We start from the raw sequence: 55829 nt of genomic DNA, 5'->3' as shown, positions 1-55829 counted from the left end.
GGGAACACTGATTTCGCGTACGTGACACTCGGGATGTATTTCGGATTCACGCACCCTGTGTTGGAGCTGATTTCCTGTTTGTTGTCGCAACGCAAGGTTTGAGTAGTGCCAATGTAGGTCGGTCCCGGATCAACGGGCGGCACAGGAGTGTGCGACGTGAAGGAAATGACGAAGTTGATACTGTTACTTCCGAGCTTGGGCGGAGCGATGATGAAGGACTCATCGTGGTACTGATTGCTTCCCGGGCTCAGCGGCATCACGAAATCCATGATGTCCGTTTGTGCCCCAAGATCGTGGCCGGTGAGCTTGATATCCAAGGTACCGGGGACCGGGGCGCCTTCGAGGGCAATGGTGTACCCCTCCACCACGGCGGTGGAGCGGGGAAGTCCGTACTGCGAGTTGACGTTCAGTTGGAAGTACACACCCCAGAGTCCGAACATCACCGGCGGCGAAGACGGTGTGTCCTTCTTCCACTGTTCGACACGGCTGGTATACGACTCGCACGAGAGGTATCTGTGGCGATCGCACGGGGGAAGAGCAGTTAGGCGCTGTTCCATCTGTCGACTCTGAACGGAATCGGGCGGCTCTGTGACTACGCGTTCGTAGGTGATCGGATAGGCGGCCGGATCTGTCGTAAGAGGTTGTGGTGGCTCCGATTGATCGGCTTCCGTTTGCTCGGGCGCCGATTGTTCAGGGGTTGATAGGTCGAGAGTGGGTTGTTCTGGAGGCGGTTGCGCGGTAGCTACGCCACCGCCGATGACCATGAATGCCGTGGTCAACGCGAGGAGGCGTACCCATCGAACATGACCGCCATTTGCTCTTCGTCGTCTGGTCAAAGTCTCTTCCCCGTGTTGTCGAATCGGTTGGAAAAACTTCAGTCGATTTAGAAACGTCCGAACGAGAACCGTCGAAACGGTCCAGTTGGTCTCGTTCCGGGTTGAGTAAAACACTTCTCTGTTCGGCGCGCAACGGGTTGGGCAAAACGTTGAATTATGCTGAATGCAAACGTAACTCGGCACCGTTAGCCATCAGGTGACGTGCCTGAAGTTGCCATTTTCAACGACGCCTTCACCCTTGACCGCAACAGCAGCGCGGAGCCAAAGCGGGCCAGACGGCCGCGACATCGAAGGTCTGACCGGTAACCCTCAGCGTTATTGCAAGTTGCTCCATCCCGACACCTACCGATCAAATCAACACCAGCGCAACCAATCTCGACGCATTCCGTAGTCTCGTTTCGCGGTGTTTATCACTGCTCACGATAGAGGGTTGCTCGTGAGAATCACAGAGATCTTTCATCCCGGTTTAGCGAAAGCCAAAGCTCAAGGCTTCAACCTGCAGGTGGAAGGGTTTCTGCCTGGAAAAGTTACTACTTTTGATGGAGCCTGCATTTCTGGGCACTTGGTCCTGCAAGCGGCATATGGCTGAACTGACTGACCTGCAACGCTTTCTGGACATCAGACGCCGCAGAAACGTGGTCACCGGTCTCAAGCCGATTCAGTTGGCTCCGTCGGTCGAGGAAGCGCACCGATGAACGGAGCTGCGGGCAAGGTTGCCGCCCCGACATTGAGACACAGCTGCGTCCCGTCCGGCAATCGATTGATGGATTGCGGCATCGCCGTCCAAGTGTCACGGACTAGAAGTAGGGCGGCGGCGACGGTAAGGAGGCTTGGTCATACGCCCAGGGAATGAGGCCCGGTAAGGCTGCAATGCTTCGCCTGGCCATTCACTGATCTCCCGCACGCGGTCCCTTAACTGTGATCGTGACACCGCAGCTCCCTCGGACTTGACCACCTGGCTTACTCGACCAGGGGACAACGCCGTCGCCTCGGCGATGATCGTTTGGCTGAGCCCTGCGCTGCGGGCGATCTTCATCGCATCCACGAGAAGGGCTTCGACCTCGTCTGAGAGCCCTCGACAGGAGTGCAGCAGGCGTGCGAGTTCCACGACATCTGCGAGAGCGTTCTGCCGATCGTCGTCGTTCATAGTCTTAACTTTAGCGGACTAAAGTTAAGATCGCTGTGTCGATCAGTCGGGAGGAACAGAACACGCATCAAGCTCAGAGAGCCGTGAAATTGACTGGCAGCGCGCGCCGTTCGTAGCTGGCCTTAGACACGGACTACTTGAACAATCTGGGATCGAACGGTCAGCCGCAGAGTCCCTGCTCGGTACGAAATATCCGCGGACGAACCTACGATTACCAGAGGGTTGTCTGGGTAGGTGTGAGATCTGCGTTTCCGTGTGGTGATCGTCGCTGCGTCTTACGGCCGGACGCGCGCGCGATGTCGGCCTCTGGGATTCCGGCTTGTCGGGCCATTTCGATGTCGTGGGTGGGATCAACGCGTGCTGCGGTGGCGATTGCGATTTTGACCAGAAGGTGTCGTCGGAGTCTCTCGCGTCCATCTGCGGACTCTCGTGCGTTCCACTGGTTTTTCCATTCGGCGCTGCCGGGCGCCGGCGCGGATTCGACGCGATTGGCGAGGCGTTCGAGCAGCACGTCGAGTGACTCCAGCAGAGCGTCACATGCCTCTGCTACAGCCTCATCTCTGATGCCGTCGACCCGCATGCCCGCAGCGTATCGAACACAGGGCGCGCCCGCTGGGAGGTGAACTGTGGGCTGCTCTTGCGTTTCGCTGGCCCCGCTGTCGACTACATGGTTGCGCAGCGCGATTCGATTGTCATTTTGGCGAGGCTTCGGCTGTACGCCACCCAGCGGGAGGGTGTTACTTGCGGCTTGGGCTGAGATCGGATGGTACCCAGAGGATTCCCTCGGATGCGTCGCCACGGCTCACTGCGCTTTTTTCAGCACGCCCTGCCCGTCGACTGACAGGTTGTGCGTGTCCAACAGTTCGTCAGCGTGCGCCTTCTGATCGTTGTACTTCGCGGTAGTACTGATCTCGAGCAGCATTGTGCGGATGGGAATGTCATCGACGAGGTACAGCTCTTCGAACACGGACTCGATGTGCCAGTACGCGTTTCCCTCGAGGTCGTCGCTGTCGAGGTAGCACAGGCATTCGTAGAGACCTTCGGTACCGTAGCGCTTGATCAACGCCTCCGCTGCGATTTCCCTCGGTGCGAGATTGCTCGGGAAGCGCAGCCCCTCGGCGAGAATCAGCCAGTCCTGCTCGCCGGCCGCATTCTCGACGAACCACCCCAACCCGGCTTTTACGGATGCCCAGTCGCCCCGGCCGATCTCAGCGAGCGCCTCCTCCTTGGTTTGTGCGGCGGCTCGTTCACTCGCCAGCGGCGTTGCGGCAGCGACCACCGCGGTGAAACCCACGTCGACTACCGGTGTGACGGCTGCAGTCCGCGCCTTGGCTGCCTGCCGGCGCAGCGTGAACGCTGCAACGAAGTGAAAACCCACCACCACGATCAAACCTATTCCGGCGATGGTTGTCCGGGTGCTGCCCATGGTGAGGAAGCTGATTGCCGCCGCGAGGCCGATTGTTCCGAAGACGGTGCGCGCGATCCATCCGGGCTTGCTGGTGTCCTTCACCGGCTCGGTGCCGTGGATCTGTGGGGTATCCGAACTCTCGCTGTGGGACATGGCTATTCCTTCGCCTCGGGCGGAAGCGGATCTCCGGGGAGGACGGGAGATTTCGGGAAGTACCATTCACCGTCATCGCCTTCGATGGGTCCGAAGTTCTCCGAGAACCGTGGAGCTCGGTTCATCTTTCTTTGCTCGGGTGGGATAGCCGCCTGAGCTTTGAGCGCAGCTGTCAGCCTCTTCACCGTCTTTTGCTGTTCCTTCGACAACCTGAATTCACCACTGCGATCGGTCCTCTCGACATCACCTCGAACGTAAATCCAGGCAATGAAACCCGCACAGATAGCGAAGATCCCCGACACGACCGTCCAGGCGTTCAGGGCGAACCCTGTCAGCACGACGCCCGCAACGAACACCATCGCCGCGACCGCTACACCGGTGTAGAGCTGCTTCGTCATGCATCTCCTGCCTTCCCTTGCCTGATATGCGGAAGCTGATCTGTTCAGCGTTGAGGGGTAATGCGGTCAGTGTTGAAAGGTGCTCCGCCGAGAAGGAAGTCGATCACTTCGCGGCGCTCGTCGAGCACCAGATCGACAGGGGTTGGGTGCCTGAGCACCTCGCCGAGCACTGCAGCGGCGCGCGAACCCTGTACCAGCGTGAAGTCTCCACGATCAGAGGTGCAGACGAATCCACCTTCCGTGCCAATCACGGTGACGTTGCGGACCAGGGGGTTGCCGAGGTCGGTGATGGTGTACCCGAAACCGAGCTGGCTGCGGGTCTGCGGCCAGTAGACCGTGCGTGAGATCACCGCGAGCAGCAATACCGGGTCGATGTCGTACGCGGCTACGGGTATCGCCAGGACGTCGCGCTTGTCGACGAACTCCCCCAGCGACCAGCGGCGGGATTTGATCATGCGCGGCGTTGTGTCGGGTCGCGGCCTGATGCTGGCGGACAAGTAGCCACGTGTCTTCTCCGGGAACACTGCCTCGATATTGTCCCAGGGGTAGAACATGCGCACGGACCCGTTGTCGACCCACAGTCCGTCTTCGGTCAACACCAACAGGGGGTCGTTCGACCTGAGCGCGAAACCGCACAGGGCGCGAACAGCTTTCGGCACGATTAGCACCACTGAGATCACTGCCAAGACCAGGTAGAACGGCCCGAGAAACGACCCACCGTAGCCAGACATCGTCCAGAATGCCCCGGTAAAGAGAAACACCGGAACTAAGAACATCCGACCCAAAACCAGATATGTCTGAGCGGCAACGCTTTCGATCATGGGAACAACGATCCCGGCGACGGAATCGTCGTCGGGTCGGCCGGAATCGGATACCTGTCCCGTCGAGGGGGAAACCCACACGCGCCGTACGTTTACGGACACTGCGGACGCGGGCCGCCTCCGTGGGGTCATCAGCATCGGAACCGCAAGCAGCGCAATCCACACACCGGCGAGCGAAACCGGTGCAGCAACGGTCGCCACACCCAATCCGATGAAGAGCGCACCGGAGATGAGCACCATGGCCGGCACCCAGTACCGGGCCAGCAGGTTAGGTTTCTCCGTTCCCCACTGAGGTGGCCACAGTAAGGCACACGGTTCGGCGGATGTGTTCCCCACTACGGTTTGGTGGTCCTGCGTCATCGGGTCCAGCTCCTTCTGACGACCTGGGGACGATCGCCGATCCGCGTAGGTGTTACGTCTGGTTCTATTCACTGCAGTTAACGACACGGTGTTAACATTCAGCAACCGAAAGGGGTGGCTTTGTGGGCAGGGACATAAGTCAGAAACAAACTCCGGCCCAGGTTGACGGCAACGCAGAACCAGCGTCCGCAGCTCGCTCAGCGCACGTGATGCAGCAATATCCGAGGGAGGCGAGCAACGGCCATCGCAGTCATCATCATTGTCGCGGCAGTGAGCATCTGGGCGATTGTGCGTTTGACACGCGTTGCACCTCGTCCCGCGCCCGGCGGGCGAACCCGTAGCGCCGGCCGCCGGCACACGTCGAGCGCCGCCTGGGGTGGAACCAGTGGATATGTGTACGGCCAGGGCGGTTTCGACGGCGGCGGAGGATCCTCCGACTGCGGATCAAGTGGTGGCGGCGGAGATTGCAGTTGACTGTGACACGAGCTTCGTTGAGCAGAGTCCGCAGACGAGCTGACGGGTAGGACGTGCGCGGCGTGGAAATGGACGACAGACAGCGCCGAGCATGGGACGCGTGGGAGGCGCGCGGTGCCGACGAGCAGGCCAGAGAGTCACCCGAGGCCGACAATGAAACGCCTCCGATCCAGCGGGGGAATCGAAATATTCGGACGTTAGCGGATTGTGCCTTGGTGGCTTCGATGTCAGCCAACGCATTTACCCTCGCGATACCGGCGAATCACGGCATTCTGACGCGGGCGCTGGGCGTCCTGGCGGTGGTGTTCATTCTCGTCGCCGGGATCTGTGTGGTGACGACGATGGTGCTCAGCACATGGTTTACCGAAAAGGACTGACGGAAACTCTCTTTCGATCCATTCGCTCGTTTCGTCGCCAGTTCGTCAGGACCGAGCAGTACGGGTCGACATCGTCGAACCTCCGATCTCAGCAATACGTACATAGGACGGTGAGTCGGCCGGGACTATTCGTCGCTGATCGGCGGATCGCAGTTTCGTTGCCAGGTCATCCAGGACCCGTAGAGATTCAGCGGAGAGTCCGTCCGCGACCGTAAGTAGGTCTTTCAGGGCACCGTGGTGGAGACGGGCAACGATCTGGCCGTCTTCGCTACACGTCAGGTTCCGATCATTTTGTGGGGTGGTGAAGAAGTAGTCGGGTGCGACACCGAAGTAGTCCGCCAGTGCTCCGACGACCTCGTCCGAGGGGTTCTGGCGCGTACCGGTCCGCAGCTGTGACAGGTATGGAGCAGATATCTGGCAATTGCGTGTCAGCAGGGCGTTGACGACTCTTCGATTGGTCAGACGGCTCTTGGATGCGTTGAATAGCTTGTTCAGCTGGAGCTGGAAGAGATTTTCCTCGTCGGAGTGCGTCATCTCCTACCTCTCATAGTTGTGGCGCAAACCCATCCCCTGCGTTGCTGGGCTTTCGAATTCACGTCGATCAGGATGGATGTTTCGTCAGGGCAAAGGGTCTCGACGTTGGTCGAACCTGGCAGTGATGAAGCCGGATGCGGCTCTACGGTTACGGCATCTGCGGCCGTTCCCACTCGCACGATCACTGACCGACCGACCCTTCTCAGCAGTTCGCCAGAACCCGTTGCATTGCCTCCTTCTCTGCCTGCGTAATCCAAAGACTGTAAAGGGATTTGACATCGATCTGCCGCGACACATAGGTACAGCGGTAGGCCTTGTTCGGTGGCAGCCACGATGCCGCGTCAGAGTCTGACTTCTGGCCGTTCGTCGGACCATCCACCGCCTGCAAGTTCCGGGGGTCGTTGGCCAGGTTCTTTCGCTGTTCGGCGGTGAGCTGTTGAGCGCCCTTTTGCCAGGCGTCGGAGAGTGCGACGACGTGATCAATCTGCACTGCAGTTGAAGTGTTCTGTCCGCGAGTGAATTTGATGGTCGCATCCGTGTAGACGTCGTGAAGGGTTCCGGCGCTGACCACACAGTCTCTGCTATTCGGCTTGTAGGTGACGTCCACCAAATCGCGCCGCAAGATGTCATTGCGACCGTCGCATCCGTTGTGCCCCACCTTCTACTGTGACGTCGTCGGTCCACGCTTGCCCGAACTGACCGCGGTCGTAGCCAGTCTTCGGAGCGCGCCCTTTCACCGGCAGGGTGTCGAGCTTGCTGAGCGCGGCGGATGCGTCGAAAGAAGATGTTGCGGGTGCGGAGGAAGACCTCGCGTTGCTCGAAAAGGTGGGGAACGCTTCTGCAGCTGAGCATCCGGAAACGGCGATCGCTGCGACTGCTGCGGTAGCAGCGAGTATGGAAGGTGCCGAGCTGATTCGAATTCGCATCTGCGGTTCTCCTGAGGTTGTTGAATGGTTGATGGGAGTCGAGTTTTCCTGCAGCCGCGAGCGGGTGTTTCAACCGTCATCGCGAGTGCAGCATGTTTCGCGGCGGGGACGATTTCAGGTTGAGATTTGTTCACCCAATGCGTGTTCCACGTCGAGCAGTTGGGCCGACCTGCGTGCCGTGGTTGTTACGCAACCGGTCTGCCGTTGTCGGTGCGCGAAACAATTGGCCAGGTGTGACCCGGCGTGACACGCCCGCGATGCGGCGTCCGACGTTCTTGCTGACACTTTCGGTTCATGTGAAAGCCGGTAGCCGGTTCATGACTTCATAACTCATTGTGCGCATCGGCGCGGATCTGGGTGGTTCCTTCGCAAATTGCAACGCGAAGTACCTGCGGGGCTGCAGTTTCGGGTTTCACAACCGGAGAGTAGCGAGGACCTTCACCGCTGTTCCGGATCGCGCAATCCTCGGCGCCCCGATGAATGGGGCTGGCAGCGAACCGATATGACAGCATAACTGGGCGATCGCTCCTCGCGTCGAGGACTGATCAGAGCGCCGAGAAGGGAACGAATGATGGTTGAGGTATCCAAGGGATCGAAGGTCGATCTCACCGATCAGAGCTATACCGTGCGGATCGCCACTTCCAACTCAGCCGGCGCTGTGGATATCGCTGCAGTACTACTCACCAGTGCTGGTGTGGTCCGAAACGATGACGATTTCATCTTCTTCAACAATCCGAAAGCACAAGGCGTCAGCCTCGTCTCGGAAGAATCGATTTCGATTGATTTGTTGAGCTTGCCAGCTGAAATCAATCGTGTTCTCGTCACCGCGAGTACCGAAGCACAGCAGAAGCAGTTCCGCGACGTCCCTGGCCTTGCTGTCGAGGTTCGTGGACCGACCCAATTGCTGGCCTTCGCACCCACGGGGCTGACGACGGAGACAGTCCTGCAGGTCGTCGCTCTCTACCGGCGTGGTGCGACATGGCGTCTCGACGCGATCGGTCAGGGATACAGTCAGTGCCTGGCTGCGTTCGCCGTCGAACACGGTATCGACGTCGACGAACCCGCCAGTGCTCCCCCAACTCCCAGCGTTCCACCCTCAGCTCTCCCTGTTCCTGCCGCCCCTGCTCCCGGGACCCCACCTGCAGCCTCCCCTAGCAGTGGCGCGGTCACCGCCGCGAGGGGAATTTTCACCGCGGCCCGCGGTGCGTTGGCATCCGCCAGAACTGCTGTGGCCGCACCCACTGCGCCCGCACCTGAATCCGTGCCCCCGGTCGCGCAGACAGGGCCAGGAGCGTCGCCTATCTCGTTCGAGAAGGTGCAGGTGACGCTGACCAAGGACTCTCCAAGTCAGACAGCGCGAATTGACCTACGGAAAGGGAATGGAGACCCGAACTGGGTCTTGACGGTCGGTCTCGAATGGGATGGACGCGGCGCGACCTATGACAGCAATGGCAATGTGAAGAAGTACGGCACGGGAGATCTCGATGTGTACTTCTACTGCCGCAACGAGGACACCAATAAGTACGTCATCATCAGCGGCGACAAGGGGCACCAAGGCAACTTGAAGAAGTGGCCGTACATCCATCACTATGGCGACAGCAAGGGCCCCGGCAAAGGTAGTAAGCCTGCTGCGGAACAGGTTCGGGTTCTTCCGAACGAGAACGGTGACCTGCTGGTCAACATTTATCAGAGCGTGGACAACGGAGGCGGTGCGATCGACACATTCGGTCGTCCGCGCGTCGCGATCCGGTATGGGAAGGCCGGCAAGGGTGGGCTTCCAGGACCGGATGCGGACGAGATTTTGATCTACGTCGGCAACAGTAAGAATTCCTTCTGGGCGACTGTCGGGCACATCGATGTCCAGGACGGTGTGTTGACCGTCGATGGGGAAACCCGTTACAGCCGAGTCGGTAGTGAGCGGATGCCAGGTCTGGATGCGAGAAGCAAGTGGGTCCGCTCCCCCAAAGACGGACCTACCGGCCGCAGTAAGAGATTCAACGGGGGCCTCGGGTTGAACAAGTACAACGGAAAGTGTGACAGCTAGTGCACCGAGAGCGAAGTGCGAGGTTCGGATTCAGATGACTGATGTTCATCCCCGCGGTCGGGCGATCGGTGCCGCAGTCATGTGTCTCCGACCTGCACTCACCCTGTGGCAGAACCGTGGGCAGTTCCTTGAAATGCCTTCCGGATTGCTACGTTGAGGTTTCCCATTGGGCGTCGGTCCAATGGAGCTTTCCGCTGTTGCGCCGTCTGCGGATGGTGGTCGTCGTCCCGGGACCGAGCAGCGCACGGGTATGTGCGAAGTCGTCCCTGGCGCGCACCACTGTCACAGGTACCCGCTTGACGTTACCCGTCGATGAGGGCGGTCGAACCAATTCTTCTTCGACGGTGAGGGTTTGGGTGGCGATGAGTCCGCGCAGGGCAAGCGCTAGTCGGGGGAGGAGATCTCGGTCGGGGTCGGTGATGATCTCATCGAAGGTGAATTGCCCTTCGGAGTACACCTGGTCGTCTTCGGCTGGTTGAGCGGAGGCTGCCTCCAGATGTCGTTCACCGTTGAGTAGGTGATTGGGGAGGCTGGCACCGAACTTCATTGCGGCGGCGCGCAGTTGACCACCCTCGTCGCCTGTGACGGCGTTGCCGGTTCCGATCCAGTCAGCGATCCGCATTCCTGTGGAGGTCGGCCACCAGGTGAGTGCGGTGATGCCTTCGGTTTCCTCGAGCGTGCTGGGGGTGGCGAGCAGCGGCGCGGACAGCGTCAGATGGGCGTTCGGGTAAGGCAACTGAGGTAATTGCGCGGCCAGTGTCTCGACGTCACCAGTGGTCAGGGCTTGTGCGGCGGCGAGGGCTACGGCGACCGCTGCGGGTGACGCGACGAGGGTTGCGGCGGTGTCGACGCGGTCAGCGCGGTCGGCGAGCCATTGCGCGGTCATTGGCATCTCCGCGGCAGCAGCAAGTGCGGCGGGGTCTGCGGGTGCGTTGACAGTGAAGTCGTACGCGAACGCGAACCAGGCGGCTAGCAGCGCGGGTGTGTGGCCCTCAATTGGGTCGCCGGTGGCTGTGCGCCAGCGGGTGGCGTGTTCGACCTCGGTTGCTGCGCGTAGTCCGCCGGCGATGGGGTGGCGCAGCCATTGTGTGGCTGCTGCGCGATCACCTAGAGCGTTGCGGGCGCCGCGAGTGCTGTCCCACGTGGCTTGGATGCTGGGCTTTCGGTGTCCTGCTGCGCTCATCGGACCTCGTCTCGTTGGTTCGGGGATGCGGAAGAGTTCGGGATATGAGTGTGTGGCGGCGGTCGGTCCGGGTGCAGTAGGGACTGGCGGCCGGTCATGGCGTCCCGCTCGCGGTCCACTCGTTCGATGCCGCGTTGACGGGAGATGATCACTGCGACCGCGAGAATCGCGAAGGTGGCTCCCATCCCCACCACGACCGCAGCGACTGTCGTGAAGGGAAAGCTGGCGTTGGTCCAGCTCAGCGCAAAAGCAGGGTCTGCTGGACCCGCGACCGTCGCGGCTCTGTCCAGCAGATAGAGGATGCGCAGTTCGACCCAGCCGAGGACTGCACCGGTCAGGGCGCTGCCGCCGACGATCGCTGCGAGCGCGAAGTCGGACATGCCTCTGCCTGGTGGGGGTGCCATAGTCGGCGACAGTAAGCGGGCCCTTCACCACGATTGATGGGTGGCCGGGGCGAGTGCCTGCCAGGTCGCGATTGCCACACCCAACGGCCGTCCCTTCTGCCTTAGACTGCGCGAGATGACGCCATCTCCGCCGGATCACTCGGGACACCCCAGTGGGTTCGCGTTCAACTACAGTTTTTGGTTCGGATGCGCCTGTGGAGTACGCAATCGGGTTTCGTCCGATCTGTACATGTCCCTCCGAGAGAGCGGCGATCCCGATCTCTCTTGCGAGTGTGGGGAACCAATCGACATTGGCGACCCAGGCCCAATCCTTCGGGATCTCGACGATGTCGACTACATCTCCGGGAGAATCGACAAGCACTATTGGTACCACTCATCCACCTATGAAAACTGGCCATCTGAGACCTACGAGCAGGACGTACGCGACGAGTACTCCCGCGTTGAAGTGTGGTCTGAAGAGTTCCGCGACGAGGCAGTTCGAGACAAGATCTCGGTGGCAATTCACCTGGGCACGTACGCCGCCGCCGTAGAAAACATGCTGCGCCGACCAACGGATGAACAGACCTCTGGTCGCGACTACTGGTTACACCAGGTCCGAATCAGGCTGGGACCCGGCGACCTGAGCAGTGATCTCGACGACGAAGGGTGGAGTATCTATGGCAATTTTCCCGCTCGAGAACTAGATCGGCGCGGCGTGCGCGCCGTCCGATACGTGAACCTCCACGAGGCACCCGGATCCATCTCACTCGCAATCCACCCAGGAGCGATCACCGACATCATCACGGAAGTGCGGTCGATACGCTTGCCCGTTGAGGACGCAGCGGCCCCTGTCGTTCCCGACAGCGACACCGCGACAACGAAAGCCATCTCCGACTTGGAAGCGACCGAAGAGCTGCGCCCTGACATCACCGGAGTTCCTGCGGACCAGAGTTTCGAGAGCCCCTTCAAATTCCGAAGCGCGCAAAGGCGGGGCGAGGTCAGCGACGAGGCGATAGCTGTCAACGAACAGCTTCACCGGTATTGCGAAGAACGAGATGAGGTTTGGGCGTCACTGCACCGCGAGTCGGTCGCGGCCTATCTCGGTGAGGTGAGCTCCTGGGTTCACCACCGGTTCAGCGGCGCACTGGCGACAATGGCGCCGGCGGCTGACGAAAGTCCTGAGGCGTACCACCTCCGATTCCGCATGCTGGCGGGTCTCCTGGTACAACCTCACCTCGTAGTCCAGCAATTCGAAAAGGCACGGTGGAGGAAACTTGCCTGACCCAGGCGAGGCGTCCCTGGCGTCCGCATAAGTGCGTACCCCATCCGGTCGATCGCGCCGGGAACGCAGCACTCCCCTCTCGACAAAGATTGCCTTCAAACCCGATGTGCGACGGACGAAATGGCGGTGAACTGGGTTCCTGCAATCTACTGCTGGGCTCAGAAGCGGCTGGTCTACCTCCGCACGCGGGGCGGTAGGTCGAGCTCGCGGAACTGGCGTTGAGCTTCATCAGCCAGCCAGGGGTAGATGCGTGCGATCTCGATCAGCACCCTCTTCTTGATGACGTTGCCAGCGGTATCGGACAGCTGCTGGCCACCGGTCTGGCGAACGTGGTTCCGATGAGTGTCATAGCGTGATCCGGTGTGTCGCAACCAGTTCACGCAGAGCCGTTTGAGGAACGCTTCGCTGGAGGTGGTCTCGGCGGGTCGTTGTCCGGGAGCGAGTCGGGAATTGAAGTGTGCAATCGCTCGGCGGATCAACACCGCTGGTGCGAGCACGGTGACCGTGACGTCCACGAGTTCGGCTGCGTGCATCAGCTTTTGGCGATCCGGGTCGGTCATTTCGCCGACTCCGGAGCGGGGTTGAACGCTGCGGCACCCTTTTGAGCTAGCGTGTCGGCCTTCGCGGACGACTTCGCCGTGGCGCACGAGCGACGCAGCACTACCCCGTCGATATCGAGGACACACGTCACATGTATGTCCGTGTCGCTGCCTGATGCAGCCGCCGGTACCAGTCCGCGCCAGGCTTGTCGCTGTGTGCTCATCGTGACTCCGCCCTGCTCGGATCCGCTCGATGTTCTGGATGGTGTCGCGGCGGTAGATGTCGGTGGTTGCGTGCCGGGGAGGTTTTCGCTGTAGGTCGGCGGTCCTGGGTCCGGGCCGTCCTGCGGGATGGCGACGATGGTTCGCACCAGGTCGTCCTTGGTTGACGTGCACCGCTCGTTCGATTTGTGGATGGCCGACCACACTTGGTCGCGCTGATCGCGGGCGACGATAGCTGCGGTCACCGTGACATTCGTCGTTGCGCTGGAATCGAATTGGTCGAACGTAGTCACTGGGTCGGTATCACCGTCGTCTATGAAAATTCGGGTTGCTTCCAGCCGGATCCCTTCCCCCTCCCCGTCGGTTGCAAGTCGGCCTCCTCCGCATGCCAGGGTTTCCAGTCGGTCGCCGGTGAGGGTTCGCATCGTCGGGTCGGAGCGGCTGACGCCATCGGTCCAGGTCTTCACGGTGGTGCCGGCGATCGCGCCTTCGGCTGGCAGCACTGCGGCGGCGACCGATTGCAAATCACTCGCGCGGAGATCCGCCGGCCCGGTCATCGAGGAGGACAGCGCCAGACCGCCGGCGACGGCCACGGCCACTGCGGCGACACCGAGCCCGCCGTAGACAGCGAGTGTGCGCCGTGACCAGCCGCGTCCGACACCTATCTCCGTATCGATGTCGTCTACTTCCGCATGTTTTGCCGGCAGGGGGTCGGGGTCGTGGGTGCTGTCGTAGTCGGCGGAACCGAACGCTAGAGCGCCGCGGCACAGGGTGTGCTGCGGGTGCGGCATCACACGAGCACCACGGGATGAATATGCTCGGACAGCGCTCGAGATGGCGGGATCGTAGGCGAGTCCTCCGCACAGCAACAGTCCTTGTTGCTCACGAACATCGGCCGCCTCCGGATGAGCGGCGTCCAAACTCCTGAACAGCTCACCGAATGCACTCACGAAGAATTCGGCGCCGGTTTCATCGACGTCTTCACTCGACAATGTGATCGGTCCGACGGGTTTCGGAAGTGCGACTGCGACGGCGTCAACGTCGGAAAGAGCCTCGCGCCCTGCCCTTATTCGTGGCACTCCGGCGAAAGCCCACCGCGCGTCGAGCGCCAGCTCGCTGTGATCTGCGGCAGTGAGAGCATTGGCGAGCAAGATCCGATCGAAGATGTCACCGCCGTCCTCGACGGCGGCAGTGGCGGCGATCCGCGGACCGCGTGTACCTCCTCCCACCATCACTGCTGCGAGAGCTGACGCCCCACAGTCGATGACGATTCGGTGGGCGCCTACGGCAGGCGAAGGAGCTGAGTACGCGAAGGCCTTGTCGGAGGGCACCATCACGACGGGGCGGCGGAGTGCTGCATGGATAGTGAGCTGGAATCGTCTCTGCCGGTCGTGATCCCACCAGAACGGGACCACGGTCATGATCTTCGCCGGCGGCGAGCCGAGTAACGCAGCGGCGGCATTGAGAATCGGGTCGAGCAGGATGGCCAGCAGGGTGTCTGCGGACCAAGCCACTCCGTCGATGACCGTTGATGCGACGTCGAGTCGGTCGATGACAGAGCCCAATTGAGGGATTGTGGGCGCGTCGTCTACGTGTGGCGGCCGGGGGGTGCCTCGATCGACAACCAGACGGGCCGGGACAGTGTCGGAGTTGTCGACGCGTACAGTCGCGATCCGGCCGTTCCGGTCACGGACAGTCGCACACACTGTGGTGGCGCCGATATCTAGCGCGAGGGCGGTGCTGAGCATGGGGCGAATACTCGCTGACGGCTTCTCCAGTTTCGCATCGCTTGCCGCCCTTCCTTGCCGTGAAGCGAAGTCATCGGCGCCCGGGACCGAGTTGTCTGTAAATGTGCCCCCATTCGGCCTCGTAGTTCACAGGAGCCAGGTTCGCGGCGTCGAGGGAATCAAGCTGGGCGGCAATCGACTCGAATGCGGCCACGTCGCCTCTGACTCCGTCCGGCCGGACCACGATCTGGAGATGTCGGGTTTCCCTATGGATGCGAGCTGTTCGTTGACGGACACCGAGCCAGAGTCCAAGACCCGCCGCTGCTGTGATCACAGCTCCATCAACGCCAAAAGCAATCGCCACAAAGCCGAGAATTAGCAGCGAAAACATAGATCCCGTCCAGGTTGTTGCGCGCATGCGGATACGCATGAGGGCCCGCTCGCGCGGGCTCGCGCCGGGCGGGAAGATGGAGAGCGTGACCAAATATGGGGGAAGGTCTATACCTAAGTGCCCCCATCGTGCTGACAGTGGCAACCCTGCATGGAGGTGCAGCTTTATCGGTTTCCTGCGTTCGCGCCGGTCGGGTGCGCCTGCGCCTCCAGATCCTGTCATCGTCGTCTCCTTGCTCGGCTGTGTGATGTCGGCCTGTTGCTGAGTTGAGGCCATTCAGCCGCGCCACTGCGGGTGATAGCGGCCAGTCACTGTAGAGCGAGATGTTCCTTGAGATGTTCTCCACCGCGGCTTCGATCGTCGAGGAGGCTTGTCTCAAGCCTGTGTGGAGAACCAGTCAGGCATGGTGACGACGACACTGGCGCCCACCACCGAGAAGAGGACCTTGCGTGAACCGTCGCATCTATTTTCCTGCAGCAGTTATCGGCCTGGCTGCAGGAGTCGTGGCCGGCTGCAGTGACGCACCTACCGACACCTCCGGCCCCAGTACCGACGATCTCCGTGGCCACGCTGTCACCGCGCTGGACTTCCCTCGCTCGGTGTTCGGCGAATGGGAGGTCACCGACCCGGAGATACGTCCAGCTGACATGATCCCGGCAATCGCGCAGGCTGTCGGGACCACCGATGAATGGGAAGTAGACTCCGCCGACTGCGCCCCGGGGGGTCGGCTCGGCGCTGCGTTCTGGTCCACGTCGCGCGGAGCCGGTCCCTGGGCGGGACAGATGGGAGAAGCTCCGAATGCCAGTCAGTCTTTCGTCGCGACCGTGGCAACGTCGGATTCCGCCGGGCTCAATGCAGTGTCCGATTTTGCTGAGCAGTGTGCGGACTACACTGTCACCGCGGGGGGCCGCAGCGTCGCTGTCACCACCAAGCTCGCCAACAGTGAGCCGCTGCGGTACGGGCTTTCTGACGCACGGGTTTTGACAACTACCGCCACTGTGGCCGGCGATCCCTCACAGGTGTTCTCAACGTTGACTGGTGTCGGACAGGTCGACGGCCGGGTCGTGACGGGTCATTTCACCACCATCGGCGGGATCGAAGGCGCAGTCATCAATATCGCCGGCAACTGGTGGAACATCGTTGCCCGCAAGGCAGTTTCCGGAGCAACCAGTTAAGAGCTCCCCTGTTGTGTCCGTCGCATCTCAGAACTACCTCCCAGCGTTCCAATGATCCGTACGCCACACTGATGCCACGAGGCCCGCGACCCCAGCGAACGCAGGTGTCAGCCTCGCGGCGTACACAAATAACGAGAAAGGGTGCACTAGATGACCAACCCCAATCAAGACCCCTCGAAATGGCGAGATAAAGCGCTCGAACTCGTAGAACAATCCGTCGAAGCGGCTAGCGAGGGACGACCGGATGTGGCGAACACGCTTGCGACTCAGGCCCAGGTGTACGCAAACTTGCACCAAACTCACACGTCCGGAGCAATTGCCGCCGATCTTATCGACATAATCCGAAAAGGATTCGGAACTTTGGACAACTCTCTGGAAGAGATCTCCAGGCGACTGCCTGCCAACTGAGGCTGCGAAAGGGTGGGGGCCGGAAACGCTCGGCCCCACCCGTAGCGAGGTGTTCCGCGCAATTCACATAGCGTGATATCGACCAGATCCCCTTTCGGACAGCCTTCTTCGCGTTATCGGGCGGCAGGCGCGACGCTCCTTCGCATCAGCTTCTCGTGCATCTGAAGGATATGTGCGGGTAGCGGGCCGGGGTTTCGGAGTGTCGGTTCGGGGAAGGGTTCGCCGGGTGCGTCGATCATGCGTACACGGATGACCGCGCCCGGCCGGTCGAGTGCCCAAGCGTGGGTGTGGCCGGGTCTGGCGTACGACTTCGCTTCCGCGCCATATACGAAGCGAGAGTCGTCCACGGCCAGTTTGAAGCGTTTGTTCTGTGCTTGGGAGGCCTGCCCGCCCTTATTTCCGTGATCGAGCGGTGAGAGAGCATCCTGAACGGCGCGCAGGAGCTTGTCCCGGTCCGGTGGCTGCATCGCTGGAATCCGCGGGGCCTGACCAGCGATCTCTGGGGCGATCCGCTGCTGCTGGTCTTCGAAGCGCTTGGGGAACGGCATCGTGAACGCGACATCGATCAATGCCGGTCCGTCGATAGGTTGCCACTGCAGCCCGAGCTCGCGCAGCGCTTCGCCGGTGATGTTGTCGCGCCAGGCGTACATCGACGGGTCGGAAGCTTTCACCCTGCCGGCGGCGACCGCGACCATCGAGCCTTGGCTTTTGGGGTCGCCGTGGACGACCAGCCAGACTGTCCGGTCAGCGCGGGTGACCATGCCGCCGAGTGCCGCGTCAGTGACGATCGCATCGCCGGTCGATTGCTGTGCGGTGCACCGTTTGTTCGAAACCGCGCGGGCCGCCGATGCTTTTGAGCGCTTGCCTGCTGTTGTGGCTTTCGGGCCCGCGGACAGTGTCTTGAGTGGGTGGCGGCAACGGCGGCATTGTGGAAGATCGGCCGGCACAAGCCAGTTGCATCCGGTGCAGATCAGATGAGATCCATTGTCGATGAGTTCCTGCGCGGAGAACTTGGCCATGTGGATGACGGTAAGGAGCGGGTTCTCCGGCCCAGTGGGTGCGGCGTTGTGGTGGTGGAGAACCTTGCAGGCACACTCGCTTTCCGAGGAGCCAGTGACGCAGTGTTACGACTGAAACACTGTCGCATGGCGTCTCTAGTGTCGTTCCCAAGAGATAACGACGAGTCACCCGAGGAGCGCTCATGTCCACCATCGCCACCCGCCCTGCAACCGGCGGCGCACGTTTCGTCGCCTACGACCGCAATGTTGTGCGCATCGGCAACCCGGAGGACGGATCGGCGATCTCGGTGCGCGCCGAGACGTGGGTCGAGGAGTACGCAACCATCAGAGTGGCTCAGTACCAGGAGAAGTCGTCGGGCGGATTCGACACGGTGTACATCCAGTTCGACGCTGCAAGTACCGGAGCTCCCGGCATGACTCACAATTTCGGCGCATCGACGGAGGCTGGAGGCGCGGTCGCTGCCCGGCTCAAGCATGCGTGCGACACCCAGACGCCGGTCTATGTGGCTATCGAGACTCGTCGGCGAAAGCACGTCGAAGGCAAGAAAGATCAGCCCATCGACGTGCTGACCCCGATCCACACGTTGCGCGGCGCGGCTGGTGAATCGCTCTCGGGGCAGCCTCAGGCAACTAAAGCCAACTGCGCCAAGGTCATTGTCGTCGTCGGTGGAGTCGAGGATCTCGACGACACCGCCGTCGCCAGTGAGAAGGAGCTGCGCTCGGACCTCACTGAGTGGCCGCTGCTGCGCGGGAACAAACTCGGCGACCTGCCTCCGGAGGGTTGGCGTTGCATGGTTCGCGATGGCAAACGGACCGGTGGTATCACCCAGGCCCCCGTCAACAGCGCAAGCACCGACACCGCAGCGCTCGCCACTGCGGTTGCAGAACAGCTCGCCGCTCAGTTCGGTACAAGCGCGAACCAGCCCGGCCGGGTCGCGTCCAAGCCCGCAGGGGTGCGGCGCGCCGTCGCGGCAGAAGGCAAGCCGTGGGAGCCACTCAACAGTGACGGTCGGCCCAACGCCGGTAGTGACCTGGCCGCAAAGATTCGAGCCACGCACGAGTCGGCGATCTACCTGCTGACTGGTGCTCTCGAGGCTGCTGCCGAGGATGAGCTACCCGAGATGACCGCCGAGCAGTCCCTCGACCACGTGTGGAAGTTGACCGACATCCTGTTGTGGATCGGCGACAAGACGCAAGAGCATGTCGTTGGACGCGCAAACCGGCTCGATCGCTCCCACAAGGAAGCTGGAATGTGGGTGATGCAGGTCATCAACACCCGTTTCCCCTATTCGGTGGAACACATTGCGAACGAGGAAGCCTGCCGTAAGTGGGCAATGGAGGTTCTCAACGCCGCCAAGGACGATTTCATGCAGACCTATCAGCGGATGGCGAAGTTCTTGGAAGTCGATCTGACGACGACGACCGACGCGAAGGGGGCCGCGCAGGTGGCGGCTTCCGCAGCGCCGCAGCAGCTCGAGCAGTCGACCGCCACCGAGGCTCGCCCGCAGAGCGTTGATCAAGGCATCGCACAGCGTGAACCCGGTGTTGCCGAGACACGTTCGCAGGGTGCCCAGCAGTCTCGCCCTCAGCAGCAAAACCTGAACCAGGGGCGCCCCCAGAACGCCGGAGAGGTCGCCGCGTCCGTCGACGCATGGAAGGCACTGGCCGCTTCGGTCGAGATGACCGAGCACATAGATCAGCTTCGATTCATCCTCAAAGCAACGTTCGGGGTGCCCCGGGGGATGCTCGGGGAGATCGAGGCATCTGCGTTCAACCGGCAGGTCGCTAAGTGGGCAACCAACCCGGCCGCGTTCCGGCAGGCCGCCGAGCAGGCATTCGTAGCGGACCCCGAGAACCGCCAGCAGAAGGCCAGCTGACAGCAACCGATTCTGATGGGTCCCGAGTTGAAACACCTGACCCACCACCGCGGCACAGTCATACCCGACACCGCATCACCCACCCAGTTGAAAGGGACTCCCCATGGGAGGCGACACCGTTATCACCGTCATCGGCAATCTGACCGCCGATCCGGAATTGCGCTTCACTCCCGCCGGCGCAGCCGTCGCGAACTTCACCGTGGCTTCGACGCTGCGCAACTTCGATCGACAGTCGAACGAGTGGAAAGACGGAGACGCGCTTTTCATGCGCTGCAATATCTGGCGGGAAGCGGCTGAGAATGTCGCCGAATCCCTCACCCGCGGAAGCCGAGTCATCGTCTCAGGCCGCTTGAAGCAGCGCAGCTATGAAACCCGCGAAGGCGAGAAGCGGACCGTCGTCGAGCTCGAGGTCGACGAGATCGGTCCTTCACTTCGATACGCCACCGCAAAGGTCAACAAGGCCAACAGAAGTGGTGGCGCCGGAGCTGGTAACTCCGGCGGCAACTCCTCCGGCGGTTTCGGCGGCAGCGCCCCCGCTGATGACCCGTGGGGATCGACCCCCACCGCGGGAGGCGACGAACCTCCGTTCTGACCAGTTGCCGTGCCCGAGCGGAGCTCACTTACTAGCTCGGGCACGGCAACTAGGGACGCAAGCCGCAGCTGCGAATGTCCGAATACGCACGGAGACAACCATCACCTCAGCGGCCGGAAGCAGTGCTGAACCCTATAGCTTCGCTCGGGTTCGAGGGCATGTGGAGACTGCGGTGCGTGAAACATCCAATTGCAGGCCAATGCCAGGACCATCCGTGAACGCCGAACTCCTTTCTACGCCAACCGACCCCGAGGTGACAACATGACTGTCCCGGAGAAGCTCAGGTATCGCTTCAACTCCACCGCAACAGCTTTCGGCGTCACCGCCGCCGGTTTGGCGTTCGCTGGTTTCCTGACCATCACCGCGCTCTCGGATGTCCTCGAGCGCCATCCAGGAACGAGGAATCCATGACTGAAATCGAACCCGCCGAGTATGAGACGAAAGCGGAGCGGAAGAGTCCGGAGCTTTGGTACGTGCAGGCGCAGGATCGACCCAATGCAGGCAACTCCTCTGCCTACGTCGACACCGAAGGGCGGGCGAACTACTACGCGAAGCTCTTCATGGACACCGGCTACATGACCGTGACGATTCACCAGCCGGTTGTCCCTGCCCCCATCGCAACCAACGCCGGCAGGTACTGCGTCCGATGCAAGCTGAATGTTCAGCTCGCACCGGATTGCACCAACTGCGGAGGCGACACAGTTACGCCCACCGAAAGTCAAGGGCTCCCTGTGAGCACCGAGCAGAAGGTCTCTGATGCAACACTGGCGGCGCATGGACTTCGCTCCATGGGCGAACAGCCAACTATTGCGAAGCTACGCGAGATGGCCGCCGCCTTTGTTGCCGCTGCTGACGATGCGGAATCCGCCTTCGCCCGTTCGTTGGAGCCGAGTAGGGGTGAGCATGTGCGAGCAACTTGACCTCTTCGACATCCGCGACCGCGACGCCGAAACGGAAGCGCTCCAGGCGTGGAAGGCCCGCATGCTCCCAGCCGATTGGGTCGCACCCTATGACTGCATGGCCGGAACTGCCGGCACTGTCGTTCAAGGATGGAAGTGCCCAGCTTGCGGGACGATTGAGATCAACGGCCTCATTCTGTCGATCAATCACGGTATTGATCCGGACATCCCTGGTCGTGAGGACTTCCTTGAACGCTGTACCAGCATGGACCTACGGAAGGTCGGGGCGTGACTGGGGTGGATGTTGAGCACACGAAAGCGCCCGAAGATCTCTGCGATTACTGCGCCCTGATATGGCGAGGGTGGGGCGGACGCGGCTGCTGCGAGGAGTGCGACGAGCTCGCACCGCCCAGCCTCGCAGAGTGCACATGCCTGACCATCGAAGACCGAGGAGACACCATGAGCAAGAACACTTTTGACCGCGAGGGCGAATGGGAAATCAAGACCACGATCTTGTGTGATGGCAAGGCGGTGGGGTTCATCGACGCGCTCGGTCCCACCTACGAGTTCGCCTTGAACACTGTCGTCACGAACCTCGAACGTCGTGAGGTGTCGTCGTGACCGCGCCTGATCCGGCGGTGGTCGACCTCCTCGCAGCACATCTGCCGACATACGGATTCTCGGACGGGATCGAAGTCCTCATCTGTGTGACCTGCGGAGACGAGTGGTGGACGGCAGAGCTCTTCGCCGCACATGTGGCAGTACTGATGAAACAGCACGCTGGCACTCAGCCTTTGGAGAGCGGCGCACTCGCGACAGGAGATCTCGGTGGCTGATCGGACGACAATTTCATGGGCGGAGGCGACCTGGTCGCCGGTGACAGGCTGCACTCGGGTCAGCGACGGATGCCTGCATTGCTACATCGCGCGGACACCACCGATCCGCATGGCAGGTCGCAAGTTCGACGGTTCCGGTATCGGTGCGACGCTTGCCGTGCAGCTACATCCCACCCGGCTCGAGCAACCGATGAGGTGGGCCCGCCCCCGCAGGATTTTTGTGTGCTCACAAGCGGACTTGTTCCACGAGGGCGTACCGAACGAATTCATCGCCAAAATGTGGGCCGTCATGATCGCCGCTCCGCAGCACACCTACCTTGTGTTGACCAAACGGCCGGCGAGGATGCGATCGCTGCTCAATTCCTCCCGTTTCCGGGTCATGATCGGTGACGCGGCCCGCGAAATGAACCTGCCCGATGCTGTGCTCGCTGCTGTCGATGTCGCGGTACAAGATTCATGGCCACTGCCGAACGTGTGGCTGGGAGTAACTGCCGAGAACCAGCACACAGCCGACATGCGGATCCCCATACTCCTAGGAACCCCCGCGGCCATCCGATTCGTCTCCGCTGAACCACTTCTCAGCCCCGTCGACTTGTCCGCGCTACCCCCACGCCCCCACACCGAACAGGCACGAGAGATACCCACATCCACGTGGGTTGGCGCCTTAGCGCACGCATCGTCGACAACACGCGCCGCGAAAGCCGATCCCGTCACGATCGACTGGCTGATCTGCGGCGGCGAGTCCGGCCCCGGGGCACGCCCCATGCAACCCCAATGGGCTCAGTCCCTGCGGGATCAGTGCACCCGACTGGGGATCGCCTTTCACTTCAAACAGTGGGGCGAATGGGCACCGCATCTCGATCACGAGGACGCCCACCACACCGTCGACGGCTCCGACTCCGGCGACCACACGCAAGGAATGAGACGGGTCGGAAAGAACCTCGCGGGCCGACTACTCGACGGACAACTCCACGACGACTACCCCACTCCATAACCCGTCGAGGCCAGACCGCTTCAAGATTGGAGAAGGGTCCTCGTAGCGTCCGAGCGACACGTACGACAACTCTCTCGGAGGCGACTGATGTCAGCCCGTTCGCGATCGACTCTCGGTGCCCGAGCTGGTACCGCTTTTCGCGCCAAAGCCACCCCAATTCTTCGGGATTGGCTGGTGCTGACGTGGTTTACCGATAGCGCACGACGGCTTGGGTTGCGACGGAACCTCTGGAATGGGGGAATTTTCGCGGTCACGATCATTGCGGCCTACTTCGTTGGCACGAAGTATCCCCTGGCTATCGCAGGGATTCTGGGTATGGGGTTGGTGTACACGCTTGGGCGCGCGATGCGGGTGATGCCTGCGCGGCGCGCACTGACTGACGCTCTCGTCGAGGACACCCGTCAGGCCGCCGGCCACCCGCGGTCGACAACATCTAGTCCCGTCCCGTCGAACTCCCGCGTCAAAGTGACGCAATGGGGACCGAAGAACCTGCCCATGGCGATGGACGTGACGGTCTCGAAATCCGCGCCTGCTGCTCCCCCACTTGCGCGCGGAACTCTCGAATCGGTACTCGACCAGGTCGGTAACCCGTATACCGCTGACGGTGGTGGATGGGCGTACAGCACCAACACGAAGGGGCAGCTGCACGCAGACGCCATCCCACCCGGCGACGACAGATTTCATCAACAACGGGAGATCGCGTTCCTACGAACGAAATTCACCGAGTGGTTCCGAATCTCACCGAAACAACTGACGAACAATCGGTACGCGCTCGAGGTCACCGAGTGGACGAGTCGAGACCATCCGGTCGACGGCACGATTCCCGTGCCATCTGCGATCAGCTTCCAGTTCGGCGGGCATTCGATGTCAGCCCAGGACGCGCGAGACAAGATTGAGCGCACCTGTGACGCCGAGTATGTCCGCGGCCTCGAATGGATCTACACCTGGTCAGAAGGTGCTCTCGACATCGTCGGTGCCGAATCTGATTCTGTTGCTGCGAAGCAGAAGAGGGCCGCGCGCTGGGTAACCGATCTGGTGTCCGGACAGGCCCCGAGGGGCGGCAAGGACGCTGTTTCCTCGACGGTCACAGACTGGCAGAAAGAAACCCACGGTGATCCATGGGTTCCCATTGCGTTCACCGCTGACTTCGGCTCCGGTGCATTCACCAGCACTCCTACTCAGCGGACCTTTGAAAATGCCGCGGACGAGGCGCTGGCAACTACTTATCCAGGTCTCATATGGGTCTACACGTGGACGGTGTCCGCGTCGACGAGCATGGAGGCGAAAGCATTCCCTCCGACCCACCTGGCGTCACTGCGCAAGCTCGAAGTCAAGCGTCTCCGCGGTGTCGTGGAAGACAAGTTCAGCGGGCGCCGCAACGACGCTGACATCGAGATCACCGAGTGGGAGCCGTGCGATGACGAAGCACCGTTCGCGCAACCCGCTCGAATCCGGGTGACGTTCGGCTCGCTCGACGTCACCAAGCCAGACACTCAGGACGCGTTCGTGTCTCACTTCGACGGTCTCTTCACCACATGCGACTGGAGCTACACGTGGCGCACCGAGGAAGGGTGCGTGTTCCTCACTGCGGTACCTCGGCTGCCGAATGCGGTGCCTTTCCCCGAAAACGGTGCGCCCGAGTTCGAGGAGATGATCCGTAACTTCCGCGACGGCAAGATCTACATCGGACCGCAGAAGGGCGGAGGGACGTTCTATTGGGATCTCAACAAGGTCGCCCACGGTCTTGTGGGAGGGCGCACCGGTGCCGGCAAATCAGTTTTCCTCGACATCGTGGTGTTCCTGGCACTGTTCTGCTCGGACACCGTTGACATGATTGTGTGCGACCCGAAACGGACCGACTTCACGTGGACACCTGAGTTTCCTTCGGTTATTCGGTTCGCCGCCGGCGCGCTCGAGATTTGCGATGCGGTCGGATACGTCCGGCAGGAGATGGACCGGCGACAAACCATCCTGAACAAGCGCGGTGTGCGAAACCTGCGTTACCTGCGCAAACTCTATGCCGAGCACCCGGAGTTCGAGAAGGAAGATGGCCCCGCCCCCAAGCGTCTGATCCTGTTCTTCGACGAGCTGGCCAATTTCTGGATGAAGTCGGACAACGAGGACATCGAAGCGATGAAGGCGACCGCACGCACCCAGATGGAGGAACTCGGACAGCTAGCGCGTGCACTCGAAATCAACATGATTGTTGCCGCTCAGAAGCCTGACAAGGACCGCATGTCCACGCAGCTCAAAGAGATGTGCGAGTTCCGTTTGTGCGTGGGCCCTGTCAACGAGTACACGTCCAAACAAATCCTGGAAAGCAACCACGGCACACGGTTTCCCGAGTTCGGGACTCCGAAGGGTCGGGCGTGGGCCACCACCAGTGAGCTCGGATTCCAAGTGGTCCAGATTCCCTATCTGCCGAACTCCACCGAACCTTGCCCCTGGGATCCGGCGTTGACGATCACCGGGTCCAAGGACCGGCTTCGCGCGCAGCTGGTCGAGCACGGTTATGAGCAGGTGTGGATTCCGAACTCGGACGGCGGGCGCGAGCCCCGCTGGGTTCTCACGGACTTCCACGCCCCCGAGCCTGAGGAATCGGAAGCACCGCTGAACCTTTTGAAGGGTTCTCATCCTGTCTTCGGTGACGCGCAGGACGAACCTGCTACGTCACCGCAGGACCCCCACAGTCTCACAGACGACAGCGAAACCTCAGCTGTCCTTACACCCGCAGGCCCCATGGATGCCGATGCCGTAGGCGAGGACTGGGACGGCGGCGACTGGTGAGCATCTGGAGAAGGCACCTCATATGGTGCGAGCACCCCAAGGAAAGGAATCTCCATGACGAGTCCGTCAGCATTTGCGCCCGCCCTGCCATCCGCAATCGCGTTCCCCGAAAACGGAACCCTACTCTTCGACGAGATTGTCGAGAGCTTCCGCGCCGGCAAGATCTACATCGGGCCGCAGAAGGGCGGAGGGACCTTCTACTGGGATCTCAACACGACCGCGCACGGTTTGATCGGGGGCAGGACCGGAGCGGGTAAGTCGGTCAGCCTCGACGTCATCGCGTTCCTGGCATTGTGGTGCAGCGACGTCGCAGAGATCGTCGTGTGTGACCCCAAACAAACCTTCTCCTGGGCATCCGAGTTCACTGCAGATGGCCGAGTCGCGTTGAGTACCAATGAAATCGCGGATGCAATCGACGTCGTATGGCGAGAACTGGACCGGCGCCAGAGCCTCCTGGTAAAGCGTGGCGTACGGACCGTGGAATCCCTTCGCCGCCTCTATGCTGCGCACCCTGAGTTCGAAGCCGAAGACGGCCCCGCGCCGAAGCGGCTGATCTTACTGTTCGATGAGATCGCCAACTTCTGGGCGAAGTCCGGCGACGAGGACACCGAAAAGCGGAAGGTGACAGCGCGTTCCCAGATGGAAGACCTTGGGCGGCTCGCACGCTCGCTGGAGATCAACATGGTGATCGCCGCGCAGAGGCCGGACAGCAACACGATCTCTGTCTCACTGCGGGACATGCTTGGCTTCCGGCTCTGTGTCGGCCCAGTCACGGAGAGCCTGTCCAAGCAAATCCTGAGAACCACACACGGCACACGGTTTCCCGAGGTCGGGACTCCGAAAGGCCGAGCGTGGGCGACTACGGACGAAGGCGAAGTTCGGAATGTTCAGCTCCCGTTCTTGGCGGACTCGACCTACCCGTGCTCATGGGATCGGTCGACGACGATCACGGGAACGGTCGATCGCCTTCGTGCAAAGCACTGACGGCAGTTAGTTTCCTGCCGACCTGACGCAACCTTGGCTCTCACTCCGGTTCATTTTCGGCGGTCCGTTGATGTCGTGGGTAGGACATCAACGGCCTGCGGTTGAAGGGTGTTGACGACGTCGGGCCGGAAGCGGCAACCCACGACGAATAGAGCGGCCCTCTCCTCGAAGTGACGGTCCGGCCAGGATCCCCTGGCCGGACCGTCACTTTCGTCCCCTGCCTGTGGCCTGGCGTCCTGTGGAGAACCCGCCTTCTACCGTCACCGCTGAACCCTCGGGATGACTCCCGGCGACCGCTAAGCGGGAAGGAACCTGTTATGTCACAACAGTTCAAGCGGGGCGCAGTCAGTGCTCCGGAGTATCGGACCCTGCAATCCGAGGGCGGTCTACGCGCCGTCCCGAACGGCCAGCGTTGCAGTCGCCTCCAGGCCTATGGACTGCCGACTGCCGTGGGCGGTGCGCCGTCTGCAGGGCGGCACGCTTCCATCCGGGCACGCACTTCCCATGATGGGCTCGTCTGATGGCGGCGGGGCCGGCGAAGAAGTCAAAAGACGGGATCATCTCTCGCGTCGTGTTCTTCGTGGTGGTGATCGGAATTCTGCTGGGGGTGATCCAGTACGCGACCGGTGGGATCAAGTTCGGTGAAGACGGCTGGTTCACGAATTATCGCGAAGGTGTGAGCGGCGTGGCGGAAGACGGAAGCGGCGAGGTGAAGAAACACATCGAGGACGCCACCGACGGTGTCGGAACCAAGGTCGGCGACGGTCTCCGGGAGCAACTTAATGTCACCCCCTCGGAAACCAGCCCCACTGTTCCGGAATCTACGGAGGGCCAATGAAAATCGCGAAGTACATCCTCATCGGTGTGATCGTCGTCGGCATGTGGCGAGGCTTCAATAATTGGGCAGACACCGAAGGTGTCGATACCTCGAACGCGATCCGTCTGTTCGAGACCGCTGTCAATACAATCGCCGACCTCACTTATCGGTGGATACCCGTTCTGATCAACGCCGTCACTGGTCAACACCTAGAAGAAGGAGCTCTGTCATGAAATCGAAGCGTCTGTGGACGGCACTGATGTACACGTTCGGTGCGATCGGAGCAATCGTCGGCGTCGCGGTGTTCGTGTCGGGATTCCTCATGCTCGCTGGAGCACTTGGGCCGTCAGCTGATGCCAGCTTCGCCGAATCGCTCTCCTGGACAACGGAATACATCCGCGTGGCAGTCATGGCGACGATGGCCGCGTTGCTCTTCGGTGGAGTCGCACTCGGCGCATCTCTCGTTGCGGACCGCACCAGCCCGAGCCACCGATGACGGTGACCGCTGCAGGCACAGTGAGGGATACACAGCGATGGTGATGGGACCGACACACGCGATGTCCGGTGCTGCCGCAGGACTCGCGGTCGCGACGCTCCTACCCGCCACATGGGGCGGTCCGTCCTCACTGGCAGAAACGTTCGTGTGGGCCGGGGTGTGCGCGGGAGCCGCCCTGCTCCCGGACCTGGACCACCCACAGTCCACCGTGGCCCGTTCATTCGGAGTCGTGTCGCAGCTCGGGTCCGAGGGCATCAATACCGCCTCCGCGGCGTTCTACGGGCTGACCCGGACAGCCAAGGACGGCCACCGCAGCGACGGGCACCGGACGCTGACCCACACCTTGCTGTTCGCCATTCTCCTCGGGGCGGCAGTGTCCGCGTTGGTCACGGCATTCGGTAAACCCGCGATCATCGGGACGCTGTTCCTAACGCTCGGGCTCGCGATCCGCGGCCTGGCCGGCGATTGGTCGAAGAAGCAGGGTTGGCTGGCAGTCACCCTCTCGGCGGCGCTGCTGTCGGTCCTCGTGTGGCAGGCGATTCCTGCTGAAACTGGTTCCGCGAGTCTCGGGTTGGCTGTCGCGTTCGGCTGCATCGTTCACTGTCTGGGAGATGGAATCACGAAGGAGGGGATCCCGTTCCTGGCCCCGCTGGTAGTGGTTCGGGGAAAGCGATGGTGGGAATTCACGCTCCCGTCGCTGATTCGAATCCGGGCCGATGGACCGTTCGAGAAGGTGGTCTTGTTGCCTGCTCTGACCGTGATCACTGTGGCGCTGGCAGTGTGGGCCGTGCCGGAGTTCAGTGCGACTGTTGAGGCGGCATTGGCGGGACCGTAGTCCCGAAATCTTGTGGAAATGCCGGAGGGCGCCACCTGAATCGGTGGCGCCCTCCGGCATTTCTAGCGAGCGAGGTCGTGGCGTGCTTCGCGGCGCTCGCGACGGTTTGCGCCGCTCTTGATGGCCTTGAGCTCGCCGGGCTTGTAGTTGGTGTGGCGGCGGCTTGCCGGGGAGAATGCGTCTCGTTCATCGCCGCCCACAGTCTTGCGCTTCATCTGCGTAACCCCTTGTCTCCGCTGTTGTGTTGTGAGACCACTCTCGCCGCGAACGTTGCGCGGTGTTTCAGTCTCAGCGGGGGCGGCTGGGGTCACATGTCCTCGGCTCTTTCCTGGGCGCACTCCTGGATCGCGCGGATCGCTTCGCGGATCTTGGGGAGCTCGGCGACGACAAGATCAACGTCGTCGAGGGCTTCGGAGAAGGCGTTGAGTTCTGAATCGTCACAGGAGTCGAGGAATTCCGGCAGTTTCTCCTTGACGCGCCCAATTTCGGGGAGCATGCCGCCGATGTCGTTGATGCGTCGGAGGACGTCGGTGAACCGGACGAAGTCGTCGGCGCCGGCGACTGCGTCGGCCCAGGTGATTCCGTCTTCGGGTGCCATCGAGCCGGCCTTCTGGTCTCCGAATGCGCCGAACGGGTCGTCGGGGTTGAAGTCGGGTTCGGGGTCCTTGCGTTCGCGGTGCGGGTCCTCATTGGGCCAGTCCGTGGTGTCGTCGCCATTGACCGTTGTGGGTCCGACCGGCGGATCCGTGGGGGCGGCGGTGTTCGGCGTGCCCGTTGCGGCGGCTGCCGGTTCACTGTCATCGGCGACGTCTGGATCAGCTGCCGGTGCCTGTGTACGCCCGGACGCCTCGGCGATCACATCGTCGACAATGCCCTGGACAGCGGCCGCATCGGGGGCATCGCCATCTTCGGAGGCAGTGATGACTCGCTCCTCGATGTGCGCCAGCATCGTGACGTCGTCCACCTTGTTTTCCCGGGCAGCGCGCAACGCCTTCTCGGCGATGTCGAGTTCGGTCGCGTCGACACCGGTGCGGGAGGCGACTTCGTGCAGGAAGAGAGCTGTCCGCGCCATGCGGTAGATGTGGGCGCGGCCATACGGCTTGCCCGTGCGGGGATTGACCAATCCCCCGTCTTTGAACTCGCCAAGGATGAGATCTTGAGGGTTTTTGTAGCCGAGGGGCTCCCACGCTTTTCGGCGGAAGATCGTGCGCATCGCGTCTTCGAACCGCACTGCGGCCTCGGCGGCTTCGCGGACGAGTGCCCTGGCTTCGTCTTCGGTGCAGGGCCCTTCTGAGGGATCGACGATTTCGTTCTCGTCGAGGGTGTCGATTGCGGACGTCACTTGGTTCCTCCTGGCTGACCGATGAGACCGTCACCGTAGACAGGAGGTTCTCCACACGACTGGGTCTCTCGCCGCTTTGGATGCGTTAGTCGATAGACGAACGAGATCGACCCACCCTCTGAGAGAAGGTGGGTCGATCGTTTCTCATGACTTCGTCAGGCGACTGTGTATCGAGCGGCTCGAAGCGGTGGCGGATTGTCCCCGTAAGCGCGCGAGAGCATTTCGTGTCGCCACGACGTGTCCGCCGGGATGTACACGCCGTCAGCGCGGGACTGGTGGGCCGGGATGCCGAGGGTCTCCGCGAGGCGGGAACGCTCGGCCTGCGAAATCGTTCCATCCTTGCCGCGACGCGCTTTCGGCACCGTGATGCGCATGCCACCGTCCTTGTCCCGCAGTACCGAGTAGTGGGTGCGCGTTCGGGCGAACAGAGCCGCACGCAGCCGGTATTGCACGTCGCTGGTGTCGTGCAGATCTGTCGGGCGATCCGAGTTCGCGCCGCCCTTACCTGATCGCTCGAACGTCGCCGGCCACGCCACGCGATTACCCTCCTCGTCTTTCGGTGGCTTCACCGACGGGGTATTGATCGGCTCGCCGCGGCGCTGCTTCTCGAAAAGGCCTTGAGCATGATCGCCCTGACGTTGGAATCGCAGCTTCTGGATTCGCGAGTAGTCCATTCGCTCGATTGGGATCTTCGGTGCGTCGTAAGCGGTGTCACCGGTGCGCTCCTTCCTGCGCTCGGCGATCGGCACTCCCGGCCTAAGGCCTGTGTCCCCTGTGTAGTTGGTGCCGTACGCACCGCTCATTGTCTGCAGTGCACTCGCGACGTGGTCGCACCGGCCAGTCGAGGTGAACTTGCCGCACGTGCAGCGCATTCCGTTTCCGCCTGCCTCTTTGAACGGTGACGCGACATCAACTCCGGACTCGTCTCGCCAGATAGTTGCCTGGCCGGTGACGGTGGCGTCGGGGTAGCGGAAGTTCACCGACGCTGCGGCGACCTTCCCGCCGTCAAGCTGAGCCTTCACATCCCGCGGCGGGGGCACGTTCGCCATGCCACCGTTCTCCGGAAGTCGATATTGCCGCTGGGTCACCAGATTCACGCGCGCCATCGGCTTGGCAGGCGGTTCGAGGCCGGCGGCGCGGGCGGTGCGGACCTGAGATCGCCAAATCGCCAGTTCCGCGCGGTCGGTCACCTCTGCGTCCGCGGCATCCGATCCCGGGACAGGGCATGTGTGTGACGACGTCATTGATGCCCACCGTCCGCAGGTGGGGCATTTCTGCTGAACCTGGGCGGCTTGGGAATCGGCCGCGTTCTCCCAGCGGTACTCGTCGTTGTTGGTGCCGTTACCTCGGCGCATCACTGTCTTCGAGATCGCACGGCCGATTTCGGGGCTGGCAAGAATCTGTTCGGCTTCTGCTTTCGATACGCGGTACGGATAGGTTTTGGCCGGCGATATCAGGCCGTCCTTGCGTTGGCGTGGCTGTGTGGTGACCATCATCAACCCGGACTCTTCGTTGTAAGCCACTTCTTGTACCCACGAAGAGGATCCGCCGGTGCGCTGGTTCAGTTCGTTCTGCAGTTCGGCGTCACGGTTGGCGATCGACTTGAGTTTTTTGTTCGCCTCATCGACGGTGGTCAACGACTGTCCTCGTGCGAACGTGTCCCGGTCCTGCTCGAGTAGTCGCCGCGCGACGTCGCCGGTGACCTCGCTGCCGTCTGGTCGGAGATATGTCAGTTCCGCACCGGAGTCGAGATGGCGTTGAACCGACGCAGCTTTGAGAGCGTTCGCCGCAGCGTGGTACTCGGATTCGAGGTCTCGGCGTTTGGTGACGAGATCACCGTTGGGGCATGCGGGCTGTTCGTGTCCGAACTGTCCGCACTGATCGCACCGGATGTTGCCGTCCGCTCCGGAGGGGGTATAGACGCGGCGGTGCTCTGGGCGGATCGTGGCCCGGCTCGGTTGGCGGGCGAGGACAGCCAGTCGTTGTTCCTCCATTTCCTTCAACGCATCTCGGGCTCGCTTCGATTGGCCGATGTCCGCCTGTGCTTGTGCGGACATCCCGGCGACTGCGAGATCATCACGCCAGTTGTCTCGCAACGAGATTCCTACGTTGCCGCGGCCCTGACCTTTGCGGGCCATGATGGCGTTCCACTGGGCTTTGACTTCATCGACGCTGCGGCCGGTGTGCCGGGCGTTGAGCTCGAAGTACGTTTTCTTTGCCGCTTGTCCGCGAGGGACCATCGTTCCGAGGTACTGGATCGCCTGCAATTGCGCACCGCTGTTGCGCTGTTGATCCGTCAGGTCGTGCTCGCGGCCCGCGCGGTCGATGTACTTGCCAGTTTCGAGGCGCTTGATTTCCTCGTCGAGACGTGTGATCAGACCAGGTTGATCGTGAGAGATCCGGTACTTTTCACGTTCGGAGATCGACGGGTCGTTCTCGATCTGCTGCCGCAGGCCCTTCACCATCGCGACCTGCTCCTCCCGGGTCATTTCCGGGGCGCCGTCGAAGTGGTGCTGGCGTTCGTGGATCGCGGACTGGAGTTCGCGGTCGTGCATCACCCCGTATCCCTGGGCCTTGCACATCTCCTTGGCGAGACGAATTGCGGTTGAGCGAGCCTTGTTTTCTCTACAAACCATGTCGAGTCCTGGTGTTCCCGCCGCAATTAATTCTGGGGGCGGAAGCACCAACTCCTTCCTACTTTGAAGGCTGTGGTGATCCGATTGCCAACATCATTCCAACTCCCACCGACACCTCACTGCCTAACGTGCTGTGTCGTGTTTTCGCAGTTAAACCCTTAATTTGAGGTGGTTGCGGACGAAAGGTGCGGTTGGCGTTGCTCATGCGGTGGGGAGGCCACGGAAATGCCGGTCCGGTTGTTCGGCCGGCATGACAGTGACAGTGAGATGTCCAGCCCTTTCAAGGGAACCGAGGTAGGTCACGCTGTCGGTGATGTCCAAGACGATGAGATTCGGATCCCCAGGGATGACCACGTTTCGGCCATCCTCCTCACGGCTCATCTCCGAGATCGGGCGCTCGGCATTCGAGTAGGGCTCGTAATCTCCGGCATTGAGGACCAACGGGACAGGCGCGTACCAGTAGCCGAGCGTGGCGACCTTCATCTCACCGTCATCGTCGAGGATCGGCGTTTCGGTGGCAATTCCCACGGGATACGGGCCGTCGGGGTCTGCCGCCTTCGACAGCTGCTCACGGGCAGACTCGTCGAGGTGGTCCCACTGCCCCTCCCGCTGAGCAAGTTCGTTGATCTGCTGCTGCATCGACAGCCGCAACTGGTCGGCGTGGCGGTGTCTCAAGGAAGCCAGGGACAACCACACCTCGGACGTCGCCTCGGCGTCGAGCGTGGACTCGAGTGCGCGCAGGGTGGCGAGCAGTTCGGCATATTCACCGCCGATGATCACAGCGATCGCGTCCTCCGGGGTGTCGGCGTAGACGCGGCGTCTGTCGGGCAGTGAAACGTCGTACACGTAGGGGCGGCGGTTGCCTATCAGTGGCAGGACGCGGCCGTGTGCGGCGCCGATGGTGGTGTGCTCACCGTCGATGACCAGGATGGGTGGGGCGATCTGGGTGGGGTCGAGGGCCACCGCTTCCTCAGCGGTAATCGGCAGTCGCGCGGTGGGGCTAGTCAAGGCCGTGCCTCACATTCATGTTGGGGCGTAGTTGGTGCGCTGACCGTAGTGATGGCCTTCTCCACGCCTCTGCCCTCCCACGGCGCTGCGTTCCAGCTAGCAAGAACGCGGCGTGTTCTGCGTCAGCACAGCCACCACCCGAACGGTGGTCTCCCGCTCGCGCTGAGAGGCCCCTTCCCGTTCCTCCTCGGTGTCCTCGATCGCACCTTGACGGACCAGGTGCTCGACGAACTCGTTCGTCCCCGCATCGATCAACGCACCCTCGTCCTCACGAGCGGTAGCAGCGCGGCCGATTCCGATGACTATCGAGGCGGCGTCGAACCGGTATCCCTGCTTACCGATCTGCCAGTCTTCGGCGGCGTCCCAGCGTGCGAACGCGTCCGGTGTGATGTCCAGGCCGGAAACCGCGGCCGCCGCGCGATCGATTGCGATGTCGACTTCAGCAGCGCTCCGGGCTAAGTCAGCTCCCAAGTGCTCAAGCCCTGACAGCAGAAGCTCGCCGTGTGCGGCGAGAATGGGATCGTCGTGCCGGCAGTCACGCATCATCCAGATCCAAATCTTCGCGGCATCGAGCGCTGAATCAGCCTGCATGACACCACGGGCAAGCGCGGATTCGACGGACTTGTAACGCGGCATGTGTACTCCAGGTCAGATCGATGTCGTGGTGGGCGATCACACCGTGGCACCGTGCTCACACCCGTGTTGCATTGCGACCGCTCATCGTCCTTTGGCATGGGCCGCTTCGAGAGTGGTCGCGAGAGTGTCAGAAACCAAGGCCGCGAACATTTTCGGGGTGACCTCGTCGACCAGCGCGACGTGCGGCGGGATCACGTGGGCGTGTTCCGTCGCGCCGGTCAGCGCCCACACCACCGTGACACCATGCCGGTGTAGGTAACGGGCTTGAGCGTTGATGGCAGCCGAGTCCCCACCCGGTAGCTGCCCATCTGTGAGGACGACAAGAACACGCGCACCGAACGGCACTGTTAACTCTGCCGCGGCGGTGACAGCAGCCATCGCTTCGGCGCAGCCACTCGACCCGCCACCACCAGGGACTGTTGGTACGAGGGCGGGGCGACTGCGCGGTTTCAGCAACGGGATCACTCTGCCTGCGAAACCTGCGGCGGCCGCCGACCCGCCGAGCTCAGCGACGGCCTCCGCCAGAGCCCACATTGCCGTACCGGCGGAGGGCATCCACGCCGACATCGACCCGGAATGGTCGACGACGATTCCCGCGTGAATCGGAGGCTTCTGTGACACGCGGCGACGGGTGCGCCGCCACGGCGTCGCGGTCACAACTTGGCCCTGAGCGCGTTGCGCGGCCCGTTGCACCAGGGAGCCGGTCCGTGGTCGACCTGCGGGGTAGCCGACGAACTCGGTCACTGTGCGCGGAGCGGCGTACTGGGCGCGTTCGAGTCTGCGGACGATCGCAGCTCGTTGGGCGACGTCCTCGGTCGTAGGTGGGCGATAGTGCAGACGTCGTAGAGCCGCGGGGTCGAAAACGGTGCGAGCAATCTCGGCGCAGAGATCCCGCTGGGCCTGGTTTTCTTGTTCCTCAGGGGTCTGCTTCCGGGTGGTGGTGCGATGTGATTCGGCGGTGACAGCTGCCTGCGCTTCGGCTGCGAGTGCATCGAGTACTTCGTCGAGGACGTCGGTGAATCCGCGGCCGATGCCGGGGCCGTTTGTATGAAAGTCGGTCGAACCGGAGGCTGCGGGATCCCGTCCAGGGGCGCCGGTTGGGGGGTCGTCGCCAATCCCTCCAGCATCTGCGTTGCTGAGGGGCTCACCCGACACCACGCCGGCATCCGCAGCGGCGCCTTCTGCCGCGCCACCGCGGCCGTCCCGCTGCCGCCACAACTCGACCCACTCGGTTGCCAACTCCAACATCCGCGCGTCATCGGAGTCCTTCAGCTCAAGGAACTCCCGCCAGATCCGCTCACACGCGTCAACCATCTCAACGCCCAACTCGGCATCGGCGGCCTCACGCATACGAGTGCCCACCCACCTTGGCAGCACTCCCGAATCCACACGTGGAAGCAAGCTCTCGACTGCACCTCTCGCAGTGACCTCCTGCCCCTCGAATAGCAGCGCCGCGCTCGACCGCAGGAACAACCTCGCCGTCGGGCTCCGCCGAATCAAACGGCCGTGCGCGCGAGCAGCATCGAGTGACCATGCAGCAGCCACCACCTCAGCGTCGACATCGCCGGCCACACGGCCACGCCAACGCGAATGAGCTTGGCGGGCAGCACCGTCGAGCACCAATCCACACACCACCGGATGCTGTAGCCGCTGTGTCAGGGTGCTCAGCATCGGTGTGTCACCGTCTGCAGGTAGCTTCACATCGTCGCCACCTATGCGTATCTCGCCGTTGTCGACGTCGACCTTCAACGCCGCGGCGTCCGGGTCCGCATCGAACGTGACGACGACGTCGCCGCGGCCGGCGGTGGTTCGCGCAAGCGAAGTCGCAGACCAACCAGTGATGGTTCGGGCGTCGATAGGGGTCATCAGCGGAGTCTCTCGATCGTGTGTTCCGCAGTGTCGACCCGCGGCGCCCGGGGATCGCCCCGGGTGATCGAACACTATCGGCGCCCTCCTCCCCCAGTTTCACCGTCGGATGGAGAAGACCTCGGACACACTCACCACGCCGCCGCACAAGTGAAACAGCTGGCCAACGGCACGTCATGCTCATCTGACAATGCAACTACTACCGGAGGACGCACCAATGATCGCGTTCGGATACGCGCTCTGGAAGGGCGGCAGCGGCAACACTGCAGGATCGACCACGCACTTCGTGGTCCGCCAAGGCGAGCGACTGCGCCGCTGCCATACCCAAGGCAACGACGCGCAATGGTCGGATGCCCCCGGTGCCTGCACCACACTTCTCGACGCCGGCCTTCAACTCGCGCAGGACGTCGAAGACGCCCGCGACGAACAAGGAGATTCCGGTCGAGTGCCGCTACGGTGCGTCGAGCTACCACCGAACCTGCCCGACAACCGGATCCCCCTAAAATTTTTGACCACCTACTTCAACGAGACTTCTCCCGATCAGCAGGTCGACGCCTTCCTCCTCGCCCTGATGAACAGCGATCCGTCCGACTCCACCAGCTTCGTGAACTGGGACGACGCTCCATCCGGAGACGAACTACCGGTCGTACTCCACGACGACGCCGAGTACACCACCCCTACCGGGGAGCCATACCTGCCACGCCTCGTCGGCGGCCTGACCGATGTATCAGTGGTGAGGCAAGCAATCACAGAAGGGTGGACCGTGGGGCTCGCCGGAGAACCCGGATCGGGAAAGACCACCCTCGCGCAAGTCGCAGCAACCGACCTACTCCAACTGACATTCAACGGCGAAACATCAACCGAAGACATCATCGGCCGATACAACCCAGATCCCACAGCCCCCTCCGGGTTCGCATGGGCCGACGGACCGTTGCTCACCGCGATGCGACAAGGCCGCCCCTTCCTCGCCGACGAACTCCCCCGCGCCCCACAAGAAGTGCAATCAGTGTTCCTGTCGGTATGCGACCACCGGCGAACCTACATCGACCCAGCGAACCCGAACATCGGCGAAGTCATCGCCCAGAACGGATTCGCCGTCCTGATCGCGTACAACCCCGGTTCCGGATTCGGGATGCCTGATGCCCTCCACGACCGCATCGCATTCACCATCACGGTCCCCACCGACCTCGACACCGCAATCAAACTCAAGGTTCCCACCCCGTTCGTCAACGCCGCACTCGCTCTCTCCGCGCAAAACATGGTCGCCGCGAAAAACGGAACAGAACCGACATGGGTACCGACACTCCGTTCCCTCCTCAAAGCACGCGACATCACTCGAGTGCTCGGCTTGCCCTTCGCAGCAAAAGCTTTGGTATCAGCCTGCCCTGACCCACTCCTGCGCAACACAGTCAGCAAAGCCCTCGCCGACGCCCTCGGAACCAATGAAGAGGACGTCGGAGAACTCGTCGCCAGCAGCTAAGGAGTCCGCACCCCGGGCGCTTGCCCCAAAGACTTCGACCCAGTTTGCGATCGTGAGCCACCATCCATAACCCACGTGGGTCGCGAAAGTGGCGCCACAACCCGCCTCCGTCTCGCCGCACAAACGTAGGAAAGCCTTGAATTGGTCTCCAGTCGAGAAGATTTCGCTACTAGCTCAGCACAACATCCCTCGGGTCGCGCAGATAAGGGCGGGACTAAGTTGAGTACTTACACGTCCGTATAGGCTGCGATCACCATGGGCTACGAGCATCAGCCCACACCAGGCCCCGCTGTGTGGATCGGCGCCGGACTGCTGGTCGCTGTGGGCGGCGCCGCTCTGCTCTGGGTATCGCGGGTGGACGCGGGTGACGTCGCGCTTGCCGTTGCCGGCTGGATCACCGTAGTCGTGGGCTTGACGGGCATCGCCGTCGGCGTCTGGCGCGCCATACTTCACCGGCAGCGACCCGCTCTTAGTGGTCATCGCCAGAAGCTCGTCGGGGTCACGCGGCATCCCGGAGCGGGGCGTCGCGCTCAAGGCGCTGCAAGTGTCTATGCAGGTCGCCGCAGGTGCAGCTCCATTGGAACGGCGTGGCTGTGGCGTTGTAGCGCTCCGTGAATCGGGCCAAGCGGTCCTCGACGGTGTACGTGTCGGGGCGTGTCGGTAGGTTTGTCGGGAGGTTTCGGAAACGGGGAGTGGTTGTGGCTGATGACATTTGGACCAGTCTGTTTGAGGACATCCAACTGGTGCTGTACCCGGACTGGGATGACAACGAGACGCTGATTTCGCCGACGGATGGCGACAGCCTTCAACTGCGCGACACGTTGACCGGGCAACGGATCCTGTTCCGAGAAGATGACAAAGGACTTGATATCAGGGTGACGGTGCCCGATGAACCGGTGACGGCTGCCCGATTACGGGAGGTGATCCAGTCGCAGCGGACCACCTTGTTTTCCCAGGTCCGTGACCGTGAGTCCGGTAGTTGGGTGACGGTTGACGAGCCGTTGTGGAGGTCTGTCGAAATCCGTATCGGCCGCGATCACGACGTCGAACACGTGGGCCAGCGTGTCGAGGAGTATGCGCGGGAGTGGAGAACGGGATGGCGCCACAATGCCGACGACCAACGATACGAGATCGCCGCTGCAATCGTCGCGGTGTTGCGCGACGGACTGGGTACGACTCCTGATCGGCTCCGTGTCAGCTCGTACAACAACTTCGGCCCCACCCGCACACAGCGGGTGGGCGAGGTCGCTTCCGACCGTCCGACGTTGTCCGGCCTTCCGGCACGGTGCTCAGGGTGGGATGAGTTCGTCACGCGGTTCGAGTGGGTTCTGGCCACTTTGCCGTGGCTGGGCATTGTCATCCTGGATGTTCCTCGAAAAGGATCGAACAAGCAGTTCGTACAGTTCTACAACTCCGGTGGTGACATCGACAGCGAGTGTATGTTCTGGGATCGGGCAGGGTCGGACCTGAAGGAAATCAACCGGCTGATGAGCGTTCTCGGGTGGCAGTGGACGCCCGATCATCACGGGGCTGTCGACGCGCCGATCTGGCTGGGCCCGCCGACCGGAAGGGACACGACGCATCCCACCATGCACGAACTGGCCGTTCGGACAATGGTGACCTTGCGCGACGTCGCTGGAGTGACACACCCCAACGAGCTTGCTTTCCAGGCATTCTCGAACGCCCAGGGCGTCGACGACATGTCGTACGTGGGTGCGGAACTCGGCATCGCCCCGGCCTGAGAACCAGACAGCAATCTTCACCGAAAATCGCAGGACTGCAATCGGCACATCTACCTGACGGCCGAAGACGTAGGCCGACTATCGACCGAGGCAGACCGTCACGCGCACGGGCTCCTTGCGCTGGTGCTCGCCTACTGTGACTGCCGCTGGAGTGAGGCCATCGCACTGCGAGTCCGCGATATAGACTTCACCCGGGCGCAACTGTCGTTCTCCGACAACGAGGTTCAGTTGGGCAGCAAGCACTACAGCGGGACCACCAAGGGCAAGACGGTCCGTGAGGTCGCGGTACCGAAAGTTCGTCCTCGACGGACTCAAAGAGAGGGTGAAGGGCAAGCATCCCGATTCGTTTGTGTTACCGCATCCCGACGACGCTGACGAGCTCACGCCGCAATTTGAGTGGACCCCAGGGGAGGTCGCTGCAGCCGGATCACGTGAGAGGCAACGTCGAGCACGTCGGCGGTGTGTGACACGACGATCATGGGCATCTCAAGGGACCGCAACATCGTCAGCATTTCTCGGCGAAACGCCTCGTCCTGGGAAGCGGTGATCTCGTCGGCGAAGATCATGCCTGGCTTTCCTCCGCCTGATAGTTGTCGTGAGATTCCGATGAAAGCGCAGACAGCAGCCCTGGCCTTCTCGCCTCCGGAGAGTTGGCGGGTGCCCCTGGTTGTCCCATCGGGCAATACGACCTGTGGGGTGAATGATTCGTCGATCGTGAACCCGATGTGCTCGCCGCCGAGGCGCATAAGGATCTCAGTGGCAGACGTCGAGATCGTTTCGCAGTACTCGGCAAGCAGGTCACGGCGCAGCCCGACGACGATATCGCGAGCGATACGCGTCTCTTCTGCAGTATCAGCAGCAGCACGCTTAATTTCCCAACGGGCGGCCGCATCGTCCGCGATTCCCTCGAGCTGCATGGAGGTTGCCCTCGCGGCCTGCGCTTCTGCCGCCTTTTCCGACGCGACGGATTGAAGCTCGTCAAGGGCGAGTCGGGCGGCACGCTCTGCTGCCTCTGCGCTGGCAACGACATCGGCGTCGGGCGCCGAAAGCACTGCCGCGCGGGCCTTCTGCGCCAGTTCCACCGCATTGTTGTGCCGCAGGCGCATGTCGGCGAGCAACTTCCACGCTGCGTTCTGCGATCGGGCAGCATCCACCGACGCCGTCAGAGTCTCGTGGGCGGCGAGGGCGGCGGTACGGATGGCGTCGGGATCGGATCCGGGATCGTGCCCTGTCACACCCTCGACGAGACCGGCGAGAGTGGCGGCGGCACGCTCCAACTCCTGTGCGGCCACCGTCGCAGTCTCGGCTGCGTGCTGGGCGACACGGGCGAGACCGTCGACTTTCGCCAGTTCAGCTCGGGCGGCGCGCAATTCCGACTCAGTGGTGAGAACATCCTGGTTCGTCACTGAGGTCAGCGTGTGGGCTTCCCGGGCAACCTCCTGGGCGGTGGTCAATTGACTAGTCAGATCAGCCGTCAGCGCAGTGACGTCGTCGAGGGTGTGTTGGCAGGTTGGGCAGCATGCTGCATCGGCGGCGCGGGTCAACGTTGTGATTGCGTCGGTCCGCTGGGCAACGGTCGCGTCTGCGATAGTCGCCGTGCGCTGCGCTTCCTCGCCCGCCGTTCGAGCTTGCAGAACGGCAGCCTCTGCCGTCTCGACGGCGGAGGCGAGTGCGGCAGGGTCGACGCTCTGGTGCGCGGCCCGCGCCTCTTCGGCCTTCGCGCGGGCCGCGAGCGCCTGCGCGACCGCCGACTTCAGTTCGGCGCCATGGCGAGTGAGGTCGGCAACGGTCTGTTCGAGGTTGCTGCAACGGTCCTGCGTTTCGGCCATGTGCTGATGTGGGTTGCTGTCGTGGTCACCACCGAAGTCGCTGATGTGCTGTTGCGCTGCAATGAGATTCTTGTTTGCGTCCGACACCAAGGCCTCGGCCCCCACGACTGCTTCGCGGGAGGCGCGTGCGGCGCGCTCGGCATGTTGGAGGTCGCGGGCCCGGTCGCGGGTTGCCTCCCATTCGATGCGGCCTTCTGCAGCGGTGCGTACCGACGTATTCGCTTCCTGCTGTAGCCGATCGGACTCTTTCACGGCTTCGGCTGCGTCACCTGCAGTTCGGTCGACCTCGGCGGGGTCGCCAGGCAGTGCGTCTGCGCGCACCACGGCTTCTTTGTTCTGTTCCCTCAGCATCTGAATGCGCTTCGACAGGTCATCCAGCCCGGTCAACTCCTCGAATGTCTCCTGAACCTTGGCTGGGGTCCCGGTCATCAGGTCGGTGAGCTGGCCTTGAGCCATGTAGAAGGCGCCACGGAAAGTCTTCGCGGTCAGTCCGGTCAGCTCGGTAATGATCCTAGTGAGCGAGGCGGGGGTGACGTTCGATTGCTTCTCGTTGTTGATCCACAACTTCGCTGACGCGGTTTCGGTTCCGGAGTCCGATCGTGTGATGCGGCGGGTAGCAACGACAATGTCGTCGCCGACGAGAAGTGTCGCGGTGACATGTGCCGCGCCGGTAGAGCCTTCTCGACGCATTGCGGCCGAGGAGCCTGCGGTACCGGTGTCTCCCCACAGGCACCACGGCAGGGCGTCGAGAATGCCGGATTTACCGACCCCGGAGGGACCGAACAGTGCGGTGGTTCCGTCGGGGTTTACCTCGATCGTCAACTGTTCAACTGATCGAATGTTGCTCATTTCCAACGACTTCAACCGCATCATGGTGCGCCCTTCCTGTCAGGTGGTCAATTGCTCGTGACCGATGTGACGCTACGGACGGGCGCAGAAGGTGTTTCACCCGTCGCATTTGCCTATCTTCGCCGTACGATCAGGGCGTACACCAGCCAAGGAGGGAGCCGATGTGATCGCCGAACCTCTACCTCTGCCTGGCCTGACACCCGCGCCGCGCGGCGAGCAACTCACACTCCTCGGTGACGCACGACCGGTCCGGATTCCTGCCGACCTGTGGCGACTCTGGTTGACCGATGACGCCGTCGTGGCACGATTCGAAGCCAAATGCTATCGACGCGGTGAAAACCTGTGCACCCCATGGCTGGGTGGGGTTTCGTCCACCGGACACGGATCATTCCGGGCCGCGAGTCTGCCCGGTGCTTCTAGGCGGGGCACCGTTCCGGCTCATCTATTCGCGTATCAGCTCGAGTACGGGGTCATTCCGCGGTTGGGATGGACCAACACGGAGGACGCTGTGCTGTGTCACCAGTGCGACTTCGCCGGATGCACCAATCCGCTGCACATGCGACTCGGCACCAACCTAACCAACCGAAACGAGTACGACCTACGCCGACGCAACATTTCCAGCCCTCTGTCTGACGTTCGCGGCTCTGCCGGCCGTACACGCGCGATCGCCTCAGCCATCCGTGCGGGTCTCGCTCGCAATGAAAATGCGCTGGCAATCGAAGAGCGTATCCACGCTGCTGAAGCTGCTGGACAACCCCTGACACTGTGGTGATTTGAACCTCCTTTTTGGCGGAGACTCGCACAGAGAAAAGTTCCTGCGCGACCGACGTTAATCGAGACCACTCGGGGAACCAACATCATCTGGAGGAAGTCCACGGCGACGTCAAAGCTGATACGCGGCAACCGCTCGGAGAACTGCCTCGCCCGCAGCGGAACGCGGATCACGGCCTATCGGCAAATGTCGTTGCCCCGCCAACCGACTTGGAAGATGACGGCACTAGTTCTAAGACTCATGGAGTTTGTAGACAGTTGGGCCTTCCGATTAAGGGAAGGTTCCATGTCACCACGAGAGCTCGAACGCCGAGCAAAACAAAAACTCGCTGTGCTGCGCGACGTCGAAGAAATCAGAGGCAGCGTCCCCGAACAAGGATTCCCGGGACTCACCGAGAACATCCACTGACACCGCCAGCAATACCACTCCGGGCCACGAAGGACCCCGATGTTCTTCGCCCGCTACCACGACGTCACCGTCACCCGATCCGCACTCTGGCACATCCTCCACAACCTCGACCTCAACCGGCTGCCGGCTTCACAGCGCTACAAACGCACGCAGACCGATGGAACGCCACGACAAACGCCACCCCGACCACCAACTACAAGTAGGCGTAAATTCATCGAGCCACTTGGTCAAACCGGCGAGAAGAAGCGGTACTACTCATACACCGCAATCGACGACTGCACCCGATTGCGGGTCTGACGGGGCACCCACGCAGCGACCAGAAAATCGCGATCAAAATTCATCGATCACATCCTTTCGAAGCTTCCATTCCCAGTCGAGAAAGCCCAAACCGACAACGACCGGGATTCGGCTCGGCGTTCCAGTGACACCTACTTGACATCATCTTCCGCCATGCCGCGACAAGTCATGGAAAAAACTTTCAACAACTAAGGCAGTGTTTGATCTAATCGCTTGATTATATATAAATTTAGCAACAACTAGGTCAAGAACGCCTAGACCGAAGGGCGAGAAAACCACAGTGCGATCGGACGGAGGTGCGAACGACCCGGTAATAACAGAATAAAGCGTCGCATGCACGTGATCACGATTTCTCGAGGCCTGCTCGGCAAGATGCACCGACGTTTCAGCCTTCAAACAATGCTCGACATCATCAACGATATTGCAACTATCAAAAATTATCGTCGGCGATAAATCGCGCAGAGAAATATGCAATACCAGGGGTTTATGCGAGAACCAATCTACATCAGTCACATATGGACTTCCAGCCGTAGTCGCAAAAATAACTAGATCAGACGATCGTATGACATCCTCGATACTCTCGTGCACAGTAACTTCGATAGATTCCCGCTCTCGGAACAAGTGCCTAGCCAACCCATTCGAGTGCACGTCATCCTTGTCATAGAGGGCTACCTCGTCCGGATCAATTCCGGCCGCAACCAAGTACTTGTAGACGTATCTAGCAATTAGACCGGTCCCAACAATGCCGAGTCTTGCTATTTTAGGACGATTCTCACTCAGAAGACTCGCGGCGATCGCTGCCGACGCAGCCGTGCGAACTGCGCTAATAATTGAGCCTTCCAGGCATGCAAGAGGATAGCCATTTTTCGAGTCGTTTAGAATAACGACGGCGGACGCTCTTGGAATTCCAGAATCCACATTATTCGGATAGCTTGAAATCCATTTTATCCCAGAAACATCAACATCTCCGCCAACAGCCGATGGCAGCGCAATGATTCGATTACGTGGGTCGTCCGGGAATCGAAGAAAATAAGAAGGTGGGTTAACAGTCTTCCCCTCGCCATGCAATATATAACCTCGTTTCACGAGATCCAGAAGGCTTCCCTCATGTCCCTGCATGGCATCGTCAACTATCTCCCCCGAGATTACCACGAAGGGCTTAGGGGCACTGCTATCGCTCATAGCTACTCCAGTAATTATAGTTGCTCACGAGTCAGAATTGAATTGCTGCGCTATCCAACCGTCGTCGAAGATAGTGTCGAAGTATCGGTCCGCAAGGTCAGGTGCAATCGCTACCGCCTTCAGTCGACGGTGTGGGTCATTCACGCTAAGCCAGTCGATTGCCCCACTCACAATAGTTCCAGTCGATCCACCGAAAAGGAATCCCAGTCGAGCCAGATCGTGGCACCATCGAATACTATCCGCTTCCCGAACGTGGACCACGTCAGCAAATATCTGAGGGTCCAGTACTCCCGGTCGAATGCTAGCACCGATGCCTGGAATCACGCGGCGCCCCGGGGTACCGCCAAAACTAACCGAGCCTTCTGCGTCCACAGCAATCACTCTCACATAATCACCGTTGTCGCGGAAATATCTCGCGCACCCCATCGCAGTGCCACCAGTTCCGACCCCTACAAATAGCAGATCCAGGTCAGGAAACGCCTCAGCAATACTTGGAGCCGTTGATTCGTAGTGTGCGATCCAGTTTGACGGATTCGCATACTGGTTTAGCCACACGTACCGTCGATCCTCTGCGCACCGCGCCCGGACATAGTCCATGCGAGTCTGCAAGAAACCACCATTACAATCGAGTTCAGACACCACAACAACCTCTGCGCCTAGCGCCCGGAGCAGGTTCATTGTGGTGACGTTGCACCGCGGATCAGTCACACAGACGAATCTCATCCCTTTACTCGCCGCGATCATCGCAAGCGCCAATCCGAGATTCCCCGACGAGGACTCTATAAGAACCGACTGTTTGTCGATCTCGCCACGTTCTTCAGCTCCCGATATTAGGCGAGCTGCTGCTCGCATTTTCAACGATCCCGCAAAGTTGAAACCTTCACATTTCAGCTTCAAATCAAACCCCAGAGAGGGCAGAAGGTCAACATAGATCTGAGATTCAAGCAGATCATACGGTCTGGATAGGATCTGCACCTTCCCAAAATTACTTTTGCCACTATTGGTGACATTTGGGTAGTCTCCGACTGTAAATTGATCGAGATTAAGGTTCGATTCATCCAATGAGTGATCGCTCTCGTCGGCAGGAGACGCTATCGCTCGCTTCTGATCGCTGGACCTATTACTAAAATGGCGGTCAATCATGATCTACTTCACCGACCTTCAGGCCGGTTCGACCGGAGGTGTCAAACACCGAAGCAATTGCCTCCCTGAGGAGGGCTAACCCCCGCGCCACTTCCGCATTGGTGATGGTAAGCGGAGGCATTAGCTTCACTACCTCGCCATTTCTTCCCGCAGATTCCAGTAGCAAACCCACTTCAAAGGCAGCCTTACAAACCGCTCTCGCCTGGACTGCACTTGAAAAAACCAAGCCGTTGATGAGGCCCACACCTCGAACAGCCAATGAAAGGTCGGAATATTCACCTACTACTCTAGCCAATTCTTGACGAACAAAATTGCCCTTTTTGATAGTTTCTGTTTCCAAATTGCCGTCCGCCCAATAGGTTTCAATTGCTGCGGCCGCTGTTACAAATGCAAGGTTATTTCCTCTAAATGTTCCGCTATGTTCTCCAGGGCGCCAAATATCAAGGTCCCTGCGGATTAATGTCAAGGCCAACGGGAGACCAAATCCGCCGATCGACTTCGACAAGCAAACAATGTCTGGAACGACACCATCAACACCTTCGAAACTAAAAAATGGCCCGGTTCGCCCACAACCGACTTGCACGTCGTCAACGATCAACAACACGCCGTATTTAGTGCAAAGTGCGCGCACTTCATTCAGCCAACCGTCTCTTGCGATATTTACACCGCCTTCGCCCTGCACTGTCTCAACGATCACGGCAGCTGGGCGATTGGTTCGAGACGAAAATATTTCCTCGATTTGGTCTAGTTCGCCATGGACTAGCGGAAATCCGCGGTCCGGCGCGGACCCGTGTGCAGAACGGCTTATGCGGTTATCGCTTACCGCCATCGAACCCAAGGTCATACCGTGAAATGCATTCTCAAATCCCAGAACAATTTTTCGTCCAGTAACTTTCCTGGCCAGTTCCAGGGCAGCCTCCACTGCGCTACTACCAGTTGGACTCGTAAATTGCACTCGATAGTCAAGAGACCTAGGTTCAAGAATATGCTTCCCGAAGCACTCTAATAGAGAATTTTTCGCCACAGTGTTCATGTCAAGAGAATGCGTTATGCTACCATTGCAGAGATAGTCGAGTAATGCACCCTTTAACGTGGGGTTGTTATGTCCGTAGTTGAGAGCGCCCGCACCAGCAAAGAAATCGAGGTACTGATTACCTTGATCGTCAGAAATCCAACATCCCTCGGCCTGGTCGAAAATTACGGGCCAACTCCGGCTGTAGGAACGTACCTGCGATTCGATCGTATGGATAGTGTCTCCAGCACAGATTTTCATATCGCCTCCGCGAACAAACGGTTTAATTTTCTTCACCGTACCTCGAATATTTGATAGCGCACCGTAATTCTAGAAACTCAAATCTCAACGGCACACTTTCCCGGTGCACTAATGCCCGAAATATTTCTCCTCTTGAATCCACCTCGCTGCGACTTCGCCGTTACGAGCGGAATCCCGCGTGAGAAATAGCCTCTCAGGATGGTCATGGCTCAAAAATTCGTGGTGGGATATTTCCCATCCATAGGCCCCGGCGAGTTGGAACACGAGAATGTCGCCGGCTCTAAGCAACGCAACTCGCACATCTCTGGCGAGCACGTCCTTGGGGCTGCAGAGTTCGCCGGCGACTGTGATCAACTGATCGCGGACTGTTGGTCGAAGTAGAGGCAATTCCCACCGCTCGATAGATATCACGCTAAATGGATGACTGTGCTGCCACGATGAGGGGAGCCGAAAATGATGTGTGCCTCCACGAATTAGCGCCCAAGCGACTCCGTGTGTGCGCTTCACATCCAGGACCTCTGCGACATAGTGACCGCACTCTGCGGTCAGATATCGGCCGCATTCAAACTGGATTTCACCCCAATGCGCAGGCACCGTATCAACCCAATCCGCGAGCAGTCGTGCGAACAGCAGCCAATCGAACGGCATCGCCGGGTTTTGGTAGTTTATTCCAATTCCACCACCGACATCGAGCACCTCTACCGTAACCCCGAAGGTCCGCTCCCATCCCATTACGGTGTCACGGTACAACTCCAGCATCGCAAGGTGTGCGTCAGCAGAAAGGTTGTTGGACAGTGAGTGCAGATGGAAACCGACGAACTTTACGCCTGGAAGGCTGGTAGCCGCCCGTATTGCGGCTGGCAGGTCCGACTCATCGATGCCGAATTGGGTCGAACCGGCCATCATCAGGGTGGACGAGGGAAATGGGCCTGCCAGGTTTACTCTCAGAAGTACTTCGACCTCACAGCCGAACTCGGCTGCTACCTCTGAGATCCGATACAACTCTAGGATGCTCTCTGCGTGAATGCGCGTAACCGAAGCCTTAAGTGCCAGTCGAATCTCTGCTTGCGTCTTTGCTGGTCCACCAAAGAGGATTAGCGCGTCTTCGTCGACGGCCCTCACCTTCTCGATCTCGCCGCCGGAAGCCACCTCGAACCCTGCGACGATAGGGGCCAGGCAGTGAAGTATCGGAGCAGCGCTATTGGCCTTCACTGCGTAATACATTCGGCATCGTTCCGGGAGGCTTGTGACAACGGCTTTGACATGCTGTCTCAGGCGTTCGAGGTCGTATGCAAAAAGGCAGACAGCTTGATCACGACCAGACCTGGTCTCAATCAAGGCAGCAAGTTCCGAGTCCCTCGCATCAAATCCATTCATGACCCCTCCGCACTGCGATGAATGTTCAAATGCGCTCGAAGGGCTCTCGCTGTGACACTTCGATCCTCCCCGAGGACGAAACATCGGACTCCTTGTTCAAGCCAAGCCGAGTGGTCATCGGGTGTCCGGGGGATAGCGCAGTAGCGGACATTATGTGCTTGAGACCGCTTTGCAATGTGAGCTAGCGCGTCCAGCACCTGGGGATGACGAATTTGCCACGGCACTCCGTACGACTGCGATAAGTCGGCCGCACCTTCCAGAACCATGTCAATTCCTGGAACCTTCAGAATCGAATCGATCGCCTCAACGGCTTGTTTGTCCTCAATCATGACCACCACCATGATCTCGGCATTCGCACGGCTGATGTACTCAGTAAGTACGAGCTCCCCGAAACCTGGCTGCCGGCCGCTATTCAGCGACCGCATACCTTCAGGTGCGTATCGGGACGCGTAGACGGCAGCGCGGGCAGTCTCGGCATCTTGCACGTGTGGAATCACAACACCCATTGCTCCAGCGTCTAGGGCTCGCAAGATTGCCCCTGAATCACCTTTGGGGACCCTAACAAACGGGGTAAGAGCTACGGACTCAGCTGCACGAATTAAGTTCTCAAGTTCCTGAGGATCGACTCCAGTGTGTTCAGTATCCACGATTACGAAGTCATAGCCTGCGCATCCGATCATCTCGACAAGGGATGGCGACGGGATAGCGCAGAATAGTCCATACACCGTGCGCCCCTCAGCCAAAGCCAACCGCACTTCGTTAGGACGTAACATCAACAGGCCTCCGCCCCGAGGCCAGACAAGATGAACGGGGGTTCAACTGACCAACGCCGACCCGGGACATCGAGCGAGCCCGATATGCGAATCCGATCCCGAGAAAACCACCCTCTCGCAAGACATCCAACTCGACAACAGTGGTCCAGAAGTCTCTCGATTGTGTATAAACGCGGCAGGGATTGTCCCGAACGGCGCGGCTAATCCGGTCGTCGAATGAACGGGCATGGCAGCGCGCCGGTGGACCCGCGATCGGTTCATTCATTTCGACAGGGCCGTCAGATTGAGACGCAATCATAACCGCTCGAATCCACGTATGCGCTCCCAGTCCGTCACAGTGGACTCAAACAATTCCAACTCAGCACGAGCTAACTGCGAATAGTGCCTTCGAACGTCAGGCCCAAACGCTTCCCGAACCAGTTCGCTTGATTCCCACGATTCGAGAGCCTCGGATAGCGTCCGCGGAAGGCACACCTCCCCGCCGTCCCCCTGAGTTGGTAACTCCAGCTGATTCTCGATCCCATACAGCCCACCCGCCACTATTGAAGCCATGGCAAGATACGGGTTCGCGTCACCGCCAGGTAGACGATATTCGAACCTCAACCCCACGCCGCGACCGACAACCCGAACAGCGCTCAGCCGGTCGTCCCAACCCCACCCCGCCAACTTTGGCGCAAACTCTGCTCGCGCCAATCGTTTATAGGAGTTGATGGTCAAAGCGCTTAGAAGAGCAAAGTCTCGCACACAAACAAGCAGGCCGGCCATAAACCACTTCATCAACGACGACATCTGGTCATCGGAGTCCTCGGCGGGGAAGACGAGGCCGCCATCCGCAGTCCTGAGTGAGAAATGAATATGACACGCGTTACCTTCGCCCCCATCGAACCTAGACATGAATGTCAGGGACTTTCCTTCTTGCGCCGCGATCCGTTTTGCCGCAGTCTTCAGTACGGCATGTGCATCACATGTCGCCATTGCCTCTTGATACCTGCACACCACCTCGTACTGACCGCGGTTAATCTCGCCACGAGCAGTTTCGATCTCAAAACCAGAACGGCTCAGTTCTGTACGTAGCCGCGACGTCACTTTGTCTATTCGTTCCAAGCCCGTGAGCGAGTAGTCCGAATTAAACCGCGTGGCAGCTGTCAGATCACTGTATCGGCGACGCAACGCCTCGTCGTAGCTCTCATCAAAAACCAGAAACTCGACCTCAGTACCTGCGAATGCCACGAGTCCGACGGCACCTAACCGTTCGAGCTGACGATTCAGGATTGAACGCGGAGATACGGCGACGTCCGATCCATTAGGCCAATATACGTCTGCAATCACAATAGCGGTGTCCGTCTCCCACGAGGCGAGCCTCAATGTGCCCGGAACTGGAACAAGAACAAAATCGCCGTAGGAATTTCCGCTTGGATCGAGCTCCATACCTGGAACCATTTCCATATCGAGATCGCAAGCCAGAAGGTAACTGCATGCCGGAAGCCCACGAACAACGACGTAGGAGAGAAAGTGGTCTACCGAAACCGTACTTCCGACAAGTCGGCCGTACAGATCAGGTAGCGCAACAATTACCTCCGTCGACTTCGGAGCTACTCGACTTAACTCGTCACGCCAGTAGTCGACATGCTGGATCGCGAAATTCATCCGGTCACCTCGACAGCGTGCAGTGGGTTTCGGACGCGACCAACTCCCAAGACGAATGCGTCATCCATCTCCGAACGATCGTGATGGTGTACGCCTAAGAACTGGTCCCTATTGAAACAAAGACGCTCGAAATCCAGCCCCTGCAAATTGTACTTCTCCCCATTTTGGACGAGGTTCGGAAATTGTTGCTCGTAACCCTGAATCTCGGATCTGATGATTGACCAGACTAAAGAGCCATCGACATCCAGGGCCTTGCTTAAGACCCGTGACATGTTCCTGGCGGTACCCAATACAACGGAAGTGAGCACCGAGTGCGCAAGTTTGTCCGGAGTCAAGCGACGAATTCCGGGAGAAGCCTCCAAAGGCGGATCCGAGAGATCAGTCCGACCGTCGGCAAGGACCATAAGGTCGCCAGAGAAATCCTTGATTGCGGCTCCGACTGGTCTGTCAGAATCGTCAAAGATTACGATGGTGTTCTCGCTGTGCGGACAGAAACCGATGTCATATGCATAGAGGAAGTGCAATAGACCAGGAAGCAGCGCATGAAAGAAATCTCGTGTCCATTGCACTGCGCCAACGCCGGAGTTCTCTACCAGCACAGCAAGAAGCGATGAACCGTCAGGGCATAATCGCAATAACGATGCAACCGATCTTGCTTTTTCATTAACGGAAACGACCTGCTCGATTGGTTCCCGGAATATGGCACCGAACAAATCATGATAGTGATACGGCGATTCACTCAATCCGCCGAACATAGTATTACGCACAGATACGCCCGCGAACTCACCTAACAGATGAAACCTCACCCCTCGACTCAAATAGTGATCATTTTGCTGAATATCTTTAATCCACGACGTGATAGCCGGCGCGGCTAGGCAGTACTCGCGCGAAAGACCGCGATATACGAGAGTGTTCCGAATGTGCAACGCTAACTTCAGGTCAGGTGCGCAAGGATTGGAAATATTCTTTAAAGTTCGCACCGACTGGAGGGATCTGTACTGATCCTCACTCAAACCCAAAAAAGTTATGCGGCCATCCGCGATAAAAGGCGCATAATGCAATTGAACAACGTTATCCCATTGGTGAGGGTGCACAGGAACATAAACGAAGTCTCTAACATCCCACCCATATTCTTTCGAGCTATCCGCCAGCTTGGCCTCCATATCTCTTCCGGCCTTATCGGAAACTGTTTTCAGGGTAAACGCATTCCACTCCACGTTTCCAAGTAGCGCCACTTCGGCAATACTTGAGTGTGCCGCTATCCATACCACCGATATTAGTTTCGACGATTCCGGCGCATAGGCTTCCCAGTCGCTCGTCGAGAATCCAATCCGTCCTTTGTTGAGAACCATACTTGGGTGCCCATTCTGATGGGCATCAAGCTCCGCAAAATCCAGTGCAGCTAGGGATTTTGCGCTGAGCGAATTTAGAAATACGCGGTCTTCTGCACGATGTGTTGAGAGGGCTTCGACGAGCATCTCCGCCTGGGTAGCACCGTCCCATTTGAGTACCTTACCCAGATCGATAATGATCTGCTCGAATAGGACTTGTTCGTCGTCCAGTTCGGGTTCACGCCGGATCGATTCAGGTTCGACAATCCAATAACCGGCGGCATCGTAGGTGCCAGAGAACGACCACGTTGCCAGCCCCAACTCGAACCGATATCGAGTGCTGCCACTCTTTCTGTCTTCAATCGGATCGAATAGACCCTCGAAGGCTAGCAGTGCAATCGTCTGACCGACGAGATACCGCCCGGCACGACGCCATCGATATCTAGAGTCGTACTCGTTCATTCGCTCGCTCCTCCTAGATGCATGTCAGCCGAACCTTGTCCAAGCCACGTCACCAGCAACAGGCAATCTTGCTTCTCCGATAATCGAGTTAAGAATTTGTGCCGACCTCCAAGCACCCAATGTTAAATCGGGAGCACCGATTCCATGTGTATGCATTTCTCCATTCTGAACATAGATCTTTCCGCCTATATCCCCTGTAGTCGAAATCGAGTAGTCACGTCGGATTATCAGCTTCCCTCGACTATCCAATGGCAAAGAATCTTTCATGGCGTCAAGGACCGTCGGAGGGCGTGATTCATAACCATTTGCCCAAACAACTGCGTCTACCTCAATGCATATTTGTTTACGCTTGTCGACATGCCAGCACAATAAACTGTACCTCCTGGTCTTTCCTTCTGAGACCGTTCGAACTTCTACACCTGGCCTAAGCTCTGCATTCGGTTCACGCCCCCCAATCGTTCTTTCGTAAAGTTCATCGTGGATATCTGAGAGAGTCTGGTTGCTAACCGCCTTATAGAGTTGCCATTGCTTCGCCAGCAGTTCTTGTTTGACGTCGTCAGATAGCCGGAAGAAGTATTCGACATAGTCAGGGGTGAAATGTTGAAGCCCCAGTTTTGAATACTCCATCGGGGCGAACGCTGTAGATCTCGAAATCCATATAGGTCTCGAAGCTAAGCGCCCTTCCCAGTCTTGAGCGCGAATCAAGTCCAGTACGATCTCAGCACCAGACTGCCCACCCCCGATTACTGCCACTCTTTCGCACGAAAGCAATTCGCTTCGTTTCTCAAGATATTCACCCGAATGAAAAATCAGCGATTCACCTTCAGGTGATGCGGCGTCATTTTTTTGCGGAGTTGCTACAGGTCGACTCCCGATTCCCAGTACGATATTCTTCGCAACTACTGTGTCTACGCCACCGTCCGAATATCGCACATTTGCCACGAACGCTTCTTCTGCGCCAACCCAGGAAATGTCAACGACCTCGCAACCAAATCGGCACGACTCAAGCTCAGAGGACACCCATTCCAAGTAATGAGAGTATTCACGTCGCGGTACCTCGAAGCGCTCGGAGAAAAAGAACTGAAACAATCTCTGATGTTCACTTAAGTAATTTAAGTACGACCATCGACTCGTAGGACAAACCATCGTGACGAGGTCGGCCAGAAATGGAACTTGGAGCTTTGACCCTCCAATCAGCATTCCGGGGTGCCAGGAGAACTCTTGCTTTCTGTCCACGAATTGCGTCGTCAGATCTAGGCCGTCAGCCAGTGCTGCAAGAGATAGATTGAACGGTCCCACTCCCACGCCCAGCAAATCCACCTTTGATGCGCACATCAGTTCAATCATCTCCAATGTCATTGGAGCGCAATAGCGCTCGTTTCGCATGGGGGTGGCCTAGGAAGTTCTGCATTGCAAACTCCCAGCCGTACGCACCTGCATATGGAAATGCGATAGCGTCTCCGACTCGAACTCGTGTCACCGCCACATCGCGCAGCAGGGTGTCCTCAGTCGTGCACAACTTACCTATGATGGTAACTAGTTGGTTCTCCACTGTGGGCCTCGGATACGTCTCCGACCATCCCTCTCTGGGAAGGACCACGGCGTTATGTACGATGTCCCAGGATGTCGGCAACTGGAAGTGGTGAATTCCTCCTGCAAGAACGACAAAGGATTCGTGTTCCCGCACCTTGAGATCGACTACGTCGGATATATACCATCCGCAGTCAGCAGTAAGATAGCGACCAGGCTCAATCACAACCTCGAAGTCGGGTGTTTCTAGGCCTTTTAGTTCGTTACCAAGTCTCTCGAGATCGAATTCCGATTCAATTCCGAATCCCACTCCTATGCCACCCCCGACGTTGACGTAACGCAAGTCAATCCCAGCTCTTTGTGCAGTGGAGCGACTCCAACTGAGACACCAGCGGATATACGAAGCGTGCCTGGCTGCATCGAGGTTGTTTGACAGCAGATGGAAGTGGAAGCCCACTAGTTCGAGAAATGAAGACGCGCGCGCATACGTGATTGCGTGATGCAAGTCATCTGAAAATAGGCCGAACCTCTGCCCATCGTTTTCGAATTCGTCCCCAATGTCCAGCTGGACGTAAGGGGGGCTGACTCGCAACGCGACTTTTTGCTGTCGGCCGTGATTCTCGGCTACCTTCCTCAGCCTGTGCAGTTCGGTGACACTATCGACATTCACTATCGAGTTTGATATCCGCGAAAGACACTCGATGAACGCGTCCGACTTGCCAGGCCCACTCGCAGAAATGCTCGCTGTGGCGCTCACCCTACGTGCGGTTTCGAGTTCCGACTCCGACGCGACATCGAAGCCATCGACTTTCGGCGAGATCACCTCGACTAGCGAAGGAAAAGAGTTCGCTTTCATAGCGTAGTGGATCCGAATCCACGGAGGCAGTGCCGTCCGCATCAGCTGAATACGAGCTAAGGCCACCGACGGGTCATAGATAAAGGTAGCTGCCGAGTGTTGCCAACTTTGTATCTTCTCCGCCTTCGCTCGCAAATCGGGCGCCATCGCCGCCGGGTCGAGTAGCGGCATACCTCCGGCTGACGGGGGCCACATAATCGCCATTTCTAACCTTGCTTCGACTTGTCGCCACGAACCTCGGGATCGCTCATACTGCTAGCCCGTCCGAAACTGAGGACGACTCACGCACAATCGCGCCCAGGATGGCTTCGATGTCTTGAAGGTTCAATTTTGGATTCAGAACCGTGATCTTGAACCACAGGCGCATTTGTCCATCGTTATCCTGGGTCCGCGCCCTGCCTAACACGGCGCTTCCATTCTCCAACAACCGTCGTCGAACCTCGGCGACTATATTGTCACTGATTTC

58 protein-coding genes and 1 pseudogene (2 of these 59 cut by a window edge) are annotated in these 55829 nt (G+C 60.0%); 28 read left to right on the top strand and 31 right to left on the bottom strand.

Going from position 1 to position 55829, the window contains the following annotated elements:
• On the bottom strand, positions 1-779 hold the 5' portion of the coding sequence (locus tag ACFWEM_RS28545; protein ID WP_378539128.1) for a NucA/NucB deoxyribonuclease domain-containing protein. It extends 343 nt beyond the left edge of the window; 779 of the gene's 1122 nt are visible here — the first part of the coding sequence; its start codon is at positions 777-779; its stop codon lies beyond the left edge, outside the window.
• Positions 780-1272: 493 nt separating this feature from the next.
• Between ACFWEM_RS28545 and ACFWEM_RS28540 the strand changes: the two genes are divergently transcribed.
• Positions 1273-1425 (top strand): hypothetical protein, encoded by a 153-nt coding sequence (locus ACFWEM_RS28540; RefSeq protein ID WP_378539127.1) that lies wholly within the window; start codon positions 1273-1275, stop codon positions 1423-1425.
• 201 nt (positions 1426-1626) lie between these two features.
• On the opposite strand, the gene ACFWEM_RS28535 is transcribed toward ACFWEM_RS28540, so the two are convergent.
• The 5 genes from ACFWEM_RS28535 to ACFWEM_RS28515 all read right to left on the bottom strand — a co-directional run bounded on the left by ACFWEM_RS28535 (position 1627) and on the right by ACFWEM_RS28515 (position 5123).
• Positions 1627-1983, bottom strand: coding sequence for a hypothetical protein (locus tag ACFWEM_RS28535; RefSeq protein WP_378539126.1), 357 nt, complete (start codon positions 1981-1983; stop codon positions 1627-1629).
• A gap of 211 nt (positions 1984-2194) precedes the next feature.
• The gene (locus ACFWEM_RS28530) at positions 2195-2563 is read right to left on the bottom strand and encodes a hypothetical protein (protein WP_378539125.1); all 369 of its coding nucleotides are present in this window, start codon (positions 2561-2563) and stop codon (positions 2195-2197) included.
• 222 nt (positions 2564-2785) lie between these two features.
• Positions 2786-3544, bottom strand: coding sequence for a hypothetical protein (locus ACFWEM_RS28525; RefSeq protein ID WP_378539124.1), 759 nt, complete (start codon positions 3542-3544; stop codon positions 2786-2788).
• A gap of 2 nt (positions 3545-3546) precedes the next feature.
• A complete protein-coding gene (locus tag ACFWEM_RS28520) occupies positions 3547-3942 on the bottom strand; it encodes a hypothetical protein (RefSeq protein ID WP_378539123.1) in 396 nt (131 codons plus the stop codon).
• 44 nt (positions 3943-3986) lie between these two features.
• Positions 3987-5123 carry a hypothetical protein gene (locus ACFWEM_RS28515; RefSeq protein ID WP_378539122.1) on the bottom strand — a complete coding sequence of 379 codons (1137 nt, stop codon included), beginning with the start codon at positions 5121-5123 and terminating at the stop codon, positions 3987-3989.
• Between the two features lie 270 nt (positions 5124-5393).
• On the opposite strand from ACFWEM_RS28515, the gene ACFWEM_RS28510 reads away from it, so the two are divergent.
• Together ACFWEM_RS28510 and ACFWEM_RS28505 are read left to right on the top strand one after the other, a co-directional pair.
• Entirely contained in the window at positions 5394-5597 is a 204-nt protein-coding gene (locus ACFWEM_RS28510) for a hypothetical protein (RefSeq protein WP_378539121.1), read from the top strand.
• A gap of 62 nt (positions 5598-5659) precedes the next feature.
• Positions 5660-5974: a hypothetical protein gene (locus ACFWEM_RS28505; protein ID WP_378539120.1), complete on the top strand. Its 315-nt coding sequence runs from the start codon at positions 5660-5662 to the stop codon at positions 5972-5974.
• 45 nt (positions 5975-6019) lie between these two features.
• Here ACFWEM_RS28505 and ACFWEM_RS28500 read toward each other — a convergent pair whose 3' ends face one another.
• Together ACFWEM_RS28500 and ACFWEM_RS28495 are read right to left on the bottom strand one after the other, a co-directional pair.
• Positions 6020-6508, bottom strand: coding sequence for a transcriptional regulator (locus ACFWEM_RS28500; protein ID WP_378539119.1), 489 nt, complete (start codon positions 6506-6508; stop codon positions 6020-6022).
• Between the two features lie 205 nt (positions 6509-6713).
• Positions 6714-7434: pseudogene (locus ACFWEM_RS28495) on the bottom strand (HNH endonuclease family protein); the annotation flags it as partial.
• A gap of 571 nt (positions 7435-8005) precedes the next feature.
• Here ACFWEM_RS28495 and ACFWEM_RS28490 point away from each other — a divergent pair.
• Positions 8006-9478, top strand: a complete 1473-nt coding sequence (locus ACFWEM_RS28490) for a TerD family protein (protein WP_378539145.1) — start codon at positions 8006-8008, stop codon at positions 9476-9478.
• Positions 9479-9626: 148 nt separating this feature from the next.
• On the opposite strand, the gene ACFWEM_RS28485 is transcribed toward ACFWEM_RS28490, so the two are convergent.
• Together ACFWEM_RS28485 and ACFWEM_RS28480 are read right to left on the bottom strand one after the other, a co-directional pair.
• Positions 9627-10661, bottom strand: coding sequence for a hypothetical protein (locus tag ACFWEM_RS28485; RefSeq protein ID WP_378539118.1), 1035 nt, complete (start codon positions 10659-10661; stop codon positions 9627-9629).
• Positions 10658-11065: a hypothetical protein gene (locus tag ACFWEM_RS28480; protein WP_378539117.1), complete on the bottom strand. Its 408-nt coding sequence runs from the start codon at positions 11063-11065 to the stop codon at positions 10658-10660. The genes ACFWEM_RS28485 and ACFWEM_RS28480 overlap by 4 nt, the downstream gene beginning before the upstream one ends.
• 445 nt (positions 11066-11510) lie before the next feature.
• Here ACFWEM_RS28480 and ACFWEM_RS28475 point away from each other — a divergent pair, with 445 nt between their 5' ends.
• Entirely contained in the window at positions 11511-12326 is an 816-nt protein-coding gene (locus ACFWEM_RS28475) for a hypothetical protein (protein ID WP_378539116.1), read from the top strand.
• A gap of 173 nt (positions 12327-12499) precedes the next feature.
• Here the strand turns inward: ACFWEM_RS28475 and ACFWEM_RS28470 are convergent, their stop codons facing one another.
• The 3 genes from ACFWEM_RS28470 to ACFWEM_RS28460 form a co-directional block, all read right to left on the bottom strand.
• The gene (locus ACFWEM_RS28470) at positions 12500-12886 is read right to left on the bottom strand and encodes a hypothetical protein (protein ID WP_331888580.1); all 387 of its coding nucleotides are present in this window, start codon (positions 12884-12886) and stop codon (positions 12500-12502) included.
• A complete protein-coding gene (locus tag ACFWEM_RS28465; protein ID WP_378539115.1) occupies positions 12883-14835 on the bottom strand; it encodes a hypothetical protein in 1953 nt (650 codons plus the stop codon). The genes ACFWEM_RS28470 and ACFWEM_RS28465 overlap by 4 nt, the downstream gene beginning before the upstream one ends.
• 70 nt (positions 14836-14905) lie before the next feature.
• Positions 14906-15427 carry a DUF6611 family protein gene (locus ACFWEM_RS28460; RefSeq protein ID WP_378539114.1) on the bottom strand — a complete coding sequence of 174 codons (522 nt, stop codon included), beginning with the start codon at positions 15425-15427 and terminating at the stop codon, positions 14906-14908.
• Between the two features lie 227 nt (positions 15428-15654).
• On the opposite strand from ACFWEM_RS28460, the gene ACFWEM_RS28455 reads away from it, so the two are divergent.
• The gene (locus ACFWEM_RS28455) at positions 15655-16380 is read left to right on the top strand and encodes a hypothetical protein (protein WP_378539113.1); all 726 of its coding nucleotides are present in this window, start codon (positions 15655-15657) and stop codon (positions 16378-16380) included.
• Between the two features lie 150 nt (positions 16381-16530).
• Entirely contained in the window at positions 16531-16788 is a 258-nt protein-coding gene (locus ACFWEM_RS28450; RefSeq protein WP_378539112.1) for a hypothetical protein, read from the top strand.
• Between the two features lie 113 nt (positions 16789-16901).
• On the opposite strand, the gene ACFWEM_RS28445 is transcribed toward ACFWEM_RS28450, so the two are convergent.
• A complete protein-coding gene (locus ACFWEM_RS28445; RefSeq protein ID WP_378539111.1) occupies positions 16902-17807 on the bottom strand; it encodes a hypothetical protein in 906 nt (301 codons plus the stop codon).
• A gap of 182 nt (positions 17808-17989) precedes the next feature.
• On the opposite strand from ACFWEM_RS28445, the gene ACFWEM_RS28440 reads away from it, so the two are divergent.
• The 15 genes from ACFWEM_RS28440 (at position 17990) to ACFWEM_RS28370 (ending at position 28924) form a co-directional block, all read left to right on the top strand.
• The gene (locus ACFWEM_RS28440) at positions 17990-19684 is read left to right on the top strand and encodes a hypothetical protein (RefSeq protein ID WP_378539110.1); all 1695 of its coding nucleotides are present in this window, start codon (positions 17990-17992) and stop codon (positions 19682-19684) included.
• A gap of 103 nt (positions 19685-19787) precedes the next feature.
• Complete coding sequence (locus tag ACFWEM_RS28435; protein ID WP_378539109.1) at positions 19788-20276, top strand: single-stranded DNA-binding protein; 489 nt, start codon at positions 19788-19790, stop codon at positions 20274-20276.
• Positions 20277-20537: 261 nt separating this feature from the next.
• The gene (locus tag ACFWEM_RS28430) at positions 20538-20687 is read left to right on the top strand and encodes a hypothetical protein (RefSeq protein WP_378539108.1); all 150 of its coding nucleotides are present in this window, start codon (positions 20538-20540) and stop codon (positions 20685-20687) included.
• Positions 20684-21196 carry a hypothetical protein gene (locus ACFWEM_RS28425; protein ID WP_378539107.1) on the top strand — a complete coding sequence of 171 codons (513 nt, stop codon included), beginning with the start codon at positions 20684-20686 and terminating at the stop codon, positions 21194-21196. Before ACFWEM_RS28430 ends, ACFWEM_RS28425 begins: the two co-directional genes overlap by 4 nt.
• Positions 21180-21467, top strand: a complete 288-nt coding sequence (locus ACFWEM_RS28420; protein ID WP_378539106.1) for a hypothetical protein — start codon at positions 21180-21182, stop codon at positions 21465-21467. Before ACFWEM_RS28425 ends, ACFWEM_RS28420 begins: the two co-directional genes overlap by 17 nt.
• A gap of 167 nt (positions 21468-21634) precedes the next feature.
• Positions 21635-21796, top strand: coding sequence for a hypothetical protein (locus ACFWEM_RS28415; protein ID WP_378539105.1), 162 nt, complete (start codon positions 21635-21637; stop codon positions 21794-21796).
• Positions 21793-22011 (top strand): hypothetical protein, encoded by a 219-nt coding sequence (locus ACFWEM_RS28410; RefSeq protein ID WP_378539104.1) that lies wholly within the window; start codon positions 21793-21795, stop codon positions 22009-22011. The genes ACFWEM_RS28415 and ACFWEM_RS28410 overlap by 4 nt, the downstream gene beginning before the upstream one ends.
• Complete coding sequence (locus ACFWEM_RS28405) at positions 22004-23005, top strand: DUF5131 family protein (RefSeq protein WP_378539103.1); 1002 nt, start codon at positions 22004-22006, stop codon at positions 23003-23005. Before ACFWEM_RS28410 ends, ACFWEM_RS28405 begins: the two co-directional genes overlap by 8 nt.
• 87 nt (positions 23006-23092) lie before the next feature.
• Complete coding sequence (locus tag ACFWEM_RS28400; protein WP_378539102.1) at positions 23093-25792, top strand: FtsK/SpoIIIE domain-containing protein; 2700 nt, start codon at positions 23093-23095, stop codon at positions 25790-25792.
• 54 nt (positions 25793-25846) lie between these two features.
• Positions 25847-26776 (top strand): FtsK/SpoIIIE domain-containing protein, encoded by a 930-nt coding sequence (locus ACFWEM_RS28395; protein ID WP_378539101.1) that lies wholly within the window; start codon positions 25847-25849, stop codon positions 26774-26776.
• 317 nt (positions 26777-27093) lie between these two features.
• On the top strand, positions 27094-27297 hold the full coding sequence (locus ACFWEM_RS28390; protein WP_378539100.1) for a hypothetical protein: 204 nt from the start codon (positions 27094-27096) through the stop codon (positions 27295-27297).
• Positions 27297-27614, top strand: coding sequence for a hypothetical protein (locus ACFWEM_RS28385; protein WP_378539099.1), 318 nt, complete (start codon positions 27297-27299; stop codon positions 27612-27614). Before ACFWEM_RS28390 ends, ACFWEM_RS28385 begins: the two co-directional genes overlap by 1 nt.
• A complete protein-coding gene (locus ACFWEM_RS28380) occupies positions 27611-27826 on the top strand; it encodes a hypothetical protein (RefSeq protein WP_378539098.1) in 216 nt (71 codons plus the stop codon). The genes ACFWEM_RS28385 and ACFWEM_RS28380 overlap by 4 nt, the downstream gene beginning before the upstream one ends.
• Positions 27823-28089, top strand: a complete 267-nt coding sequence (locus tag ACFWEM_RS28375) for a hypothetical protein (RefSeq protein ID WP_378539097.1) — start codon at positions 27823-27825, stop codon at positions 28087-28089. The genes ACFWEM_RS28380 and ACFWEM_RS28375 overlap by 4 nt, the downstream gene beginning before the upstream one ends.
• 37 nt (positions 28090-28126) lie before the next feature.
• Entirely contained in the window at positions 28127-28924 is a 798-nt protein-coding gene (locus ACFWEM_RS28370) for a metal-dependent hydrolase (protein WP_378539096.1), read from the top strand.
• Positions 28925-28986: 62 nt separating this feature from the next.
• Here ACFWEM_RS28370 and ACFWEM_RS28365 read toward each other — a convergent pair whose 3' ends face one another.
• The 6 genes from ACFWEM_RS28365 to ACFWEM_RS28340 all read right to left on the bottom strand — a co-directional run bounded on the left by ACFWEM_RS28365 (position 28987) and on the right by ACFWEM_RS28340 (position 36412).
• Positions 28987-29139, bottom strand: a complete 153-nt coding sequence (locus tag ACFWEM_RS28365) for a hypothetical protein (RefSeq protein ID WP_378539095.1) — start codon at positions 29137-29139, stop codon at positions 28987-28989.
• Positions 29140-29231: 92 nt separating this feature from the next.
• Positions 29232-30266: a hypothetical protein gene (locus ACFWEM_RS28360; protein WP_378539094.1), complete on the bottom strand. Its 1035-nt coding sequence runs from the start codon at positions 30264-30266 to the stop codon at positions 29232-29234.
• A 155-nt stretch (positions 30267-30421) separates the two neighbouring features.
• A complete protein-coding gene (locus ACFWEM_RS28355) occupies positions 30422-32902 on the bottom strand; it encodes a hypothetical protein (protein WP_378539093.1) in 2481 nt (826 codons plus the stop codon).
• A 201-nt stretch (positions 32903-33103) separates the two neighbouring features.
• Entirely contained in the window at positions 33104-33910 is an 807-nt protein-coding gene (locus tag ACFWEM_RS28350; protein ID WP_378539092.1) for a hypothetical protein, read from the bottom strand.
• A 96-nt stretch (positions 33911-34006) separates the two neighbouring features.
• On the bottom strand, positions 34007-34546 hold the full coding sequence (locus ACFWEM_RS28345) for a hypothetical protein (RefSeq protein WP_378539091.1): 540 nt from the start codon (positions 34544-34546) through the stop codon (positions 34007-34009).
• Between the two features lie 81 nt (positions 34547-34627).
• On the bottom strand, positions 34628-36412 hold the full coding sequence (locus ACFWEM_RS28340; RefSeq protein WP_378539090.1) for a hypothetical protein: 1785 nt from the start codon (positions 36410-36412) through the stop codon (positions 34628-34630).
• A gap of 217 nt (positions 36413-36629) precedes the next feature.
• On the opposite strand from ACFWEM_RS28340, the gene ACFWEM_RS28335 reads away from it, so the two are divergent.
• The 3 genes from ACFWEM_RS28335 (at position 36630) to ACFWEM_RS28325 (ending at position 39634) form a co-directional block, all read left to right on the top strand.
• The gene (locus tag ACFWEM_RS28335; protein ID WP_378539089.1) at positions 36630-37892 is read left to right on the top strand and encodes an AAA family ATPase; all 1263 of its coding nucleotides are present in this window, start codon (positions 36630-36632) and stop codon (positions 37890-37892) included.
• Between the two features lie 255 nt (positions 37893-38147).
• A complete protein-coding gene (locus ACFWEM_RS28330) occupies positions 38148-38507 on the top strand; it encodes a hypothetical protein (RefSeq protein WP_378539088.1) in 360 nt (119 codons plus the stop codon).
• Positions 38508-38590: 83 nt separating this feature from the next.
• Positions 38591-39634 carry a hypothetical protein gene (locus ACFWEM_RS28325; protein ID WP_378539087.1) on the top strand — a complete coding sequence of 348 codons (1044 nt, stop codon included), beginning with the start codon at positions 38591-38593 and terminating at the stop codon, positions 39632-39634.
• A gap of 380 nt (positions 39635-40014) precedes the next feature.
• On the opposite strand, the gene ACFWEM_RS28320 is transcribed toward ACFWEM_RS28325, so the two are convergent.
• Positions 40015-42333: an AAA family ATPase gene (locus tag ACFWEM_RS28320; protein WP_378539144.1), complete on the bottom strand. Its 2319-nt coding sequence runs from the start codon at positions 42331-42333 to the stop codon at positions 40015-40017.
• 142 nt (positions 42334-42475) lie between these two features.
• Here ACFWEM_RS28320 and ACFWEM_RS28315 point away from each other — a divergent pair, with 142 nt between their 5' ends.
• The 3 genes from ACFWEM_RS28315 to ACFWEM_RS28305 all read left to right on the top strand — a co-directional run bounded on the left by ACFWEM_RS28315 (position 42476) and on the right by ACFWEM_RS28305 (position 43789).
• The gene (locus ACFWEM_RS28315; protein ID WP_378539086.1) at positions 42476-43084 is read left to right on the top strand and encodes a hypothetical protein; all 609 of its coding nucleotides are present in this window, start codon (positions 42476-42478) and stop codon (positions 43082-43084) included.
• Between the two features lie 285 nt (positions 43085-43369).
• The gene (locus ACFWEM_RS28310; protein ID WP_378539085.1) at positions 43370-43492 is read left to right on the top strand and encodes a hypothetical protein; all 123 of its coding nucleotides are present in this window, start codon (positions 43370-43372) and stop codon (positions 43490-43492) included.
• 39 nt (positions 43493-43531) lie between these two features.
• Positions 43532-43789: a hypothetical protein gene (locus tag ACFWEM_RS28305; RefSeq protein ID WP_378539084.1), complete on the top strand. Its 258-nt coding sequence runs from the start codon at positions 43532-43534 to the stop codon at positions 43787-43789.
• A gap of 141 nt (positions 43790-43930) precedes the next feature.
• On the opposite strand, the gene sbnB is transcribed toward ACFWEM_RS28305, so the two are convergent.
• The 10 genes from sbnB to ACFWEM_RS28255 all read right to left on the bottom strand — a co-directional run.
• Positions 43931-44971 carry a 2,3-diaminopropionate biosynthesis protein SbnB gene (gene sbnB / locus ACFWEM_RS28300; protein ID WP_378539083.1) on the bottom strand — a complete coding sequence of 347 codons (1041 nt, stop codon included), beginning with the start codon at positions 44969-44971 and terminating at the stop codon, positions 43931-43933.
• 24 nt (positions 44972-44995) lie between these two features.
• Positions 44996-46114 (bottom strand): 2,3-diaminopropionate biosynthesis protein SbnA, encoded by a 1119-nt coding sequence (sbnA, locus tag ACFWEM_RS28295; protein WP_378539082.1) that lies wholly within the window; start codon positions 46112-46114, stop codon positions 44996-44998.
• Positions 46107-47387 (bottom strand): diaminobutyrate--2-oxoglutarate transaminase, encoded by a 1281-nt coding sequence (locus ACFWEM_RS28290; protein WP_378539143.1) that lies wholly within the window; start codon positions 47385-47387, stop codon positions 46107-46109. The genes sbnA and ACFWEM_RS28290 overlap by 8 nt, the downstream gene beginning before the upstream one ends.
• A gap of 108 nt (positions 47388-47495) precedes the next feature.
• The gene (locus ACFWEM_RS28285) at positions 47496-48764 is read right to left on the bottom strand and encodes a type III PLP-dependent enzyme (RefSeq protein WP_378539081.1); all 1269 of its coding nucleotides are present in this window, start codon (positions 48762-48764) and stop codon (positions 47496-47498) included.
• Positions 48761-49537 (bottom strand): HpcH/HpaI aldolase/citrate lyase family protein, encoded by a 777-nt coding sequence (locus tag ACFWEM_RS28280; protein ID WP_378539080.1) that lies wholly within the window; start codon positions 49535-49537, stop codon positions 48761-48763. Before ACFWEM_RS28280 ends, ACFWEM_RS28285 begins: the two co-directional genes overlap by 4 nt.
• Positions 49538-49831: 294 nt before the next feature.
• Positions 49832-51184: a glutamine synthetase family protein gene (locus ACFWEM_RS28275; RefSeq protein WP_378539079.1), complete on the bottom strand. Its 1353-nt coding sequence runs from the start codon at positions 51182-51184 to the stop codon at positions 49832-49834.
• On the bottom strand, positions 51181-52977 hold the full coding sequence (locus tag ACFWEM_RS28270) for an IucA/IucC family protein (RefSeq protein ID WP_378539078.1): 1797 nt from the start codon (positions 52975-52977) through the stop codon (positions 51181-51183). The genes ACFWEM_RS28275 and ACFWEM_RS28270 overlap by 4 nt, the downstream gene beginning before the upstream one ends.
• Positions 52978-53001: 24 nt before the next feature.
• On the bottom strand, positions 53002-54336 hold the full coding sequence (locus tag ACFWEM_RS28265; RefSeq protein ID WP_378539077.1) for a lysine N(6)-hydroxylase/L-ornithine N(5)-oxygenase family protein: 1335 nt from the start codon (positions 54334-54336) through the stop codon (positions 53002-53004).
• Positions 54317-55534 (bottom strand): alanine racemase, encoded by a 1218-nt coding sequence (locus tag ACFWEM_RS28260; protein ID WP_378539076.1) that lies wholly within the window; start codon positions 55532-55534, stop codon positions 54317-54319. Before ACFWEM_RS28260 ends, ACFWEM_RS28265 begins: the two co-directional genes overlap by 20 nt.
• A gap of 76 nt (positions 55535-55610) precedes the next feature.
• On the bottom strand, positions 55611-55829 hold the end of the coding sequence (locus ACFWEM_RS28255; RefSeq protein WP_378539075.1) for a pyridoxal phosphate-dependent decarboxylase family protein. Its footprint extends 1062 nt past the window's final position; only the last 219 of its 1281 coding nucleotides appear in the window; its start codon lies off the right edge, out of view; it ends in the stop codon at positions 55611-55613.

The organism is Rhodococcus sp. NPDC060176 (assembly GCF_042728675.1).
Classification (GTDB): domain Bacteria; phylum Actinomycetota; class Actinomycetes; order Mycobacteriales; family Mycobacteriaceae; genus Rhodococcus_F.
The sequence above is the reverse complement of the archived record's forward strand: the minus strand, read 5'-3'. Positions and strand labels throughout refer to the sequence as shown.

What these genes read in the sequence shown, in the direction of transcription:
- ACFWEM_RS28535 (WP_378539126.1), bottom strand. Translation starts at nt 1,983, where the DNA reads ATGAACGACGACGATCGGCAGAACGCTCTCGCAGATGTCGTGGAACTC.
- ACFWEM_RS28530 (WP_378539125.1), bottom strand. Translation starts at nt 2,563, where the DNA reads ATGCGGGTCGACGGCATCAGAGATGAGGCTGTAGCAGAGGCATGTGAC.
- ACFWEM_RS28525 (WP_378539124.1), bottom strand. Translation starts at nt 3,544, where the DNA reads ATGTCCCACAGCGAGAGTTCGGATACCCCACAGATCCACGGCACCGAG.
- ACFWEM_RS28520 (WP_378539123.1), bottom strand. Translation starts at nt 3,942, where the DNA reads ATGACGAAGCAGCTCTACACCGGTGTAGCGGTCGCGGCGATGGTGTTC.
- ACFWEM_RS28515 (WP_378539122.1), bottom strand. Translation starts at nt 5,123, where the DNA reads ATGACGCAGGACCACCAAACCGTAGTGGGGAACACATCCGCCGAACCG.
- ACFWEM_RS28500 (WP_378539119.1), bottom strand. Translation starts at nt 6,508, where the DNA reads ATGACGCACTCCGACGAGGAAAATCTCTTCCAGCTCCAGCTGAACAAG.
- ACFWEM_RS28490 (WP_378539145.1), top strand. Translation starts at nt 8,006, where the DNA reads ATGGTTGAGGTATCCAAGGGATCGAAGGTCGATCTCACCGATCAGAGC.
- ACFWEM_RS28485 (WP_378539118.1), bottom strand. Translation starts at nt 10,661, where the DNA reads ATGAGCGCAGCAGGACACCGAAAGCCCAGCATCCAAGCCACGTGGGAC.
- ACFWEM_RS28480 (WP_378539117.1), bottom strand. Translation starts at nt 11,065, where the DNA reads ATGGCACCCCCACCAGGCAGAGGCATGTCCGACTTCGCGCTCGCAGCG.
- ACFWEM_RS28470 (WP_331888580.1), bottom strand. Translation starts at nt 12,886, where the DNA reads ATGACCGACCCGGATCGCCAAAAGCTGATGCACGCAGCCGAACTCGTG.
- ACFWEM_RS28465 (WP_378539115.1), bottom strand. Translation starts at nt 14,835, where the DNA reads ATGCTCAGCACCGCCCTCGCGCTAGATATCGGCGCCACCACAGTGTGT.
- ACFWEM_RS28460 (WP_378539114.1), bottom strand. Translation starts at nt 15,427, where the DNA reads ATGACAGGATCTGGAGGCGCAGGCGCACCCGACCGGCGCGAACGCAGG.
- ACFWEM_RS28450 (WP_378539112.1), top strand. Translation starts at nt 16,531, where the DNA reads ATGACCAACCCCAATCAAGACCCCTCGAAATGGCGAGATAAAGCGCTC.
- ACFWEM_RS28445 (WP_378539111.1), bottom strand. Translation starts at nt 17,807, where the DNA reads ATGGCCAAGTTCTCCGCGCAGGAACTCATCGACAATGGATCTCATCTG.
- ACFWEM_RS28440 (WP_378539110.1), top strand. Translation starts at nt 17,990, where the DNA reads ATGTCCACCATCGCCACCCGCCCTGCAACCGGCGGCGCACGTTTCGTC.
- ACFWEM_RS28435 (WP_378539109.1), top strand. Translation starts at nt 19,788, where the DNA reads ATGGGAGGCGACACCGTTATCACCGTCATCGGCAATCTGACCGCCGAT.
- ACFWEM_RS28430 (WP_378539108.1), top strand. Translation starts at nt 20,538, where the DNA reads ATGACTGTCCCGGAGAAGCTCAGGTATCGCTTCAACTCCACCGCAACA.
- ACFWEM_RS28425 (WP_378539107.1), top strand. Translation starts at nt 20,684, where the DNA reads ATGACTGAAATCGAACCCGCCGAGTATGAGACGAAAGCGGAGCGGAAG.
- ACFWEM_RS28420 (WP_378539106.1), top strand. Translation starts at nt 21,180, where the DNA reads ATGTGCGAGCAACTTGACCTCTTCGACATCCGCGACCGCGACGCCGAA.
- ACFWEM_RS28415 (WP_378539105.1), top strand. Translation starts at nt 21,635, where the DNA reads ATGAGCAAGAACACTTTTGACCGCGAGGGCGAATGGGAAATCAAGACC.
- ACFWEM_RS28400 (WP_378539102.1), top strand. Translation starts at nt 23,093, where the DNA reads ATGTCAGCCCGTTCGCGATCGACTCTCGGTGCCCGAGCTGGTACCGCT.
- ACFWEM_RS28395 (WP_378539101.1), top strand. Translation starts at nt 25,847, where the DNA reads ATGACGAGTCCGTCAGCATTTGCGCCCGCCCTGCCATCCGCAATCGCG.
- ACFWEM_RS28390 (WP_378539100.1), top strand. Translation starts at nt 27,094, where the DNA reads ATGTCACAACAGTTCAAGCGGGGCGCAGTCAGTGCTCCGGAGTATCGG.
- ACFWEM_RS28385 (WP_378539099.1), top strand. Translation starts at nt 27,297, where the DNA reads ATGGCGGCGGGGCCGGCGAAGAAGTCAAAAGACGGGATCATCTCTCGC.
- ACFWEM_RS28380 (WP_378539098.1), top strand. Translation starts at nt 27,611, where the DNA reads ATGAAAATCGCGAAGTACATCCTCATCGGTGTGATCGTCGTCGGCATG.
- ACFWEM_RS28375 (WP_378539097.1), top strand. Translation starts at nt 27,823, where the DNA reads ATGAAATCGAAGCGTCTGTGGACGGCACTGATGTACACGTTCGGTGCG.
- ACFWEM_RS28370 (WP_378539096.1), top strand. Translation starts at nt 28,127, where the DNA reads ATGGTGATGGGACCGACACACGCGATGTCCGGTGCTGCCGCAGGACTC.
- ACFWEM_RS28365 (WP_378539095.1), bottom strand. Translation starts at nt 29,139, where the DNA reads ATGAAGCGCAAGACTGTGGGCGGCGATGAACGAGACGCATTCTCCCCG.
- ACFWEM_RS28355 (WP_378539093.1), bottom strand. Translation starts at nt 32,902, where the DNA reads ATGGTTTGTAGAGAAAACAAGGCTCGCTCAACCGCAATTCGTCTCGCC.
- ACFWEM_RS28345 (WP_378539091.1), bottom strand. Translation starts at nt 34,546, where the DNA reads ATGCCGCGTTACAAGTCCGTCGAATCCGCGCTTGCCCGTGGTGTCATG.
- ACFWEM_RS28340 (WP_378539090.1), bottom strand. Translation starts at nt 36,412, where the DNA reads ATGACCCCTATCGACGCCCGAACCATCACTGGTTGGTCTGCGACTTCG.
- ACFWEM_RS28335 (WP_378539089.1), top strand. Translation starts at nt 36,630, where the DNA reads ATGATCGCGTTCGGATACGCGCTCTGGAAGGGCGGCAGCGGCAACACT.
- ACFWEM_RS28330 (WP_378539088.1), top strand. Translation starts at nt 38,148, where the DNA reads ATGGGCTACGAGCATCAGCCCACACCAGGCCCCGCTGTGTGGATCGGC.
- ACFWEM_RS28320 (WP_378539144.1), bottom strand. Translation starts at nt 42,333, where the DNA reads ATGCGGTTGAAGTCGTTGGAAATGAGCAACATTCGATCAGTTGAACAG.
- ACFWEM_RS28310 (WP_378539085.1), top strand. Translation starts at nt 43,370, where the DNA reads ATGTCACCACGAGAGCTCGAACGCCGAGCAAAACAAAAACTCGCTGTG.
- ACFWEM_RS28305 (WP_378539084.1), top strand. Translation starts at nt 43,532, where the DNA reads ATGTTCTTCGCCCGCTACCACGACGTCACCGTCACCCGATCCGCACTC.
- sbnB (WP_378539083.1), bottom strand. Translation starts at nt 44,971, where the DNA reads ATGAGCGATAGCAGTGCCCCTAAGCCCTTCGTGGTAATCTCGGGGGAG.
- sbnA (WP_378539082.1), bottom strand. Translation starts at nt 46,114, where the DNA reads ATGATTGACCGCCATTTTAGTAATAGGTCCAGCGATCAGAAGCGAGCG.
- ACFWEM_RS28290 (WP_378539143.1), bottom strand. Translation starts at nt 47,387, where the DNA reads ATGAAAATCTGTGCTGGAGACACTATCCATACGATCGAATCGCAGGTA.
- ACFWEM_RS28285 (WP_378539081.1), bottom strand. Translation starts at nt 48,764, where the DNA reads ATGAATGGATTTGATGCGAGGGACTCGGAACTTGCTGCCTTGATTGAG.
- ACFWEM_RS28280 (WP_378539080.1), bottom strand. Translation starts at nt 49,537, where the DNA reads ATGTTACGTCCTAACGAAGTGCGGTTGGCTTTGGCTGAGGGGCGCACG.
- ACFWEM_RS28275 (WP_378539079.1), bottom strand. Translation starts at nt 51,184, where the DNA reads ATGAATTTCGCGATCCAGCATGTCGACTACTGGCGTGACGAGTTAAGT.
- ACFWEM_RS28270 (WP_378539078.1), bottom strand. Translation starts at nt 52,977, where the DNA reads ATGAACGAGTACGACTCTAGATATCGATGGCGTCGTGCCGGGCGGTAT.
- ACFWEM_RS28265 (WP_378539077.1), bottom strand. Translation starts at nt 54,336, where the DNA reads ATGACATTGGAGATGATTGAACTGATGTGCGCATCAAAGGTGGATTTG.
- ACFWEM_RS28260 (WP_378539076.1), bottom strand. Translation starts at nt 55,534, where the DNA reads ATGCCGCTACTCGACCCGGCGGCGATGGCGCCCGATTTGCGAGCGAAG.